Origin of the sequence: Paenibacillus xerothermodurans (assembly GCF_002220865.2) — a bacterium.
In the GTDB taxonomy this organism is placed as follows: Bacteria; Bacillota; Bacilli; order Paenibacillales; family NBRC-103111; genus Paenibacillus_S; species Paenibacillus_S xerothermodurans.
The window spans coordinates 1-57,490 of record NZ_NHRJ02000004.1 but is presented as its reverse complement, the minus strand read 5'-3'; the positions used below and the strand labels follow the sequence as shown (position 1 = coordinate 57,490).

Sequence of the window (57,490 nt, the reverse complement as noted above, 5' to 3'; positions counted from 1 at the left end):
TGGCGATAACCGCCGCTTTACCGACGGCGAAGCCACGGTACATCGAAGCGTTCGCGACGTACGAGAACAGCCCCATCAATGCCCCGATCCACGCACCGCTCGACCAGTGCTGCCCTGCAAACAGGTTAACTGATAGAGCGATCACCGTCCCTGACAAGAACACGCCAAAGAGCAGAAGATTCCGGTCAATCGGCCGTTGCGAGGTCCATTGATACAATATGCCCCTCAGCCCAAAACAGACGGCTGAGGCGGCTGCGAAAACAAACCACATGACAACAGACTCCTCACTGATTAGTTACTCATATATCATCTTGACGGTCATTCCGCCATCGATAACCAGGTTTTGCCCGGTGATGAACCCGGCCTCGTCCCCGCACAGATAAAGACACGCGGCCGCTGCATCTTCAGGCGTGCCCACCCGTCCTATCGGATGCTGAAGCTTGTCCCGGTCGCTGTGCACAGGTGTTTGGCGTTGCGACGACTTCTGCCAGTCGGCCGTCTCGATCCAGCCGGGGCTAATGGCATTGACTCGGATGCCGTACGGGCCGAGGCTGACGGCCATCGCGTGGGTGAGTGCGAGCAATCCCCCTTTGGATGCGGAATAGGCCTCGGTATCCGCTTCGGACATCAGGGCGCGGGTAGAAGACATGTTCACGATGGCACCGCTTCCTTGGCGCTTCATGACAGCAGCGGCCTGCTGTGCGCAGACAAACGCGCCGCGCAGGTTCACCCCGATCACTTCATCGAATTGGGCCAAAGGCAGCTCGAGCATGGACCCGTTTCGGCTGATGCCGGCGTTGTTCACCAAGACATCTACGCGTTTCCATTCATTCGCGATTCCCACTATCCAATTATGTACTTGCTCTTCTTTGCTTACATCAACACGCTGGAACGCGGCTGCACCGCCGGCCCTGACAATGCCGTCAACCGCTTCCAATCCTGCTTCACTATCGGTATCTGCTATCGCCACTGCATAGCCCCGCCGTGCAAAACCAAGAGCCACAGCTTTACCGATGCCCTGGGCGCCTCCCGTGACCGCGGCTACTTTTTGCATAACCTGTTTCCTCCTGTTCACAAATGAATTGCTTTTTTCAGAGCATATAAATAATATAGTATATAGTATAAAGAACGGAGGTGCAATGATGAAACCTGAGCCACAGCCGCAGCGTGAACTTACATACCGAGTAGGTTGGAAACGAGGGAAAATCATACAACACACTGACCGTTCTCCACACGACGAGAACGCGCAAAGCAACGGACAGCCCGAGCCGGACGACGAGCGGGCGCACGCGGCCGACAGGCTGAGCCGCATTTGGCTGCCCGCACCTATGCTGCCCGAGAGTTACCTGCGCAAAGCAGTGTGGGCATTGCCGCTGCTGACGTTTGCCATATCGTTGTGGCTGGTCTATGCGTTGATGATGCAGCCCTTGCCGTAAGACCAGGCGTGCCGCAGAATATCTTACTGTACATATTCAATCATAATCAAGGGAATTAGAATTTTTTGGCTAGGTGGGTGAATGAGATGAAACTTACATTGGCGATAGTGGGTGGAGGACTCGGTTTGATTGTAACCGCCGCCGCGGTGTTCATGGTGTGGCTGCTGCTGCAGCACAGGCAAAACCGGGAGCCATCACCGGGAGGCCTGCTGGAGGGAGCGCAGGCGGCTGACTCGGCACCATACGGACTGCTGCTCCGTTGGACCTATTTCGATTATGCACTCATCGGTGTGTTCGGCATCGGAAGTTTGTTCTTGTTTACTGACGTTGTTGCCGTGATTCGGGACGCGGACAGCTATCCGTTGTATCATTACGGGTATCTTCTGTGCGGGTTTGTGTTCACTTTTTTGGGGATGCTGTTTATGGTGCTTCGCTTCGCATTCCTCCTGTCCATAGTACGTTCCCATGGTGCGCTATCACATACCGACGGCACGGTGACGGTGCCAAATCATCATGACGAACCAAGCCATGCTAATGAGACCAAATAGCGGATACAGGGTGGATAGCAGCACCTTGAACCCAATCTGACTCACCAGATAGCTGGCAAACAAAATCAAAAGCAATATAGTTTTGCTTGAGAGACGGGTGCGCTGCTGCAGCTGTGTGGCAAGACCATACACATCGCCGATGTAGGTGGTGAAGATTTCACCATAAATAACCCAAACAAACAAGATCTGCAGCAGCCATCCCATCCTATGTATCAAGTGTCCCATGGGGATCTCGAATCGAGCCACCCCGGGCATTTGGGCCGATAGTGCAAAATGGCCGGCAAGCAGCATCAAGCCTATGACAACTCCACCCACAACTCCGCCCCATAACAAGACGGAACGGTCTTTGATCTGTGAGCCCAGCGGAACGAGAACTGCCTGCGCCATCGAAAGGTTAAACGCAGCATACAGAAACGGCGCGATCCAACCTCTTGCCATCGAGTCAACCTGCGTAAGGTTCAACCAGTTCCCCGCACCAGGCAGGTCGGACGAAAACCATACCAATATACAGCTGAACGTGAGCATTAGCGGGACAACAAACGAATTAACCGCGATGATAGCCATCATCCCCCGTGTTAGCACAAGGTAAGCCAGCAGCAGAGTCATAATGAGCCCCAGCTGATAAGGCAGATGGAACTGTTCCACAAAAAGCGAGCCGGCGCCGGCCAGCATCACGGTGGTCACCCCAAACAAAACCACGAGCGTGAATAGACTCACCCATTCGCCGAACCTGGCCCCGAACAGCAGTTTATTCAAATCTTCGTAGGACCGGGCTTGCAGCGTATTCGCCAGCAGCATCAATTTGACGCCAAGCCACATAAACAGCACGCTGGCTATCCCGATCGTTACAGTCGCAACCCAGCCGTACCGGGTGAAAAATTGCAATATTTCCTGGCCCGTCGCAAACCCGGCACCCACCACAGTTCCTACATAGGTAAAGCTCACTTGCAGAATGCTGCCGAGCTTTTTCATATATGTCAACCACCTCTCATACGGCTTGCATGACCGGGAACTGGTCCTGGCCGGCCGGTACAATACACCGGGAACACGGGCAAGGACGAGTCGGCATAATACACTGGAATGGGGTAAGGATGAACCGGCATAGTGCACCGGAATGGGTAAGGATGAACCGCATAGTGCACCGGAATGGGGTAAGGATGAACCGGTATAGTACAAGGTATGAAACAGTGGACAAACACATGACTTTAACTTGGGTAATTGGCAGGTTTCTGCTAAAATAGACCAATATACTATCTTTTTAAGTAGATTTATATCTTAAGTTGGAGCGTGTCTGCGTGCTAGATGAACTTTTACTGCTGATTCAGGATTATGGATACATCGCTTTGTACTGTTTACTGGCACTGGGTATCGTAGGTATCCCCGTACCTGATGAGATATTAATGACAGCCGTAGGATCGCTAACCTCTGGCGGTGGGCCGCTCAGTTTTGGCAAGTCGTTGGCGGTGAGCTACGCAGGTACGATGACGGGGATGTTGATCAGCTATTGCTTGGGAAGAACCGTAGGCAAACCTTTTTTATATAAGTATGGCAAATGGGTGAAGTTGACGCCGGAGCGGCTGGAAAAGACAGAGGAATGGTTTCATCGATACGGATTGTGGACTGTTATGTTCGGATATTACGTGCCGGGGGTAAGGCATTTTACCTGCTACTGGGCAGGCGTCAGCAATGTGAGTTTGTGGAGATATTTGGTGTATTCGGGCAGTGGCGCCTTGATCTGGTGCTTAAGCTTCCTGTCTTTGGGACATTTCATCGGGGTGAACGCTCCGCGCATCATGGAATTGGTGCATCATTATATAGGAGTAACCGTTTTCACCATTGTCATTCTAACAGTCATAGTGATATATTTTTACATTCGTCACCGCCGCAAGCAGGCGGATCTGCCGTGACAACATTTTATGCAATGCTAAAGAAAGGCAAAAGCTGCACCACACTAAGTTTTCCTGTGGGAGCAGCTTTTTTGTTAGCAGAGTTACGTATGGGTGGAACAAGACGGCTATTTTATCGTGACATCAGATGGCGCTGCGATAGCACCTCGTCGGCTGAAGGACTGTCTCTGGATGATCGGTTACTCGGCGGCAAACAGCTTAATGGAGTTCACTTTGTCCGCCTTCGGATCGATGTCAAGCTTTAACAGCGCACCGGTCGATTTGTAGGTAAAAACGAAGCTCGTATTCGAGTCCGGTTGGCCTAACGCTTTGTACACAGCGCTGGTTGACTGACCCAGCTTCAGTCCATTCAATCCGGGATTAATTTCACTGCTCCGCACGTCGATAAACTCGAGTTGGTTTTGTTTGTTGAAGCCAGCCAGAAAGTCCGCATAATCATACACTGTGATAGGATCGCTTTCAGCGTCCATCACGAACTGCTCTTTCGGGTTCCCGTATTTGCTTGTCACGTCTTCGATAGAGGATTTCAACGACAAGCCGAGCAAGGTAGGTTTATCGCGGTCGTACGGGGTTTGGATGTCGATCTTGGGCTTGGCCGCGGCAGCTTTGCCGGCATCCGCTTGCTGAGCTGGTCCGGGGACGCTGGCCAGCGATACCTTGTCGTTGCTGTTGGTCGACGCGTTAGCGGCGGAATCCGAGCCGGGATTTGACGTCGGCGCCGCTGGCGGATTGGCAGGCTGCGCGTTGACGCTAACCGGGGACGCAACTGCTTGCTGCGGCGCAGTAGGAGTGTGCGCGGCTTGTTCTCGCGCATCACTGCAGCCTGCGAGCAGTATAATGCAGGCGAAAGATACGGACCAACCGGCAATGGATCTGTTTGTTTTAATCATGTCCATCTACCCTTTCTGAGTGGGCTCTTCCATTTGTAACCTGTATCACGAACCTAACTGAAGCACCATCGAGCTGTATCTTCTAATCATACTCTTTTAGAGCAAATTGGACAAAGAGCCACTGTCTCAAAAAAAGCCATCATTCGAGCAAAAACACCATGCAGGGCTGACATTAAATGGTTTGCTCCGCTTTAGACCATATTGCGTGCAATCTTATCATTTATAACGCATTTTGCACTGGGGAAGTTGCAGCTAATCTAAAAAAGTTTATGGTTTAAACACTTGATACCCGGAATCCCCTTATGATAAGTTAACGGAAAGAGTTTTCGGATGGAGGCTTATGTATGGAGCTATTAAAACAACGCATCAGAGAAGTCGGCACTGTGCTTTCTAATGAAGTGATTAAGCTGGACGCCATTTTGAACCACGCTGTAGATCCGGCGTTGACAACGGCTATGGGCAGAGAATTCACCCGGCTGTTCCGTGAAGACAACGTGACTAAGATCTTGACTATCGAGTCCTCAGGTATTCCGATCGCGTTCGCAGCTGCGCAGGATTTGAACGTACCTATGGTATTCGCCCGCCGCAAAAAATCGCTAAATTCGGACACATCCGAAACCTACAGCGAAAGGGTTCCTTCGTTCACGAAAGGCTATGTGACGGATATCATGGTTTCCCGGGAATTTTTAACAGCTGAGGATAGAATTTTAGTGATCGACGATTTTATCGCGAACGGGGATGCCGCAAGAGGGCTCATTCGTATCATCCGGCGATCAGGCGCCCATTTGGTCGGAGTGGGAATCGCTGTGGAAAAATCGTTTCAAGCCGGCGGTCGGACTATAAGGGAGTCAGGAGTACGAGTGGAGTCGCTTGCCAAGATCACATCCCTGGCACCGGGCAGAATCGAGTTCGAGTGATCTTGTATGAATTATTTTCAAATGCCGTTACGCCTTTTCACGCCGCTCTTTTTCATTTATAATGGAGGTATGCTTTAGAGAGGAGGCCGTGCTATGGGGAATGAAAATCAGGCTGAGTTTTTCGCCGCCAAGCTGAGCGAAGCCAAGATTCATTTTGAGCGTGCCCTTGATTGTAAACATACAGAGTTCGATGATCTGTATCCCTATATGATTGAACATCCTCAATTTTTTTGGTACAAACGGTACGTTGCCTGGTCTGAACTGTTGACGATTGTCAAACTGTGCGAAGAGCTCGGTATCGAGTGGCAGCCGCACTTTTCACAGCAGCAAATCGACTATGTCCAAAAGCGAGTGATGTCCAGTAAAGTTCTGGACTATTGGTTTGAAACCAACGATTCCAAAGAACACGTAAGCTAATCGTACGGCTCGTACGCATTAGCATTGAATAAAACCTATTCGCCGTCGCAGGCGGGAATAGGTTTTTTTGTCTAGGAGGGTAATACATTCATCCGTTCGATGTGTGCGCGTGTCTCGGCTGTCCCGAGTTCATGGAGCTTACGATAAATTTGCCGCAAATAGTAATCAGCCGCGTCATTTTCCTTATCGTTGTGATACTCCCTGTACGGGATATGGGCTCGCACAGCGGTGTCGTCCTGTGCTTCTTGCGATTCTTCAAATAAGGCCGCCAGCTGGTCAATCTGTTCATCGGTTGCGCGGATTTCGAACTCGAAATTCCCGCCCATATTGTGCGGTTCCAAAATTTCACCTGTGCCGACCGCTACATAATAGGTTTTCTTCTGTTGGTCCGTTTCATTGGTCAATTGCATAAGTAAGAGCGTCCTTTCATTAGAAACTGGGGAAAACCATGAGTTTATTGTATGCCGCTATTGGTGTATTCTATTCTTACAGCACGATTGAGAAAGGAGATTTGTACATGATAACGGAAGAACAGCTGGACCTGTATCGTGTGGCAGGAACGGTACTGCGCGTGGTCCGCGACGCAGACCCTAAAAATGATGTGAAGGGAATCGTCGTCGCCTGGGATGATGAAACGGTGATGATACGGAAGCAAAATCGGCGTATACTCAAGTTGGATCGCCGGCATCACTACCAGCCGTTCGCGGAGGAACGCGACAGCGGATGGATTGAGGGCGGTAGCGGGCAATAAAGGGAGCGGTGAAATCGTATTGAGCCGAGAACGGTGAGGTGTCTGGAGAGATGATCCGGTTGGATGCAAACGGCGGTGATACAACCACTCATCTGTTCGATGTGCCGAGCCGGCCGGATAAGCAGCTGCTAAAAGAGTGGGCAGCCGGAGCGCTGCAAGCCTACGGGGAAGGGTAAATGTTGTCCAGCATTACTTTCTGAATGCCCCTATTAAAAATAAAATGCCTAAAGTCGCCAGCATCCCGATGAACACAAGCAGTATTCCGCTCAGAAACAAAAACGCGCCGGGTATAATTAGGCTGACCAGCACAGTGAGGCCGATGACCCACAACATTGTGCGATAGGTCAGTTCGATGAATCCCCATAAAATCAAAGCGGACACCACGCCGATAGCGATTTGAAATAGCACCATACGTTTGATCCCTCCTTCCACATTATATGGACGCAGAACACAAACATGATGGAATTTACGCTGTAACCGTGGTATAACCAAGTTTCTGCCGGGCATAGTATAATATTCCTATGTGGTATTTGTCATCGCGAAGACAGGAGGGCGGGCTATGTCCAAACAGGGATCACCTTTGAGAGGAACGGGGGCGATTGTCGCTTGGATCGCTTATACCTGCTGGAAATAAAAAGATCCCCTAAAGCGGAGATCTTTTGCACGCAAGCGGCTATGTCGAGTGGGGAAACCTGCCAAAAAAAGTATTTGACATATACCAGCGTCAGATGTTAATATACTTCTTGTGCATTTGAGAGCGCCGAGAAGCGGGTCTCAGAGGCGCACTGCAATATGCGGTCATGGCGGAATTGGCAGACGCGCACGGTTCAGGTCCGTGTGGGCTAACCCCCCGTGGAGGTTCGAGTCCTCTTGACCGCACCATACCATACATACAACCATTTGCCGCAGCTCGGCAGATGGTTTTTTATTTGTTAACGGCTTATTGAAAATCGATATCGATCCGTTGTCCCTGTTCCGGTCTGGACTTGGGCATACGGACTTCCAATATGCCGTTTTTGTATGCGGCTACTGTGCCTTCGGCTTCCACGGGGGACGGCAGGGCGATACTCCGCTGAAATTTGCCGGCGTACCTCTCCCGGCGATGCATTTGATCCTCCTGCACTTCGTTGAAACGATTGATCACACCGTGGATTTTCAATGTTTGATTGTCGACGTGAATGTGAACATCTTCTTTGTTTTCTAAACCGGGAATTTCGCAAATTGCGATGACATGTGCCGCTGTTTCATAAACGTCGGTACGGGGTGTGCTGAATTCCGGGTTGAAACCGAACGCGGCCGGAATACTTTCGTTAAACACGCGGTCCAGCTCTTTTTTCCAATTTTCTACGTGACGCAATGGCTCGAAGGGTACGAGCGGCATGGCAACAACCTCCTTGGTGTGATGTACGGCATTAGTAGCTTAACCAAAAGAAGCCGAACGGTATGCATGCCGCGCCAAATGAAGATGATAGTGACGGCGCTCTAACGCGGGCGTGAACGACTCATTTCGCCGCTTGACTGGATTTTTGCGGATAGATATAATGAAACATATGCCATTGAGCGACATTGGGCCTGAGTTAGCAAGCACCCCCGCGCGGGGGTGTTTTATTGTATACAAACGCTGTATCGGCGGAGTTGTGATTTAATCGGAAAAGGGGATCAACCATTTATGAACTACAAAGAATTATTGGCGACCAGGCTTGCTTCTCAACTGTCAGGTTTGGACGAGCAATCAATCGCGGAACTCATTGAATATCCGCCTAACCCCGAGATGGGTGACTTATCCGTCCCTTGCTTCAAATTAAGCAAACAGCTGCGCAGAGCGCCGCAAGCCATTGCAGAAGAGCTGAAACAGCAGTGGGCGCCTCATCCGGCGGTAGAGCGCGTCGAGGCGGTATCGGGTTATCTCAATGTGTATTTGAATGCGGAGCATTTTGCCGCATCTGTCCTAGGAGAGGTTTTTAACCTCAAGGAGCGCTACGGCTCGCAGGACCTCGGTCAAGGTCGCAATATCGTACTCGACTTTTCATCGCCTAATATCGCGAAAACGTTTCATATCGGCCATCTGCGTTCGACCATGATCGGCAGTGCACTGTACAACATCCACCAGTTTCTAGGTTACAACTGCATAGGAGTTAACCATCTGGGTGACTGGGGAACCCAATTCGGCAAGCTTATTGTCGCTTATCAGCGCTGGGGTAACCAGGCCGCGGTAGAAGCGGAAGGTATTGACGAGCTGCAACGCTTATACGTGAAATTCCACGATGAGGCTGACCGCAATCCCGAATTGGAGACCGAAGCCCGACTGTGTTTCGTACGGCTGGAACAGGGCGATGAGGCAGCATTGAAGCTCTGGAGATGGTTCGTGGAAATCAGCATGAAGGAATTTGAAAAAATGTACGACCTGTTAGGTGTAAAATTTGACTCCTACGCGGGCGAGAGCTTTTACAATGATAAAATGGATGCCGTCATCGACGAACTCAAGCAGAAGAATTTGCTTGTGGAAGACGAGGGCGCGCAGCTTGTCCGGCTGGACGAATATAATATGCCGCCTGCGCTGATGATCAAAAAAGACGGCGGCACACTGTATCACACACGCGACGTGACGGCCGCGATATACCGGCATAACACGTATGATTTTGACAAGTGTATTTATGTCACGGACGCAGGGCAGAGCCTGCACTTCCAGCAGTGGTTCAAGGTAATCAAATTGATGGGATACGACTGGGCGGACAAGCTGGCACATGTGCCCTTCGGTAAAGTCAGCCTGGAAGGCGCCAAGCTGTCGACGCGCAAAGGGAATGTTATCCGGCTTGAAGAGCTGCTGACTCAGGCGATCGACAAGACGAGGGAGATCATCAGCGAGAAGAACCCTGACCTGGAAAACAAGGAGGAGGTCGCACGCCAAGTGGGTGTGGGTGCGATTATTTTCAGCGATCTGAGCAACAACCGCATTAAAGACATCGTGTTTTCTTGGGAGGAAGCGTTGAATTTTGAGGGCGAGACCGGGCCGTACGTGCAATATACGCATGTCCGTACCTGCAGCTTGCTGCGCAAAGCCAACGGCACCGCATCCATCGAGTTGCCGGACGTGGCCGGCGAGCTGAACTATGGACTGCTGGACGGCGCCGAGGCTCGGGGCGTGATCAAGCAGCTGCATCTGTTTAAGGAGCGCGTGGAGCAGGCCATGCACAAGCTTGAGCCGTCTATCGTGAGCCGGTATTTGGTTGACTTGGCGCAGAGCTTCAACAGCTTCTATCACGCGTCGCCTATCCTTGTAGAGGACACCGCTCTGCGTCAGGCGAGACTGGCGCTGGTGAAGAGCGTGCAGATCACTCTGCGCAACGGCTTGAGGCTCATCGGGTTGGAAGCTCCGGAAAAAATGTAATGCCACAGAGACACTATCGGCCAGCGCGGTAGTGTTTTTTTGTGCGGAACCATAATATGTGCCGCGTCGCGCTATGTGTAAGAATGCAGTGTAATTTGGATACACTAGAGGCTGGAGGTGCACATATGGCCAAGGGCGACGAGCTGGTGAAATATGTTGCGGAGCAGTTCATTGATTACATAGAAACGCCTCGTGAAGTGAGAAAAGAGGCCAAGGCAAGCCGAAAGGAAAGACGGGAGCGATGGCAGTATCGCTGGTTCGGTATGCTGCCGGTCGCGCTTCGCATGTGGACGGATGAAGTGCGCAAAAGAAAATGAAAAGCTTCTCTCCTCAAAGCACGTTAATGCGTGTCGGGGATGGGAAGCTTTTCTATAAGAAGGAGGAGAACAACCGTTAGTGGTAGAACTTGCCGAGAATGGCTGCGGCTTCATAAGGAACTGCACGTTGGCCGTTTTGCTCAAGCAGTAAGAAGCACTCCTGGTTGGACCACTTATGGTAGCCGGTGACGGCGAGAGGCGCTGTGATCGTTCCATTGAAGATTGCTGCAGCATAGGTGAGGCGCTTACGTGCGTCCAATTCTCCTTGCAGCTCGCCGAAGGAGGGATAATTCACGTCCTCCCCGCTTGCCCAGGGCAGCCGTTCATACGGATCAAACACCGATAACTGCCGGCTTGATATGATTGTATGCTTTGGTGCAAGCCGTGTAGACGCATCTAAAGCATGAAGCGGCATGCTCTGAGAAGAAAAAGAATCCAGAGGCAGTATTTCGCCTGTCTTAGCGTCAGCGTAATGCTCAGAGCCGTGGCTCGTAACTCGCCATACCGTATGAAGCGGCGCATAGTATAGACGTTCGGTTTGGTATGAAGTATGAATAAGTTCAAGCTGCACCAACGCTTGGTGCAGAGTTTGCAAGCTGAATAAAGGCTTGTCTCCGTGGCCGTATTCGGTTAATCGGTAGCTGTCAGGCTTATCGGGCTCTGCAGCATGTATTACCATGTAACCGACAGTTTTGCCGTTCGATGTTACTATAATGATCCAGCCATGTGTACCGGGGCCGAGGGGCTGACTGGTCCATGTTGCCTGCCGCCACGATGAGTAGCCGTGTTCGCCGGCGATGTTATGTATCCACTGGTTGACGGCGTCCGCCATCGCGGTCGAAGTGATCGTGCGCTCGGTATCCGCTGCGGACTCCTCGGCTGACGCTGGCTGGTGCACGCTGGCAGGCACATGAGCCGCGACCGTGTGTGGGGTTCGGTTCGCCGGCGCCAGCTGTGCCTCCGCAGCTGCCGTACACAGAGGCTGCGGCAGCATCAGGCTTGTCCAAATCACCAGCGTCATGGCCCATACGGTAGTTCTTTTCATTTATTCACCTGCTTACATAAAAATGGTAGGCCGGATTATGTCGGCAGAGACTCACCGACACTATTTACCGCAGTAATCGTTTGCCGAACAGCTATGCCCTTATTGTATAAAATATGCCTTAAAAACGTTGTTAGAACCTGTAGATGTGCCGGATGCGATTTGCTTCTATTTTTGCTGGCATTTATCATAATTCGTCAGTTGTTAGGCTTGCTCTCCAGCCGGAGATGAAACAGCCCGCAGTTAATGACGGAAATTTGGATTCGTGGCCTGTATTGCCATTCCAGTTCGTGCTTTCGGTTGGCATATTGGGCTTCAACTTCAGGTCTCGCGTCCGGCTCGGCATTTTGGATGAGTGTCTCGTAATATCCCCTGACGCGTGCAAGTTCGTCCTCCAATCGCAACGCAGCCTCTGCTGCCCACGTTTGGTCATACGTTTTAAACTTGTTCTCCAAGTATTCTTCCAAATAGATGACGGCACGGGGCAGCGCTATACGATCGGGCACAATGAAGACTTGTGCGGGCAGACGCGGTGTGAGGCTCTTGCGCTGCAGCAGCTCCTGAAAATGCTCCCGGATCTCGCCTGTGACCAGATGGATGCCGAGCGAATGAAGCTCGCTGCGTTTCATATCGCACGCCAGCTCCACTTTGAAGTTAACTTGAAACCAATTGTCGTAGGGCACGGTGGCCGCCGATTTTTGCTCGGGTTGAAATTGCTCATACAGGTGAACATATCGCCCCTTGTTGCGGACGATACCGAATATTTGCTCCAGCCTTTGGCTGCCGAAGGTCACCTCATCTTTCGGTATACGCGGGACGACCTGTGTCGGTACGAAGCCAAAGTACTGGCTGAGTATACCGTCAGGCTGCGCTGGCTGGCCAGCCGGTGAGCCGGCGGATACGGCGCCGGAGCCTGCCGGTTCGTGGCCGGCAGCGTGTGCACCCGCGGTGCCATGGGCGTGCGAGCCGGGAGCGGCGGAAGGGGCGCCGGAGCTTGCCGGCCCAACGCCGGGAGTGGGTGGGCCGCCAGCATGCGGCTGCGTGGCAGCGGCATGAGGCGCGCCTGGACCTCCGGCGCCTGGTGTGCCGACCGGGTTCATCTGCAAGGGCATGCCCAGTCTGTCGACACCGGGTCTGCCGGCAGCTTGGGTAGCCGCATTGTGCCCTTCGGGATCGAAGATGAACGTGAATGTCATGGTTTCCGCGGGAGCACCGGTAGCCTCCACAAAGTTCCAATAATAGGGGCGGAAAGTGAGCTCTCTATCCGCGGAGGGCGATAGCTTCACGGTGACATACGCCGGATGTTTGTCGATGACATCGCATTGTTCCGCCTCAAGGTACCGCATGACGAACTGTCGTATTTGTGCGCTATTCACGGAGACCCCTCCATGTCGCCGCCATTCTGTTCCACTGAGTCCAGCAGCTGGGTGAGGTGAGCCTTGTCCTCGGCACCCTTTCCCACCTCGCTGAGAATGGTGGAAAACGATCGGCCAAGGTCATCCATCTGCTGGCGGATTTCTTCCTCACTTCGTGAAGAAAGCAGCATCTTCGCCAAATGTTTTTCCAATGAATTTGTTTTCTCGAACCGTTCCAAGATAGTGTCCAGCTCGCCGATGACAAGCTCAAACATGTTTATTTTTTCATGTAACAGGGACAGGATGTACTCTTCGATCGTGCCTTGCGTGGACAGATTGTATATTTTCACGTCGTCGGTCTGCCCCAGCCTGTGCACACGCCCGATCCTCTGCTCCACACGCATAGGATTCCAAGGCAGGTCGAAGTTAATCATATGATGGCAAAATTGCAGGTTGATCCCCTCGCCGCCGGCTTCCGTAGCTACGAGCACTTGCGCGCGATTGCGGAACAGATCCATCATCCAATCCTTTTTGCCCCGGTTCATACCGCCCCGATAAGGTACTGCAGTAATTTTGTTATCCTTTAAATATTGCATCAAATATTCTTGTGACGCCCGGTACTCGGTAAAAATAATAACTTTGTCATTAATCTGCCGGATGAGCTCAATCACTTTTTCGGCCTTCGTGTTCGACTTAATTGCGCGAATCAATTCGACCAATTCCCAGATGCGGGCGCGTACCGGTGAATCTTCCGGGGTTTTTTTGAATAAGTTGACCAGCGTAATGAACACCGCGTCCCGGCTGCTGCACACCTCACGCTGCAGGGTGACCAGAGCCAGCGCGCTGCTGATGTCTCCGCCCGATTCTTCGAACCGCCCCTTGACGAATTGTGTGACGCCGTCGTACAATGCCTGCTCTTCGGGAGAAAGCTTAAGCGAGATGTTGCGCACGATACGTTTGGTGAACGTGACGCCGCCTTCGCCGCGCCTGTTGCGGATCATGACCTTAGAGAGCTCCTGCTGCAGCTGTTCTTCGTTTTTCGGTATACGCTTGTCTACGACGAAATTTGACTGGAAGTTCTCCTGGCCTCCGAGATGGCCGGGTTTTAGCAGCGTGATCAGATTGTACAATTCTTTCAAATCGTTCTGCACCGGTGTGGCGGTGAGCAGTAGGCAATATTTTTTTCGCAGCTCGGTAACGAACTGGTAATTGCTTGTTTTTTTGTTCTTCAGCTTGTGGGCCTCGTCGATGATCACCATGTCATAGTCAAGACCTAACACGATATCGCGGTGTGGATTGCGCTTGGCCGTATCCATCGAGGCGACAACGACGTCGTTAGACGCCCACATGTATGCCTTTCGCTGCGCCACGGCGTAAATACCGAATTTCTGGTTCAGCTCCCTCACCCACTGCAGTACAAGCGAAGCCGGCACCAGTATAAGCACTCTTTTGACGAGTCCCCGGATAATATATTCTTTTAAAATAAGGCCTGCCTCAATTGTTTTGCCAAGGCCTACTTCATCGGCGAGGATCGCTCTGCCGCGCATCTCGGTAAGCACCTTTTTCGCAGTTTCAATCTGATGGGGCATTGGCGTCAACTGAGGTATATGCACCAGGCAGAGCAGCTCGTCAAAGCTGGCGATCAATTTGGCCTGTTCCGCTTCATAGGCCAGCTGGTACAGCGTCCAGTCGTCCCAGGGACCATTGCGCTGTGCTCTTTCATGCAATTGTTCGAACCATTCGCGGTCAAAATGGAGCTGCACGTGCTCGTTCAAAGGGCGGACACGTTGATTGCGCTCGGTTGTTTGCATGGTTTGACGCTCCTTTGGCACCTCCGCGAGTGAGGTCAGGCTGGCACACGTGGATCAAGCGAATCATGACATAGGGACCATCTTATAAAACGTCAATTTTTAGTATGTACGAAAGGGTACTCTTTCATAACTGCATGGAATGCTTTATGATATTAAGAGTCATGAGATGACACAGAAAGAAGGACGTGAGCAGTATGAAGCCAATATGGCGGTTTATCTCGTCGGGAGCGCAGGACCCGGCTTATAATATGGCGGTGGATGAGGCGATTTTGACAGCGCATAGCGAGGGGAAGGTTCCGCCGACCGTGCGATTTTACGGCTGGAGTCCGGCGACACTGTCGATCGGATACTTTCAGCGGGCTGCGGAGGAAATAGACTTTGATCAGCTGCGAGAGGAAGGGCTGGGCTTCGTGCGGCGGCCGACCGGTGGACGGGCTGTGCTGCACGACAAGGAACTGACGTACAGCATCATCGTTTCGGAAAGCTATCCCGGGATCCCGCGCGGTGTGACGGAGGCGTATCGTGTGCTCAGCGAAGGGTTGCTGTTCGGCTTTCGCCGGTTGGGACTCGACGCACAGATGGTGCAGTTGGCCAGCGAAGAGGATAAAACAAAATACGCGTCGTTGGGCTCGGCAGCCTGCTTCGATTCGCCATCCTGGTACGAATTGGTGGTGGAAGGACGTAAAATCGCAGGCAGCGCACAGACGCGGCAAAAACAGGTAGTGCTGCAGCACGGTTCTATTTTGCTGGACATGGACGTGGAGCAGCTGTTTCGTGTGCTGAAGTTGTCTAATGAGAGATTGCGGGACCGGCTGAAGCAGCAGTTCGTGCGCAAAGCGGTTGCCATCAATGATTTGTGCCGTGATTTGGGCAAACGTGCTGTATCGTTGCCGGAGGTTGAAGCTGCTTTCCGCGCAGGCATGGCTGAGGGGTTGGATGTGATTTTGGAGGCAGGCCGGCTGACGGAGTATGAGCAGTGCTTGGCAGACCAGCTGGTGGCAGAGAAATACGCGAACCACACATGGAACCTTCGGCGTTAACGTCCGAAGGTTTCACTTATTCATGGAGGCCGGGTCGTGTCGGCAGGGATCGGGCGTGGCTTGCCGGCCAGAAGGGATACTCGTCGCGTTCCTTTTGCTGTAGCAGCTGAGAAGAAATACATCCAACAAATATGCCGCAGCGATTCCGAACGAATACCGCGCTAAATCTTGGGTTACAAAGCCCTTGCCCAACACGAGCGCTCCGAGCAAGGTGGCACGAAGCTCATTGATCCAGCCGGCCTGATACAGCTGGCTGAATTCGATCATGACGCTGAACAGAAAACTGGCCAGCGCTGCCGTATGCAGTGGTGTGCGAATCGATATGGCCCGGAAGCCGAAGTAAATCATGCTCGCCCAGATGGCATCACCTGCGTACACTGCAATAAATTTAGGCAGGAACGCGGAAAAATATCTTGAAGCGAGGCCTGACACGATCGAGGCCGATGCTGCGGCTAAATACAGTACTCTTCGTCCACTGTAAAAGAACAATCGCAAGTGCAAATACCTCCTCTGTTCATTTGAAATATTTGGGAACATATGTTTGTATCGCCGCAAATGTGGTATGATACTATTAAGGGTAAATTAAGCTGAATACATAATGCGGAGAGGTGTCTTCTTTTCCCGTGCCACATTCAAGGTTATCAAGCTGCCTGGGGGATGTAAAGCGGAATGGAAAGTATGATGCAAAGCGGTACGCCTGGGTAAATAATAAATGTCGCGCCGCTCGAACGTTAAATTTCCGTAAGCCCAAAAAACTGAGATACCGGGAGCAAATCAAAGTAATAATCGGGGTGGCTGGTCCTGATTGGGGAATTCCGGTATCTACCCAATAGATACACTATATGTTGTGTTGTATAATAGTATATACATACCAGATGTTGTAATCTAGTCGAGCTAAGTACAGGAGGTCTGTTGCTTTGAAAACTACCGAAGACGTTAAATTAACCGGATTAAGCGAGAAAATATTTCTTGACCGTTACGCTATGAAAAACGCGGATTCCTCAGATGCGAAAGTGGGCGATACGGTTCTGCTGTTGACCAAAGACGATCCAAAGTTTCCAGCCAAGGAGGTTGGGGAAGTGATCAGCCGCAGCGGGCAGCAGGTGAAAGTGCGGCTTAGAAGCGGAGAAGTGGTCGAATCGTCCGTGGAAAAGCTCACATTGGCCGTTGAAAACACGCCGCAGCAGCTGTGGGACCGTCTGGCCGGTGCAATGGCTTCCGTGGAGGCTTCGCCTGAGAAGCGAGAAGAATGGACGAAAAAATTCCGCTATATACTGGATGATTGGAAGCTGGTTCCAGGAGGCCGCATAGCTGCCGGTGCCGACGCGAGTGATGAGTTGACGCTGTTCAACTGCTATGTCATCCCATCTCCTAAGGATAGCCGCGGCGGCATCATGAGTACCTTGTCAGAAATGACGGAAATCATGGCAAGGGGAGGCGGCGTGGGGATCAATTTGTCTTCTTTGCGTCCTCGCAGGGCTGTGGTCAAAGGAGTGAACGGTGCCTCCAGCGGTGCGGTGTCCTGGGGTGGATTGTTCAGCTATACGACAGGCTTGATCGAGCAGGGCGGCAGCCGCCGCGGCGCGTTGATGCTGATGATGAACGACTGGCATCCGGATGTAGTTGATTTTATCACGGTCAAACAAACCATGGGTCAGATCACGAACGCGAACTTGTCGGTATGTGTAAGCAACGGCTTCATGAAGGCTGTGAAAGAGGACCTGGACTGGGAACTCGTGTACCCTGACACAACGGATCCGGACTATGATGACATCTGGGACGGCGATCTGGATAAATGGAAACAGCTCGGCAAGCCGGTGAAAACATACCGCACGATAAAAGCACGCGACATGTGGCATACCATCATCGAATCCGCTTGGAAATCGGCGGAGCCGGGCGTGGTGTTCATGGAATACTACAACCAAATGTCGAACAGCTGGTATTTTAATCCGATTATTTGCACTAATCCTTGTGGCGAGCAGGGGCTGCCTGCATGGGGCGTATGCAATCTGTCCGCGGTAAATCTGTCTAGATTCTATGATGAGGACAAGCATGACGTGGATTGGGACGAGCTAGGCAAAGTGGTGCGGTATTCCACCCGTTTCCTTGATAACGTGATTGACAAAACACCTTATCATTTTGAAGAAAACCGGATTAATCAGCAAAATGAACGTCGAGTCGGTCTGGGTACGATGGGTCTCGCCGAGCTGATGATCAAGCTGAATATCCGCTACGGCAGCCCGGAATCCCTTTTGTTCCTGGATCAAATCTACGGTTTTATTGCTAAGGAAGCGTACCTGGCGTCTGCGGATATCGCCGAGGAGAAGGGCAGCTTTAACAAATTTGATGCAGAGAAGTATCTGCAAAGCGGTTTTATGAAAAACATGACCAGCGTATACCCGGAAGTCGGAGCAGCGATCCAGAAGAAGGGCATGCGCAATGTGACAGTGATCACGCAGGCTCCTACCGGCAGCACAGGCACCATGGTCGGAACGTCTACGGGCATCGAACCGTATTTCGCATTTGAGTACTACCGCCAGAGCCGATTGGGCTTCGACAAGCAGTACGTGCCAATTGCGCAGGAATGGAAGGATGCACACGCTGGCCAGGACTTGCCGGATTACTTCGTGACCGCAATGGAGTTATCGGCAGAGGACCATATTCGTGTGCAGGCCGCTATCCAAAAGTGGGTGGACAGTTCGATTTCCAAAACGGCCAACTGCCCTGAGGATTTCACTGTGGAAGAAACGAAGCGACTGTACGAGCTGGCATTCGATCTCGGATGTAAAGGCGTGACTATCTACCGGGACGGCAGCCGCGACGTACAAGTGCTTTCCACGGATAAGAAGGAAGATACAACTGCATCGGCTGCCGCTAAAGTAGAGCGCGGCGAGGATACTGTGGCGAAAACCGAGAATGGCACGGCCACTGCAGCAAAAGCAGGTGAAGAGCCGGCTGATCAGGAGCGCTTCATTCCAGCAACGGCTACCTCTTCTGAGTCGCAAGTGAATAACGCTGTGATTGACAGGCAATACAAACGCCGCCCACAGGTGCTGCGAGGAGCCACTTATAAATTCAACACGCCGTTCGGTATGGCTTATATCACGATCAATGATATGGACGGTTCGCCGAGCGAAGTGTTCCTGAACGTCGGCAAGGCGGGTTCAGATGTGTTCGCCATGTCCGAGGCACTCGGCCGCGTATGCTCGCTGTTCCTGCGTTACGGTGATCACGGCAACAAAGTGCAGCTGCTGGTCAAGCACCTCAAGGGCATAGGCGGCTCCGGCGCAATCGGGTTCGGCCCGAACCGCGTGGAGTCCATCGCGGACGCAGTAGCCAAAGCGCTGGAAATTCACAGCGATCTAGCCGTGCATGACGCGGATGCGTACGTTACCGCAACGCAAGAAGTGGTCGCAGAGCCGGCCGCACAATATGCGGTGGCGCGCAATTCCGCCAACTCGCTGGATCTATGTCCATCCTGCGGTTCAGCATCTCTTATCAACACCGAAGGCTGCAAAAGCTGCAGCAACTGCGGTTACAGCAAGTGTAGTTAACAGAGGCGAGGGGAAACCCTCGCTTTTTTTACATAATAGAAAGTATGAGTTTGGGGGAGCCGTAGGGTTTCCCTTTTTAATTTGGAACGAAGAGCTCGCGAAGGAACGCCAAGAACCTAAGGAAGTGCAAGAACAAAATACGAGACAGGCGGGCCACTGAATGCGAAACAGAGCAAATAATTCTACACCAAGTACGAAATCTCAAGAGCATGGCTGCCGCTAACAGTAGATAGACGTTGTTCTCCGATTACTTTAGTTTAGTCCTATTTTCTTCGTGTCCGCAATAAAATGTCATCGTCGTCAATATGTTGGGTTGTAAAAGTGTAATCACCAAAGGAGACGGCCATGGGTAACCCCAGGGCTTTTTGTAATTGGAGGATTGAGTTCGCTGGTCCGAAGCGTTAGATTGAAAGGAAGTGAAAAGTACGGCCGATGGGGTGAGCTGATTTTTCAGGATTTTATCGGCATTGATGTGAATTTCGCCACGACGGAGTCTCTGCATGACGGATTTTTCGGCGACCCTAGATTTCGCCCCCATTATTTTCAACAGCGGATGCTGCAGTCCGGGCGATTGGGAAGAAAGTCCGGAGGGGGTTATTACGATTATGAGCAATAAGCGTCGAATTGCTGTTGTCGGCACGAACAGGCAGGCGGAGACGATGGTGGAGTTATTCCGTCAAGCGCCGCAGTACCATTTGATCGAAGGGCTTTCTGCTGCATCGTCTGATGGGATAGATATCGTTATCGAAACCGAGAATGTTGACCTTGCCGACAAAAGGATGTCCTTGCAGCGCATTGAACAGCTGGCATGCAGCGAGACGGTCATCGTTTCCTCCATACTCGGCGTCAGTGCTACCGAGGCAGCCTCGTGGCTTCGGGACGGTTCGCGATTGACGGGATTTGAGGTGTTTGGGGATGTAAACAAGACCGGACTTATCGAATTAGCCGCGCCTCTGCAGATGGATTCGTCGCACATGGAGCTGGTGGATGGGTTGTTTGCTTCCCTCAGCAAAGAGACAGTGGGTAGCGGATGAAACGGGTGCCGTATTTCCGAGCATTCTTTCTATGATTATCAATGAAGCCGCGTTCACTTGGATGGAGAAGGCGGCCTCTGCGGAGGACATCGATACGGCGATGAGAAAAGGAACGAATTACCCGTTGGGTCCTCTGGAATGGGCGGATGACATTGGCTTGGATGAACTGCTCGCTGTACTATCAGGCCTTCAACGTGATCTGGGCGAAGATCGATATCGGCCGGCGCCCATTTTGCGCAAGCTGGTTCACGCCGGATGGCTAGGCAAGAGGGCCGGACGAGGTTTTTACAATTATGTGGACCAACCTTCTAAGGAGATGGTGCTATGAGACAGGCCGTCATTGTCGACGCCCTGCGTACGCCGATTGGACGGCAGAACGGCGCATTGAAGGATGTGCGTCCGGACGACCTGGCCGCCGTTGTTATTCGGGAACTTATGAAACGCAACCCGATAGATGCGGAGCTTGTGGAAGACGTATTTTTCGGCTTGTGCCAACCAGGCCGGAGAGGACAACCGAAACGTCGCCCGAATGGGACTGCTGCTCGCCGGACTGCCCATGTCCGTACCCGGAGTGACGGTGAATCGGCTGTGCGGTTCCGGTCTGGAGGCGGTAAATCAAGCGGCGGGCGCTGTTCTATCGAACATCGGCGACATCTTTATTGCCGGCGGTACCGAGAGCATGACCCGTGCGCCCTACGTAATGATGAAACCAAACTACAGCAGCGAGCGCGGGCATCAAACGATGTATGACACAACGCTCGGCTGGCGGTTAGTGAACCCCGCGATGGCGGAAAGATATCCGCCTATCAGCTTGGGCGAAACCGCCGAGAACGTAGCGGAGCGTTACGGGGTCTCTCGGCAGGACCAGGATGAGCTTGCATTTTCCAGCCAGCAGAAGGCACAATCGGCGATAAAGAACGGAAAATTCGATAATGAAATCGTCCCCGTCCAGGTACGGCAGGGTAAAGAAACAGTCGCTTTCGACAAGGATGAGCATCCCAGAGCAGACACCACACTGGATAAATTGTCCCAATTAAAACCTGTCTTCAAAGAAAACGGCAGTGTTACGGCCGGCAACTCTTCCGGTATTAACGACGGTGCTGCCGCGCTCCTGATCATGGAGCGGCAAACGGCTGAGCGGCTCGGCTTGAAACCGATGGCCCGAATTGTTACATGGGCCCTTGCCGGAGTGGATCCGGCGTATATGGGAGTCGGTCCCATCCCTGCGGTTCGTAAGGCGTGGAACAAGTCGGGGCTCACGGTCAACCGGCTGGATTTGATCGAGATCAATGAAGCGTTTGCCTCTCAATCGGTCGCTTGCTGCAAGGAATTGGGCTTCGACATGAACAAAGTAAACGTGAATGGCGGAGCTATAGCACTAGGCCATCCGCTCGGGTGCAGCGGCGCAAGGATTATGACGACTCTTGTGCACGAGATGCACCGGACGGACAGCAGGTACGGCTTAGGCACGATGTGCATCGGCGTTGGTCAAGGCATTGCCACCGTGATCGTAAAACTTTAAGGAGGTGTCCCATGCTTAGAACTAATTATCAATTATTCATTAACGGAAATGGGAAGACAGCTCGAACGGGGAAACGTTCGAAACTCATAATCCGGCTACGGGAGAGGTATTGGCTACAGTCGCGAGAGCCGCAAAAGAGGATGTAGACAAAGCCGTTGCTGCGGCTCGAAATGCGTTCGAAAACGGCAAATGGGCAAAGTTCACGGGAGCGAGACGCGCCCGCGTTCTTAATAAAGTAGCGGCACTGCTCCGTGGGCGCTTTGACGATTTGGTACGCCTGGAAGTATTGAACACCGGCAAAACATTGGATGCGGCCAAAGGCCAGATCACGCAGGCGATCGAGGATTTTGAATTTTATGCAGCTGCGGCCGTCACACAAACCGGCAGTGTGAACCAGGTTCCGAACGGATTCTTTAACTATACGGTCAAAGAACCGGTCGGTGTATGCGGCCAGATCATACCGTGGAATTATCCGTTCATGATGGCGGCTTGGAAAGTGGCGCCGGCTCTCGCCGTCGGGTGCAGCGTCGTGTTAAAACCGGCGAGTTACACGCCGATTACGGCCTACGTGTTGGCGGAGGTTTGTCACGAGGCGGGCGTCCCCGAAGGCGTGCTGAATGTCATTACCGGAAGCGGCTCGGAAATCGGCCCGTATATGACCGAACATCCGGGAATCGATAAAATCGCGTTCACCGGGGAAACGGAGACCGGCAAGGACATTATGGCGAAAGCGTCGGCTACCTTGAAGCGGGTGACGCTGGAGCTCGGAGGCAAATCACCGAGCCTGATTTTTGACGATTGTGACCTAGATGGCGCTGTGGATGGGTCGCTGCACGGTATTTTCTACAACACCGGCCAGTCGTGTGAAGCACGCTCCCGCCTTTTTGTCCAAGAAAGCATCTATGATCACTTCATGGAAAGATTTGTAGAGAAAGCGAAGAAATTGCGAGTAGGTGACCCGTTCGCCGATGGAATCCACGTGGGTGCGGTCATATCCGCAGGCCATGAAAAAGTGATCGACGACTATGTGAAGCTTGTGGTGGAAGAAGGGGCTGAAGTGCTGTACGGCGGACGCCGGCCGGAAGGGGCGGAGTATGGGAAAGGTCACTGGTATATGCCGACCATCCTTGCCAATGTGACGAACGACATGAGGATTGCCCAGGAGGAGGTATTCGGCCCCGTAGTCGTTGTAATCAAATTTAAGGACGAAAAGGAAGGCATTAAGCTTGCCAACGATACGATTTATGGTCTCGGATCAGCAGTGTGGACGAAAGATCACGGCCGCGCCCATCGAGTGGCCTCGGGCATCCGGGCCGGAATCGTGATGGTCAATTCTCCGATATCCGCGTTTCCGGGCACGCCGTTCGGCGGATACAAGCAGTCGGGATTTGGCCGTGAGCTTTGCTTGGAAACGTTAAATTTGTATACCGAAACGAAAAGCGTTATTTCCTACACAGGAAGCAAACCGCTTAACCTGTTTGGCGTTTAACCGACATTCTGCTTTGTATAAACAGTTGCTAATATAAACATTTCACTTCAAAAACCTGTGCGGTGCCGGCCGTTTCAGACCATCAGCCGGCATCGCCGATTACTTTTTTTGGACAGGTGAACAGGATGAGTAAACCGGTGCTTTGGCAGCAGCAAGGACATACCGGCTATATCCGGCTGAATCGTCCGCAGGAGTTGAATGCGCTCAATTATGAGACTCTCGCGGAGCTTGGTAAAATTATCGAAAGAGTAGAGCAGAGTCCCCGTGAGATTCGCGCTGTAATTATCGGGGCCGAAGGCCGGGCGTTCTGCGCGGGTGCGGATTTGAAGGAACGGAGAACGCTCAGCGAACAACAGGTTAGAAGGAATGTAAGGAAAATAAGGGAAGTATTCTCCGCACTGGAAAGGCTTCCGCAGCCGACGATCGCGGCTATTAACGGTTATGCATTGGGGGGCGGGTTCGAGCTCGCTCTCGCTTGCGATTTCCGATTTGCCGTTCGTGAGTCGCCAATGGGATTAACGGAGGTCAGCCTTGGCATTATCCCCGGTGCCGGAGGCACCCAGCGATTGCCTCGCCTGATCGGACCGTCAAAAGCGAAGGAGCTGATTCTGACGGCACGAAAAATTTCCGCTGAGGAGGCGCTGAGGCTGGGGATCGTCAATGATGTGGCGGATGGATGCTGAACAGCTGAAATCCATGATCAAGCGGTTGGCTGATGAAATACTGGCCAATGCTCCTCTGGCCGTCTATCAAGCAAAGTATGCGATTGACAAGGGCATGAACGCGGACCTTCAAACAGGCCAAGATCTGGAGTCCAAAGCCTATGAAGTCATTATACCGACCAAAGACCGGTTGGAGGCGCTCGAAGCATTCCGTGAAAAACGGGCTCCTCATTTTACCGGAGAATAATTCCTTAGCAGACGAGGTGGCGCGCAATGAGCAGAGCGGTAGTCAGCGGTACAGGTGGCTACGTGCCGGACAAAATTCTGACAAATGCCGATTTGGAAAGATTGTCGAGACGTTGGACGGATTACACGGACGCTCAACCTGTATTATTTTCTCCGACGGGGCTGGCGCCTTCGTACTGTCAGCTGATGATACCGCCAATACGCTTGGAGTCATAGGCTCAGCCATCCACTCCGACGGCCACTATTTCGACGCGGCTATCGTTCCGGGAGGCGGGAGCAAATATCCATCGCCCCACAACGAGGAAACTAAATATAAAATTGTTATGCAAGGAAATAAGATTTTTAAATTAGCGGTCAGTCGAATGAGCGAAAGTATCCAGCAGACACTGTTAAGATGCGGCTATACGCTGGACCAAGTAGATTGGGTTATTCCGCATCAGGCGAACCAGCGCGTTATCGACGCCGTCGGCAGAACGCTGGATGTGCCTAGTGAGAAGATGGTCAGTACGATCCGATATTTCGGTAACAATTCCGCGGCAACTATACCGCTGGCCATGGATCACTCGATTCGAAGCGGAAAGATTAAACGAGGAGATATTATCGCGATGGCCGCCTTCGGCGGAGGTCTGGGTTGGGGATCACTTCTCATGCAGTATTAAGGCCGTCCGAAGCGTGTCCTGCTGTTCAATTAGTTTGGCAGAAATAACAACGAGGTGCAGTTGTTCTCACTGGAAACCGCTTGTAGCCTGTTCAGGGCCAGAATAAATGGAGTCTCGCAGCTATTTGCCCTGCACGGTATACGTAAAACGATAAAACAGACAGCATCAAGCCCACGGCTTACTGCTGTCTGCTCATGCTCAATTGACAACTACGCTTGCAGCCCTTTGTTCACGGTAGTGGAGCACGCCAGAGATAGACCACCCACGTCACTGGTCCTAAGCGTTAGATGAAAAATTAAACCAAAAGCTCCAAGTAAACGCAATTACTGTGTATGTAATTCACCGTTTTATTTAAAGTTGGTTTCAAATTTGTTTCGAAGTCCCCGTAAATCATTTACCGGCTCCGCACCATTCTCACTGATGATTACTGTTGGTTCTACACGGACACCACCAAAAGGGAACCCATGAAGATCAAATTTAATTCCAAAAACCATATTCGGTTCAAAGACAAAATCACTATTCGGTCCTAAATCAGGTGCTTCTACTACTTCCAAGCCAACACCATGACCAATAGCTCTCATTCCTTTTGTGTATGGAAGGAAATAGTGGGCCAGACCGGCATTTTCACAAATATGAAGCGTTTCCTGGAACAATTGTTTACCCGTGACACCTGGTTTGATAAATTCTACCATGCGTTGATTTGTCTCATATGCAAAGTCCATAATACGGATCTGTTCTTCCGTGGCGCCTTCCATGGCAACTGCAATTCCGGTATCAGAACAGTAGCCTTCAACCATAGGGTTAAAGTCGAACCACACATAATCTCCTCGTTCAATTTTACGCTCCATGGGTCTCCATGTCGGCAGATTGGTATGATCTGGCCCGGAAACTACTAAGTAAGCGGATCCAATTTCGCCGCCACGGGAACGCGTTACATACTCACCAATGGCTGATAATTCAATTTCTGTCTTTCCGATTTGCAGTTGTTCCAGTGCAGCCAGTATACTGTCATCTGCTAATTTACCTGCTGCTCGGATTAAATCTAATTCAGCTTCGCTTTTATATAGTCTTTCCTGTACCACAATATGACCCGCATCTATAATATTAATGCCGTGTTTCATAAACGCTTTCTCCATAACACGATATAAAGAGATCGGGAATAATTCTTCGCCAACTACACCAACCGCTTTGACGTCATAAGAGAGCTGGCTAACATATTTTGGTAAAAGCGTTTCCATCTCGTAAATGCTGTTAACATTTTTTATCCAGGAGAAACGCTTTGCTGCAAAGCGGTTTAAATTTCCTAAGAATGCCTGGATTTCACCTTCTAATGGTATGAAAAGGGCATGTGCAGATTCTTCAATACAGTTAATTGTGCGGAAATTCGTATAATAATATGAATATCCCGGATGATACTCATCACTGTATACGAATAGAACATCAATACCTGCTTCCTTCATTTTCTCCCTCGTACGGGCTAATCTACGTTCAAACTCGGTTGCTGCTACTTCCACTGACATTCTCAATTCCTCCGTTCATTTTATTTTCCTTTGAAAGCGTATTGTTACCGTTCACAATTGTTTGTAAACATTCGGATTAGAGATTAGTCGAGAGTGACTCCTCCTTTTTTCGGTAGTAGTAATTTGAACGTATCCTGACAGCGATTACTGTTACCGTTCACAATTACACGATATTGGATAACACTGGGGTTAGTCAAGGGTTTCAAGAAAATTTTTAAAAAGGAAAATATTTAAAAAAATTGTATTGACATTGGAGCAAACTGGATGTTAATTTAATTGTGAGCCCTATGAGAACGTTCACAGTGGGCGAAAACATAATGAAATAAACTCTGATTAGACTGTGTGGTAACGTAATGTTAATTTAATGCTAAATGAGAACGTTCACAAGAAGGATATGAGATCTATGGAGAAAAAACTAACAATTAACGATATTGCAAGAATGGCTGGTGTATCTCGCCAAACGATTTCCAGGGTTCTCAATAATAAGCCGGAGGTGAACGAAGCCACCCGTAAACAAGTGTTACGTATCATTGAGAAACATGAATTTCAGCCTAGTCTTCAAGCGAGAAGTATGGTCACCAGAAAAACGAATATGATCGCCGTGTTATTACCTGATATTTCAAATTCGTTCTTTGCAGAAATTGTCCGTGGAATTGAAAGGACACTTAGAGCTAATAAGTTACATGTGTTTCTTATGACCAGTGAAGAAGAAATTGCACTTGAAAATTCTTTTATTCAGCTAGCTCAAAACTACAATGTAGATGGCATGATATTATGCAGCCCTAGGCTGGATGAGGCAAACCTGAGAAAATTAATACCTAGAGTTTCACCTGTTGTCTTGTTGAATCGTGACCTGGACGCAGACGGTGCTGCTTGTGTCGTTGTGGATTCCCTCTATGGAGGTTATACCGCGACCAAATACTTAATTGAAAAAGGACATTCCAAAATTGGAATCATTTTAGGTCCCTCGCGTGCTTACAGTAATATACAAAGGCTGGACGGCTATAAAAAAGCTTTGGTGGAATTTGGAATTCCAGTTGAAGATGACTTAATTATGCACGTGGAAGTTGACAACAAAGGAGTCCATAAATTAACTGAGCAGCTGGTAAAGAAAAAGGTTACTGCAATAACAGCGTATAACGATTTAGCAGCTGCATATGTCATTCAAGCGTGTACAGATTTAAATTTAAAAGTGCCCGACGATATCTCCGTAATTGGATTTGATGGATCTGTTATCTCGCAGTTTATGAATCCAGCATTAACGACAATGTCATTACCCCTCTTTGAAATGGGACAGACTATTGCTAATACGTTAGTGAGAATGATTAAAGGTGATCAACCCTTTGAAAGACTCACAACCATATATCCTATTTTAAAGGAGCGCAATTCAACTAAATCGCTATCTTGATAGGCATCCTTAAAGCAGTAGACGGGGGGAGTAAAATGAGTCATGATCATAAGCTTCTATTGGAAATGCGAGGGATTGGAAAAAACTTTCCGGGTGTGAAAGCGCTCAGTCATGTCGATTTTTCCATTCGCGCAGGAGAAATTCATGCCCTTTGCGGGGAAAATGGTGCGGGTAAATCTACAATGATGAAGATTTTATCTGGTATATATCATCCAGATGAGGGTGAAATTTTATTTGAAAGTAAGGCTGTTCACATTAAGAAACCAGATGTCGCTCAAAGACTAGGTATCGCAATTATCCACCAGGAATTGAGTTTAGTTCCTGAACTAACAGTAGCTGAAAATATTTTTATAGGTGATTATCCCCAGTTGTTGCCGGGCATAGTTGATTGGACAAGGATGAAGAATGAGGCAGTGCATGTTTTAAAAGAAATGGGCTTCGATATAGATGTCGATCAAGCGGTAGGTACGATGGGAATCGCCAAACAACAAATAGTGGAAATAGCCAAAGCACTTCATAGAAAGGCAAAAATTGTCATCCTTGACGAACCGACCGCTCCCTTAGCCCCGCAAGATGTAGAGCGATTAATAGAGTTGGTAATCAAAATTAAAAATGAAGGTCTCGGCATTGTTTACATATCACACCGGTTACCGGAAGTTTTTAGAATCTCAGACCGCGTTACAGTTCTAAAGGATGGACAAAATGTAGCAACAATAGATACAAAGGATCTAACTCGCGATCAACTAATTAAATTGATGGTTGGCCGTGAAGTTTCAAGCATGCGCTTAGGCGCTGTGGCTAAGAAGGAAGTGAAGGTATTATCGGTAGCCGGTTTACAAACACCGGACTTGCTGCAGAACGTTAATTTCGATTTGCATGAGGGTGAAGTTCTGGGAATAGCTGGGCTAGTGGGCAGCGGCAGGACAGAATTAGTAAGAGCAATTTTTGGAGCAGATCCATGTACCGCAGAGATAAAATTGTTTGGCAAATCATTGACTGTGAAGTCTCCCCGAGATGCAATTAAACAAGGTATCGCCTTATTACCAGAAGATCGTAAACACCAGGGATTGATTCTCGGAATGTCTGCGTTGGAAAACATGACGATCTCTGGCTTAGATGAATTTTCAAAATTCGGAATCGTCAACAAAAAGAAAGAGCAAGAAGACGGGGAGACTTTGGTGAAAAAGCTTCAAGTTCGTGTAAGCGGTTTATCGCAAGAAACGAGAACGCTTAGCGGAGGAAACCAGCAAAAACTCATCATAGCCCGTTGGTTATATAAGAATGTAAAAATACTCATTTTTGATGAGCCGACACGAGGAATTGATGTAGGAGCAAAAGCCGAAATTTATAACCTCATCAATCAATTTGTTAAGGAGGGTGGTTCTGCAATCGTTATATCCTCTGAACTTCCCGAAGTTTTGATGTGTGACCGAGTGTTAGTAATGGCAAGAGGGAGAATCGTGAAAGAGATTCCACATGAGGAATGCTCTGAGGAAAATGTAATCCAATATATGCTATAAGGGGTGAATGGGTTTGAAAGTAAATCATGAAACATTAGGTGCACCAACCATCAATTCAAAGTTTATGTTTTTGAAAGTGCTTACAAAGAACTATTTATTCATTTTTCTATGTTTACTTATTGTTTTCTGCTCATTCTTATCGGATAAATTCCTAACGTTTGATAATTTCAGTAACATTCTTCTCCAAAACTCAGTGATTTCAATTTTAGCATTGGGGCAATTGATGGTTGTAATCACAGGCGGGATAGATCTTTCAGTGGGTTCCATAGCAGCTCTAGCCAGTGTGTTATCCGCATCGCTTTTAGGAACGGGATTCGATCCTATCCTGACCATCATTTTAGTTATGGTGCTGATGGCAATGGCGGGGTTAGGAAACGGGCTTGCAGTGACTTATGGTAAAATAACCCCCTTTGTTGTGACACTCGCAACTTTAACGATCTATAGAGGATTAGCCTATATTTTCCAAGTAGGATCATTGGTTACGATCGAAAACCAAACGTTCCTGGCGATTCTTGCAGGTAAGACCATCGTTGGGGGAATTTATACTCCGATCATTATTCTTTTCTTAAGCCTTGGTATATTCATTTTCATATTGAGGATGACCACATTTGGCAGAAGACTTTATGCCATCGGGGGGAATGCAGAGGCTGCAAGGTTAGCTGGAGCACCGATCAACCGCGATATTGTCATCGCCTATGCAATCAGTGGTGCGTTAGCCGGGCTTGGCGGATTGATGACAACTGCAAGATTAAGTACTGGCAGTGCGTTATATGGGCAAGGTTATGAACTTGATGCTATCGCTGCGGTCGTAGTAGGCGGGGCTGCATTAATGGGTGGCAAGGGTTTTGCTTTAAATGCCGTTCTGGGAGCTTTTTTAATCGGTATCATCCGTAATATTTTGAATCTCACAGGGGTTGCATCTTACCCTCAAATGGTCATCCAAGGTTTGATTATCTTAGTAGCGGTTCTTTTAACAACAATGGCTGCACGGAAAAAAGCTTAGTCTACTCATTGTATAAGCACACAGTTGGACTAAATTATTATTATTGCTAAATTGCGGGGTGAGGACCTATCAAAGCTAAAAAATGTGCTGTAAGGAAAACCGCTGCTCTGCTTGTATCGTGTGTCACCGTATTACTGGCGGGCTGCGTCCCTATGCATGAATCTACTATTACTGCGCGCCAGCAACAAGGATCCTTCAAAGAATCTGCACAAGAAACCACCGAAAAAGTTGAGCCTGCAAGAAAGAAAAATGGCGAGAAAATCGTAATCGGTTTCTCACAAAGGAGAGTGGCCGGCAGCGACTGGTATACGAACCTGATTCGAGGAGCCGAAGCGGAAGCAAAAAAACATGATGTGGAACTGATTGTTTTGGATGCCCAGGGAGATGTGGCAAAACAAGTGTCTGGTGTGGAAGATTTAATCGCACAAGGTGTCGATGCGGTGATTATGAACCCTCAAGATCCATCAGGTATTATCCCTGCAACTAATAAATTAGCACAAAAAAATATCCCATTAGTTGCCGTGAACAGTAACCTCGACGCGAAGGCTAACCCTGTATCCTTTGTTTCTGACGATCCGAGAGACACCGGTTATAAAGCGGGTTGGGAATTGGCAAAGGCTGCTTCAGAAAAATTTGGAGATAGAGTGATAAAAGCGGCCATGATTAGTGGATATCCGAAAGAATTGGTTTCTCAATATCGCCGGAACGGAATGATTTCAGGTTGGACAGACTTTATGTTAGAAAAATATGGAAAATCTAATTTGGAGTTAGTTGCAGAACGTTTTGGCAACTGGGTACCTGATAAGGCTCTCCCTGAAATGCAGGACATCGCAACATCCCACCCGGATTTACAAGTCGTTTTCTGCATGAGTGATGTCATGCTGCCGGGTATTTTCACAGCGCTGAACAACACGGGCCTTAGCGATAAAACGATAATCGGATCCATCGACGGTACAAAGGAAGCTATTCGGAAAATCTCAGATCCCAAATCCGGTTTAGTTGTAACAGTTAGTAATGATCCGAGGGTACAGGGAGCCGATGCTGTAAAAATAGCCATAAATGTGGTTCAAGGGGAAAAAATTCCTTCCCTTCATTATATTACAAATCCGGTGATTAACCGGGAGAATGCAGAGAAAATGTATGATCCAGGCTCCTCTTATTAAAAAATCATAGGTAAAGGGTGATTTTTTTGAAAAGTTACCAGTTAGAGAAAAGTAATCAGTTAGTGAGAAGTTATCAATTATTTATTAACGGAGAATGGTCTGCTGCAGCGAATGGACAGACATTCGTTAGAAAGAATCCCGCAAATGGTGAGCAAGTAGCGGAATTAGCTAAAGCTGAAGTAGAAGATGCCAGATTAGCCATCTCGGCAGCACGGGATGCATTCGATCGTGGCGAGTGGTCAAGTCTGTCAGGTAAAGAGCGTTCCGACCTGTTATATCGTGCTTATTTACGCATCGAAGAAAAGACAAATGAATTAGGGGAGCTTCTAAGCCGGGAGATGGGAAAACCTTTGACGGAAGCCAAAGGCGAGGTAGGGGCTGCGGCAAATATCTTTAATTACTATGCAGGACTATGCCGAGCCATTTACGGGCAGACAACCACACAGGTGCAAAAAGACCTTCTTGGTTTAACGTTACGTGTACCGGTAGGTGTTGTCGGCATTATCACACCATGGAATTTTCCTTTAGGCACATTGATGCAGAAGCTTCCTGCTGCATTGGCTGCTGGCTGTACGGTGGTTATTAAACCTGCAAGTGCAACCCCTGTGACAACGCTGGAAATTGCAAAGATCCTTGATGATGTTGGTTTCCCGAAAGGCGTGATAAATGTGATCACGGGACCTGGAGGCGAGATAGGTGAGGAGCTTGTAACCAATCCAAAAGTGGATAAGATTGCTTTCACTGGTTCGACAGAAATTGGGCAAGAACTGGTAAGGTTATCATCAAAAACCCTAAAAAAATTGTCAATGGAGCTAGGGGGTAAATCTCCTAATATCGTATTTGCGGACGCTGATATTAAGGATGCATTGGACGGAGCACTGTTTGGTAGTTTCTTTAATCAAGGAGAGGTTTGTACCTCCGGCTCCCGTCTATTGGTACAGGACGACATTTACGATGAATTTGTCGAAAAATTGGTGGCAAGAGCAAAATTAATTAATGTAGGAAATCCGTTGGACGATGACACAGAGATGGGGGCGCTCATCACAGAATCACATTTAAAGACTGTATTGGGATGCGTGGAAAAAGGAATCTCGGAAGGCGCCAAGTTACTTACAGGAGGTAACCGATTGACTGGCGGAATCTATGATGATGGTTTATTCATGGAACCAACTATTTTCGGTGATGTAACCCCAGACATGACGATCGCAAGAGAAGAAATCTTTGGCCCGGTCCTGTCCGTCATTCGCTTTACGGATTTCGATGAAGCGATTGAAATTGCAAATGACACATGCTTTGGACTCGCGGGCGCAGTTTGGACAAAAGATATCGATAAAGCGTTACGAGCAGCTCAAAAAATTAAAACTGGTACTTTCTGGATAAACCATTACATGGAGGCTCATCCAGAATTGCCGTTTGGAGGATTCAAAGAAAGCGGTTATGGTAGAGAACTTGGTACGCCGGGTTTAGATGCATTTTCCGAAGTAAAAACCGTCCAAATTCATGTTGGAGCAAGGAATAGTTTTTACAAATGGTAATTGCATTAAAACATAAAACACTACTTTTTATAAAAGGAGAGTAATGACATGACTAATAATATTTTTACATTTGTTTGTGCTACAAAAATCGTTTTTGGTCAAGATGCATCTCAGAAGGTTGGAGAGGAGTTAGCTGTACGAAATTATAAGAAAACGATGATCGTCACAGATCAGGGAATTGTAAAAGCTGGCTTACTAAAAGGCATTATAGAATCAATATCCAACAATGGAATTGAATATATTGTGTTTGATGAAGTCCCGCCAAATCCGCCGTCTGCCACGGTTGTGAAAGGGGTAGAGGTGTTCCGATCGAATGGTTGTGACTCGTTCGTTGCTGTCGGTGGCGGCAGCGCAATGGATGCTTGTAAAACAATTAGTATGATGACCGTTAATGAAGGGGATATAAACGAGTACGATATTGGCGGAAAAACGTTCACAAAAAGAGGTCCAGATGTTATTACTGTTCCAACGACTTCAGGTACAGGAAGTGAAGTCACTCAATGGGCGGTTATTACTGACGAAAAGAAGAATTGGAAGTCCAGCATTGGAAGCCCGTTAATGGCACCGGCTGTCGCACTGGTTGATCCGATGCTGACGCTTGGACTGCCACCTGCAATCACCGCAGCTACTGGCGTCGATGCCCTTACCCATGCAATCGAGGCGTATACAGCCAAAGGGGCGTTAAATGGTGCCTCGCCGATTGCCGACACGCTTAATCTTGCAGCAGTACGCTTAATTGGCGAAAACCTGCGGGAAGCATACGCACGTGGTGAAAATTACGTGGCGAGAGAGAAAGTAATGCTTGGAAGTACCATTGCCGGGATTGGATTTCCACAGGTTGGTTTAGGTAACGCTCATGCTCTGGCACATCCACTAGGCGGGCATTATGATATTCCGCATGGAGTAGCAAACGCCATTTTACTGCCGTATGTAATGAAATTTAATTTAATTGCTTGCCCGAGTCGTTTCGCAGATATTGCGGTTGCCATGGGAGAAAACATTGAAGGCCTGTCTCCGATGGAAGCTGCAGAGAAAGCAGTTGCAGCAGTACAGAGATTGGTCAAGGACACCAATATTCCGTCTCTGAAATCGTTCAATATCGAGGATTCCGCCTGGAGTATTTTAGCAGAGGATGCACTAAAGGATATGAATAGCCAAACGAATCCCAGAAAAACAAGCTATCAGGACCTGCTTGATCTATTCCATCGAGCTAATGATGCCGACATCGGTGAAGAACAGAAAGTCCTCCAAAACGTGTAATATCTTCATCCGTTTCCGGTTGCCGATCTTAGGTGCAGCCGGAAACGGGCCCTGATGACCTGACTGGCGCACAGAACATTCTGTTTTGGTCTGTGAATTGGGTTTCATTATTGTTTTGCCTGGCTGTCCATCAAGCGGTTGAAGCACAAAGATATTGTCTCATCCTAATTGCGCCAGGAATTGAGTGCACCACCTAGATTTTCACCGGATAAACCCAGGAGTTTATGTTCGATGTACACTCATAGGGGTGAACTTAAGAGAGCTTCTCTGTGTGATGTAAATCATTGCAACGCCCGTCTGTTACTTCTTCGTTTCATACGTGACGTTAGCGTTGAGTACGTTCCCTGTCGTCGTCCAGTTCACTTTCGCACCAAGAATGTCGGAGAAACTTTCATAGTCACCATGGTCTTTCCCTCTTGCAGTATAGCGTCTGCAGCGTGGTATATAGACTTGCCGTTCACCTCATAAATATCTTTTTGGATTGGCACCTTGACCGAAGTGCTGCCTGCGAGCAGTATAGCGGCATAATTTTCAACGTCCCACTTGACCTCATAGCCCAATCTTTCGGCCGCGGCGCGAAGAGGCACATAAAACTCGTCATTCACAATCGCTGAGTCGAGCGTATGACCGTCTACATGGACAGACAACTTCAGGTTGTCGATAAAGTGCCTTTTGTCAATAAGGGCGTGAATCCCTTTTGTTTTATCCACCACTTGGGACACCTCATAGTCTGTTGCGGCACTCATGTATGCATACGCGGTTGCGCGGTCCATGCCCAGCTTTTCATTGAGGAAACCCAATGCTTCCCGAACTGCTTCTTTCATCGCATCGTCCAAGTCCGGGTCCAATCCTATTGGAATCCAATAGTCCTCGGTTTCAGCGAAAGGCTGTTTCAATTCACCGTTACGAGGGATAGAAGGGTCGTCTTTTTTCAGCAAGGTCAGACGGAATGTGCCGCGGAGAGAAGCCTCCATTGTCGTCAATGACACTTCTCCATCACCTTGTGCAAAGTGCGGATCGCCTGTGAAAAAGAGGGCGCCTTTCACTCGCACTGGAAGGTACAACGTGGAACCGACGCCCAGTTCGTTGATATCGATGTTACCTCCCGTCTCGATAGGCGGCACCGAGCTTAATTTATCACTAGTATTCGCAGCCACACCCATAAGTCCCATGAATGGTTTTAACGGAAATCTAAGCTCACCGCCTTGTTCCACAGGTAAAACCCCATACAGCCTGCCGTTGATCTCCTCTACGGGTGTGAATTTGGATACATTCTGATACAGCTCCGGTTTGTCCGCCCCCGCACCCGCCAGGCGCCCGTAATTCTCCGGAAACTCGCCGGAGAGTGCCCCTTTGTAATGTCGGCTGGAGATCACTCCGTACGGTACCCGTGGCGTGAGAGATAGAACTTCCACTTTCAGTACATCTCCAGGTTCAGCACCATCAATCGCGATCGGACCTGTCACGACATGCGGTCCATCTTCATCAAAATTATGTTCGAGACCGGAAGCGGCGATCGCTTTTGCGTCATCCAATACATGTTCCGGGCTGACTCCGAACGAACTAAAGTAACTTTCAGGATTGCGGCCTTGATCAGCGAGTATGCCTTCGTGAGAGACCGTGTCAAAGGTCACTGTGCTGCCGGAAGGTACTGTGGAGATCGGCTTGCTGTCCCGATTCGGCAAGTATCCCCAGCTTATGCTATCAAGCGTCGATGGCACATAGTACTTACCTTCTACTTTGTCTGCGCTGGTGGGCTGCAAAATCGGCACTGCTGATGCGGCAGCTGCCGCCGGCCAAGGCGCCGCTCCCAGAAGTGAAAGGCCGCACATCAACAACGCAGACCTTACTGCTTTTGAACCATGTCTTTTCTTTGTCATAATATCTCTCCTAATTATGTAATAATTCAATCAGTATGTAATTATATAACAGATTACTGTGATTGATCAATGGATATGTTATATAAATTCACACAATATGTTATAAATAAATGGATGAAATGAAGATCCGATTGAAGTATGTAAGGTAATGTATCGCATAGCTAACTGGTTGAGGCTTTTTGCGGACTGGCGGCAGTGCGTGGCGGTGTGAAACAAGCTTTATATCGACGGACTCTAGACCGCATCGTGCAAAAAAACAGGCCAACAAAGGATTACACCACCCTTTGTCCACCTGTTTTCCAAAATAACTATTGGCTCAGTTGCCAGGAATCCGTATTGCCCATGATCACACTTGTGCATACGGCACAGATTATATTCAGCAAATTCATACCGGATAGTCAGCACTATACCTCCCTAAAGAAAACTTGAATTAGTTGTTTAACTCTGTTGTCAGCAATCGTGTAGTTCACTTCGAGTCCGTTACGCTCGGTGGTCACAATGCCGCAGTTGCGCAGCTTTTGCAGATGCTGGGAGACTGTGGATTGCGGCAGATCCAGGCATTCCTGCATATGCCCCACGTTGCAACGGCCTTTCGTGAGCAACCCCTTGACGATGCATAGACGGACGGGATGGGCTAGAGCCTTTAACATGTCCGCAGCCTCGTTAAATTGCTTGAAATTGTTATCCATCGGGGCACCTCGCTTTACAAATTCCATATATCATAATATTATGATATAACAATGTGAAACGCAAGACACAAGTAACTAATCAGGTTGGGAATAATCCACCGGATGGGAGGACGCAAATGGACATAGCAATAGGTGCTGCCGTGCTGGCAGGAATCGGAATATGGCTGTATCGGAGACATGTTCCCGCGCGCGGGATGAAGCTGTTGAATGCGGCCGAACTGCCTCAGCTGCTCTGCGCAGACTCCAGTGTACAGCTCCTTGACGTTCGTGATTACCTGGAGTATGAGGCAGGCCATTATCCCAATGCAATCAATATTTCTCTTGGCAGATTAAGTTTAACTTGGCACAAACACCTCGACAAAAATAAACCGGTCATATTGTTGGCAAGTGCGCCTGGCGAAGCCTACTCAGCCGCGCGATACTTGAAACGAAAAGGTTTCAGAATAGATTATTGGGTGATATGCCATGCGAGCAGCCAAGATTGCACAGTGCCGCATCAGTGCTGCGCGTAAATACTCAGTGCATTTATCTCACTGGATGACTTTTGCGTGGCTTGGCGTGTTCCGCAGCGCACGAGATATGGTATTTTTCATGATTGATCAGCTGCACTTGTGATGGAGGAGGGCAACGGGTTTGGCAATTCTGCTGTTTGTGGTCGCTGGCTTGGCGGAAATCGGCGGGGGCTACATGGTCTGGCTGTGGCTCAGGGAATCCAAGCCGGCTTGGTATGGCATCGTGGGAAGCCTAATCCTTGTCGCATACGGTGTCATACCGACGTTACACAGCTTCCCGACGTTTGGACGTGTATACGCAGCGTATGGCGGAGTGTTTATTGTACTGGCCGTGATCTGGGGATGGTGGGTAGATAAAAAAACTCCCGACATATACGACTGGATTGGAGCCTTCATTTGTATCGCCGGTGTTTCGGTTATGCTGTGGGCTCCGCGAAATTAGCTTTACTTCTGCTGATGCGCAAAGTATAATGTTGGTATCTAAATATTGTGTGTCGCCGGAGGAGTCTGCCATAGGTAGGCTTCTTTTTGCCTTTTTTCGGTGAAAAAAGCCCCTTAGCGGGCTTTTTTTGTTGGCCGGAGGGCATAATATGGGGCAGTTATTCTGTGGTATTTTTGTCGATGTATGCCACACAAATCACAAACAATGGGGGGCATTTATGGAACAACAAGCTATCTGGGCAATCGCTATTTTTGTTATCATCTACGGATTGATTATCTCGGAAAAAATTCACCGTACCATCGTGGCTATGATTGGCGGGATACTCATGGTGGTGCTGGGAATCGTGGATCAGGAAACGGCGCTGCACCATATCGATTTCAACACGTTAGGATTGCTGATCGGTATGATGATCATTGTCGGCATAACCGCGGAGACAGGATTGTTCAAATACATTGCTCTCCTCTCTGCTAAAAAAGCAAAGGGTAATCCGGTACGTATTATGGTTTCATTGATATTGATTACTGCTGTTGGATCGGCTTTTTTGGATAACGTTACGACTGTACTGCTGATGGTGCCGGTCACGTTAAGCATAACAAGACAGCTGCGAATTAGTCCGGTGCCGTTTTTAATCACACAAATGATGGCCTCCAATATCGGCGGCACAGCGACATTAATCGGTGACCCGCCGAATATTATGATCGGCAGTGCGGTGGAGGAGCTGACATTTATGGCTTTTATCATCAATTTGGCTCCAGTCGCCGCCGTTATTTTAGCGGTTCATATTCCGATCTTCATTTGGTTGTTCCGCAAGCAGATTCAATCGACTGCCAAGCTGCAGCAGAGCATTATGGAGATGGATGAACGGGAAGTGCTCACGGATCGGAAGCTTCTGAATAAATGCTTGGCTATCTTGGGATTGACCATTCTCGGATTTTTTCTGCACCAGACGCTGCACCTAGAATCAGCGACGGTTGCGTTGGCCGGTGCGTTTCTTCTGCTGCTTCTGACAGGCGAGCATGCGATGGAAGAGGCTTTTAGCAAGGTGGAATGGATGACGATTTTTTTCTTCGTCGGCTTATTTGTACTCGTATCAGGTCTGGTAGAGACTGGTGTTATCTCACGGCTGGCCGCGCAGGCTATTGAACTGACCGGCGGTAACCTGGTAGCTACTTCTATGCTAATTTTATGGATAAGCGCGATCGCTTCCGCTTTCTTAGACAATATTCCGTTTGTGGCGACCATGATCCCGATGATTTTCGAGATGGGCAATATGGGTGTCAGTAATCTGGAGCCGCTCTGGTGGAGCCTTGCGCTTGGGGCTTGCCTGGGCGGAAACGGGACGCTGATCGGTGCGAGTGCCAACTTAATTGTCGCCGGTATGTCAGCGAAAGAGGGCTATCCGATACGATTCGTTACGTATATGAAATATGGTATGCCTTTGATGCTTCTGCAAATTTGTATTGCAAGTGTGTACGTGTTTCTTCGATATCTGATGTGACAAGGCGCTGAGTTGAGCCATGCAACCAGTCCACGGTCAGGTTCAATTCCTTTAAATCTCTGCCACTATTTCATCAAATCAGTTCAGTCGGCAAGTATAAGATAGGCTCGGCAGGTATACGCAAATCCTTTTTTGGATAAGGTGTGCTGCTGAGCCTTTTTTAAAGGGAGGCAATGAATTTATGAAAAGACAGCTCCTAACGGTATTGCTGATTGCGGTTGTACTTGTCACGATTTGCAGCGGATGCGGAAACCGTAACACATCAGATGCGAACCCATCCAACGCGGAATTCGCGGATCTCACGCCTAAAGCACTCGAAACGTTTTACCCCGGCGATATTACCAAAGTGGATGCCATCGAAATGTTTGACGGCAGCAGCGGAAACCGAAAGACCTTTACAGAACCGGCCAAGATCCAGGAATGGATTGAGAAAGTGCGGCATGTAAAACTGGTTCCCGATCCGGACCAAGAAGACTCTGCGGGCGTCTTGTATCATGTGACCTTATTTGAAACAGAGGGAAAAAAGATGATTTTCACGCCTACCCATGTCGATAATAAACCCGTTAAGCCTAGCTCGGAATTAGCGGATCTTATGACGGAACTGTACGAGAGCAGCACATGATAAAAAGGAAGACGTGGCTGCCGGGTGCCCTCACTTCTTCCTTTTTACGTATTGCGCCCCTTGCCGCGGACGTAAATCACAAATATAACTCTGTTTTACTCGCCTTACCGGGCATATCGTGGTTACCACATCATAAAAGCAAACCGCTCTTGTACCAAGCCTCGACAATGGGTTAACCATTCACGCCTTTAGGCGCTGTGCCCGCTCGCGCCGGTTGGTCGCCTGCAATCAGACCGACTTTTTGCTTTAGCAGCCTCAAGCTGTTCAGCGTCACAATTAATGTCGCGCCCATGTCCGCAAAAATGGCGAGCCACAGTGTGAGCCAACCGGGTACGATTAAAATGAGTGCAGCAGTCTTGATGGCAAGAGAGAAGGTAATGTTCTGCTTTATAATTGCCAGCGTTCTGCGGCTTAGGCTGATGGTGTACGGCAGCTTTCGCAGATCATCCGCCATCAATGCGATGTCCGCTGTTTCCAACGCCGTATCGGAACCGGCACCGCCCATTGCAATTCCCACCGTGGATGCTGCTAGTGCGGGTGCATCATTTACACCATCGCCCACCAGTGCAACATTCCCATACTGTCTACGCAGCTGTTTGATATACTCCAATTTATCTTGCGGAAGAAGGTCGGCTTTGATCTCTGAGACGCCAAGCTGTTTGCCGACCGTGTCGGCAGTTGCACGGTTATCGCCGGTCAACATCACCGTTTTTTTAATGCCTAATTGATTGAGCTTCCCTATCATCTCCTGAGTGGAGTGGCGCACCTCATCTGCCGCCGCAATCAGCGCAAGCACGGTCCTATCTGTGCCGAGAACCATCACCGTTTTGCCCTGATTCTGCAGGCCTTCGATCCGGTGTTTGACATCTGCTGGTAAGCTGACATCGAGCTCGTCAAACAGCTTAGGATTACCGATATAGTACCGGTCACCATCCACCGTGGCTTTGGCGCCTTTGCCTGTCACCGCCGTGAATTCGTCCACCTCCAAATCGAGAGGAATGCGCTCGGACTCAGCGCGACGAACAATCGCGGAAGCCAGCGGATGCTGAGATCCTCTTTCGATGACGGCAGCGATTTGCAGCAGATTTTGCTGGGTTCTTTCACTGAACGGAATGATGTCAGTCACAGCTGGAGCACCTTTGGTTAACGTGCCCGTTTTATCAAAAGCCACCACGGACAGTCGTCCTGCTTGTTCCAGGTGGATGCCGCCCTTAATGAGAACGCCGTGCTTTGCCGCATTTCCAATCGCAGTAACAATGGAGATTGGTGTGGAGATCACAAGAGCACACGGACATCCCACGACCAGCAGTGCCAAGCCGCGATATACCCAGTCCTCCCAGCCGCCGCCTAGCGCCACCGGAGGGAGGACTGCGACGGCCGCTGCTAATAGAATAATGACCGGAGTGTAGTACTTGGCGAAACGGTCTACGAAAGCTTGTGACGGTGCCCGCTCGGCTTGTGCCTCTTCCACGAGATGAATGATTTTGGAGATCGTCGTATCTTCCACCCGTTTGGTCACCTCAACCTCCAGTGCACCTTCTCCATTCAGCGTACCGGCAAACACTTCATCGTTCACCGTCTTGGCGACCGGAAGCGATTCCCCGGTGATGGCCGCTTGGTTCACCGTGGACATGCCTTTGATCACCATGCCGTCCATTGCCAGCTTCTCACCCGGCTTAACAATCATGATGTCGCCAATCTGTATATCGTCCACACTGACTACCATGTGCCGGCTGCCGCGCCGGATAAGAGCTTCATTCGGCGCGATGTCCATGAGTGACCGGATGGATTGCCGCGCCTTGTCCATGGAATAGCGCTCAAGCGCTTCGCTGATTGCAAACAGAATCACGACCGTGGCACCCTCGCCCCATTCGCCAATGGTAGCGGCGCCAATTATGGCAATCGTCATTAATACGTTCATGTCAAATTGCAGTCGAAGGAGCTGTTTTAGTCCCTTTATGAATAACTCATAGCCGCCAATGATAATGGCAAGAGCATACAACAGGCTGTAATCAAGACAATAGCCAACAACCAGGAGCAGGGCGGACACGATCACCTTTGCGTGCTGCTTCCAAAATGGTGATTTGATACTCGCGATTCGTTCGCGCTCGGGGGTGATCGTCAGGTTTTCGAACGCACCGGCTTCTTCGAGCGCCGCGACCGTCGTTTCCCCGAAAACGGTCACTTTCGCAGCTCCAAAATTCACTTGGGCGTCCAGTACGCCTGGCAGACCCTTGACGTTTTTTTCAAAGCGAGCGGCACAATTGGTGCATGAGAACCCTTGTACCCGGTAAACCTGTTTGTGCGCCGCTGCATTATTTTCCATTTACGCTCAGCTCCTTGCTGTGAGACGACACCATTTGCACCAGCTGCCTAACATGGTCGTCATCTAACGAATAGAATGCAAGCTTGCCCTCCTTGCGGTATCTAGCCAGGCCCAAGCCTTTCAAAGCTCTTAGGTGATGAGAGGCTGTTGCCTGGGAGGAGCCGATTATGTTAGCCACGTCGCAAACGCACAATTCGTCGTCCTGACAGAGCGCATAGGCGATTTTCATGCGTGTTTCATCAGCCAGAGCTTTTATCATCTGTGTCATTGCTTGGATGTTCTCGAGCTGCAGTGATTCTTGTATGCGTCTTACCTTCGGTTCGTCGTAACAATATATTTCGCAGGTATCCTTTTCAACCATGCACCGCACCTCCAATATTCAAATATTCATTTGATTGTTATCAGCATAACATTTCCTGCTATATTATTCAAATAGACGTTTGTATGTGTTTTTTACACGAGCTATGTATAATTGCTTGATTATATAAGTGTGTTGTTATATATTAGCTTTTGTTAATTTAAATTTTGAACGAATGGAGGAATCACATAGATGGCCGCTGTGGTGAACCAAGCGATGGAGCAGATCCAAGAGATGTCGGAAACGCTGAAGCTGCTCGGTGATAAAACACGTCTCACGATTGTCGCGCTGTTGAAGGAACAGGAACTGTGCGTATGCGATATTGTCGCTTTGTTAGCAACGTCCCAGCCCAATGTGAGCCAGCATTTGCGAAAGTTGAGGGATGGGGGATTGGTCGGTGAAACCCGAAAAGGGCAATGGATTTACTATTCTTTGAAGGTGGAGGATAAACCGTATGTACGGGACTTGATAGCTAGTCTTCCATCATTCGCAGAACGCCTCAAGTCTGAAAAACAATGCTGTGATTAATTTGGAGGATCATATGGCGATAATTGCATTTATCATTTTTGTAGTCACTCTGACGTTCGTCATCTGGCAGCCAAAGGGGTTAAATATCGGCTGGTCGGCGAGTGCCGGGGCGGCACTTGCTTTAATGTTCGGTGTGGTCAGCTTCGAGGATGTAGTCACCGTTACCAGCATCGTGTGGAATGCCACCTTGGCCTTTGTGGCCGTGATTTTAATTTCCTTGGTGCTCGACGAGATTGGATTTTTCGAATGGGCGGCATTGCATATGGCGCGGCTCGCACGCGGCAACGGCCTGCTCATGTTTTTGTTTATCATTCTGCTTGGCTCGGCGGTCGCCGCCCTGTTTGCCAACGATGGTGCGGCTCTGATCATTACGCCGATTGTGCTTGCGATGGTTCGGGCACTCAAGTTTGACGAAAAGATGATTCTGCCGTTCATTATGGCCAGCGGGTTTATTGCGGATACGGCGTCTCTGCCGCTTGTCGTCAGCAACTTAGTGAACATCGTGTCCGCGGACTACTTCAACATCGGCTTTGCCGAGTACGCCAGCCGCATGATCGTGCCGAATTTCTTTTCCATTATTGCGAGCCTCATTGTGCTCTATCTGTATTTTAGGAAAAGCATCCCGGACAGCTATCATCTTACGCAGCTAAAAAAGCCGAAGGACGCCATCAAAGATATAAGGCTGTTTCGGTTATCTTGGGTGATCTTAGCGGCTTTGCTTGTCGCTTATTTTGGCAGTGAATTTGCCGCGATGCCCGTATCCATCATTGCAGGCGTCGCCGCGATCGTCTTTCTTTTGGCCGCGAGAAGAAGCCCGGCGATTCATACATGGAAGCTCGTCAAGGACGCTCCGTGGGCGGTTGTAGTTTTCTCTATAGGGATGTATGTGGTCATATACGGGCTGCGAAATGCAGGACTCACGGATGTGCTGGGCAGCGTTATTCAAGCGGTAGCGGACAATGGTCTGTTTGCCGCGACAGTCGGTATGGGCTATATCTCTGCCATCCTGTCGTCGATTATGAATAACATGCCGACCGTGCTCATCGACGCGATCGCGATCAACGGAACACAGACGCAGGGCATGATCCGCGAGGCGCTGATCTATGCCAATGTGATCGGCGCAGACTTGGGGCCGAAAATCACGCCGATAGGCTCGCTTGCCACCTTGCTCTGGCTCCATGTGTTGGCAACGAAAAATATGAAAATCAGCTGGGGCTATTATTTTAAAGTCGGCATTATTTTAACGATTCCAACCTTGTTTATTACACTTGTCGGCCTTTACCTGTGGCTAGCGCTGATCCACACCGTGAATGCAAATGTTTGGTTCATGATTGCAGTTGTCGTGATGGTGCTCGTTGCGGTAGCGGTGATCATAAAAACGCGGCTGGGCAGTAAGCAGAATCAACCAGGGCAGCAACGGCATAGCTGATTCACACTGGGCAGGATGGGTGTTGAGGTGGTGTCGATGTCAACGCATTCTGTTTTGCTGCTGTCGAAGGCAAGAACACGTACTCACCTACACGAACTACAAAGGAGATTTTGATCATGCAGAAAAAACCGTTAGTTTACTTTCGCACCGGAAATTCTTGCAGAAGCCAAATTGCGGATGGGTTTTTAAAAGCTTTGGGCAGTGATAAATACGAAGTCAGAAGCGCTGGGCTTGAGGCGCATGGTTTGAATCCGCGTGCGGTGCAAGTGATGAATGAGACTGGCGTAGACATCAGTAAAAACACCTCCGATGTGATAGATCCGGACATTTTGAATCGTGCCGATTACGTCATTACCCTGTGCGGCCACGCGGACGAGCATTGCCCGGTGATCTCCAGCAAGAACGTGACCAAATGGCATTGGGGATTCGATGATCCGGCAAAAGCAACCGGTACGGAAGAGGAAATCATGGGCCAGTTCCGCACCGTCCGCGACTCCATTAAGGGCCGGATCGAGCAGTTCATCAGGGAAGGTAAATGAGACGGATTCGATGATCAAAAGAATGCGAGGAAGCTGTAGATGACTGTCTTTGCGCTTGCGGTCGGAGGATTTATCGGCACACTGCTGCGGTATGGATTAGGCGAGAGCATGCCTACGTTAACCAACGGATTCCCAGTTGGCGTCTTAGCGGTGAACCTTGTTGGCTGCTTGGTGGTAGGGTGGTTTTTCACCGCTGCGGAAGTGCGCTGGACGCTTCGCCCCGAGGTGCGACTTGGCTTTGGCGTCGGCACCATTGGTGCGTTCACCACATTTTCAGCATTTTCAGTTCAAACGGTTGAGCTAATTCAAGACGGGCGCCTTGCTATTGCCGCTTTGTACGTGCTGCTCAGTGCACTGGGAGGGCTGCTGCTGGCTTACGCCGGTGTCTGTTTGGCAAAAGTGAAAAAGAAAGAGGTCACGAGATGATCTGGCTGATCGGTTTTGGCGGCGCGGTGGGAACCCTCTGTCGGTTTTACCTTGGCCGATGGGTGAACTCCAAGATGAAATCTCAGTTTCCATGGGGAACGTGGGTGATTAATGCCACCGGCTCATTCGCCCTGGGACTTTTGCTCTCGATGCACGCCAATGAGCAAATTTCCGACTTGGTCTGGATGGTTATGGGAACAGGCTTTTGTGGCGCATACACCACTTTTTCCACTTTTGGTTACGAAACTATCCAGCTGGTACAACAGGGGGAAATGGCAAAAGCCGCGCTGTACGTGGTCAGTTCCGTGCTGTTGGGGCTATGGTCTGCTTTCGTGGGCATGACTGTTTTGTGAATTGCGCAGCCCAGACTTTCCGCCAGCTATGTTATAATCACGCCGGCGCGTGCACAGCAGGGGCTTCCTGAACGCACGTCTCCGACTGGTTTGATCACTGGCGTGGCGTCTGCGGCCCAGCTCTGCATGCAAGGATCCGGCTCTTCAAACCAGACTAGACCGGGTGCTCCCCGGCACCTTGGAACTTGCTTCTATTTCTCACTTGAAATACGATGGCGCTGACCCATAGACCAATAAGCACAATGTAGATACACAAAATCCATGCTTCCGGTATCACATTTCCCGTGGACAATAAGGTTCTTGCATTCGTGAGAATGATGAACCCTCCAACCAACACGCCGAGCAAATAAGCCGGAATGATTCTAACAAGCCATGCTGCGATTGGCGCGGCGGCGACCCCACCTATCATGAAAGCTCCTACCCAATACCAATTGAACTGCTCCCAACCTAGAAATAACAAGAAACCCAATGAAGCGGAAACCGCGATCGCGAATTCACTTGTGTCCACCGTCCCAATCACTGTACGTGGAGCCATCCCCTTCTTGGATAAAAGCACCGGCGTGGCGATGGGCCCCCAGCCCCCTCCGCCAACGGCATCGAAAAAGCCGCCGACGAGACCGAGAGGAGTGAGAAAAGCGGTTGACACCGCGGGCGCGCCGTGATATACACGCCCAACAGCAGCAAGAACAGGGACACGAAGGGCTTGATTGCATCCCCGGGCAAATTGCTCAAAAATGCAGCACCGCAAAACGCACTAATGGAGCCAGGGATAATTAATCTGAGCAGAATGCGGCGGTCCACGTTTTTAAACCACAGGTGAGAAACGCCGGACGCTGCGGTGCTTGGTTTGCTTACTAGATTCGCGATTTATGGAATGATTACCATGGCGTTGTTCTCTGGCACAATTAAAGGGTTGGAGAACAAGTTGTTTGTTACTGGTGTTTTGGCTGTGCCTATTGTTATCAACTGGATTTTTAAATTTCTAAGATGGAAATAATTAGCAAACAAATTTGAAGTATGACCGTGGCCTGATTGTTGGGCGGTTTAGAGGTATTTGAGTGAGTAAGTCCGGGCAGATTAATTACGAAAAAGCGTGTGCGGTCATTTGACAACATGAGTGAAAAACTAATTCATCTACTGGCAGACGTGCGTCTTGCTCATTGAGGTGGAGATTGTGGCAAGGAATGTCCGAAAAAAATGGTCGCAATTCGATTGTTTCGCTGTAAATCATTGAAAGATATTGCGCAGTCAAGGTATGTTATTTACTCAAGTAATGTGCACACAAGAAAAACCGATACATTTCGAAAAGGATAGAATAGATTTTATTCTCGGCGTGTTTTCAAGAGATCACAATAAGTTCAAGCATTTGGTAAAAAGATCATGGTCCCATCGTGATTGAGCCGCAACTTCGTTATGACCTGTACTGGTTATAACGCAATAATCCGAAGCCCACCAAGACTAAGCAGGCAAAGGTTAAAAATTCTCCTGCGATTGCGAACGCTAACAGTGATATTGCTGCCCACCCTACTCTGGATGTGCCAGCTCTTTTATGCAGCAAAAGCAGATTTGCTTTGAAAGAATGGATTTAAATCATCACCGGCTGGGTGGGTGCAAGATGGTGCCATCATAAAAGAATCTTTCGTCCAAAACGAACGTACTTCTCTGAACGTTATGATCGAGATTATTGCCATCAAGTTACAGCAAATCCGAATTAATTACTTCAAGAAGAAAGCGAGGAAAGAGAAACAAGCAAAAAGAAACAAGGTTCCTTTGCTCCTGGGAGTTTTGGAACAGGAAAAAGAAGACAGCAGGTGAGTGAACTAGTTGTAGGCAGCATTTGCGTGATGTCGTAAATACGCTCACGCCATTTTCGATGAGAAACACACACCTTCAAAGAACGTGATCGGCTATATGTATGTCAGAATTAGCACTAGTTTACATCTACTTTGCGGGTGGTGGCAGCTTCGCCGGTACTACCCCTAAATACATTGCAGTGGTTAGCATATAGCACCTGTAGATATACTCAGACTACTTTATTGACAAATGTTACCACATTAAGTTAATATAATTGTGTAGCGGAAGCACCGCACAAGTGAGGGCCGAGGGAAAGCATCCCCGGCCCTTTTTCGTCATCACAAAAGTTTCAATAAAATGATTCAGTAAAACTGAACATTTAAAGTGAATCGTAAATGTTATCAATTAAATTTAACAATGCAAATGAACCAATATGTTTTTAGTTAGAGCTGCAGTAGAAGGAGGCAGAGTTCGCCCGAGAAATAGCTACCGGACTCGTCACGCTTGGGCAGTTGTTTTACGCACTGCCTCATTCCAAGGTCTTTCATACAAATGAATGTGAGAACGGCAGAAGCGTGTCTTCCAAGCCAGAGTCCGAGGTATTTGTGACATTAGATGATGCTATTGCTTCAGGCCGCAGGAACAATGTAAGTGTTAGATGACATCAACGCTGTTTCAACAATATGAATGTTAAAAAACACCAGATTGTAACCGATAATGGTGTGGAAAGCGTCAAAGTCCAACTTCAAGGGCAAAAGACCATACATAATATCCGCTTAGAGAAAGTGCCTCATTTGCCGATGCATATTAAAAACAACATGTTAGAACATGCTTCTGCGCTTATTCAACCGGTTCGGAGTCAATCCCTTGAACGATAGTAAATATTTCTATAACGGTTAGATGTTGATGTGTTGTTTTTGGATTTATGGTTCCATTATGATTTGCCTGAATCGGTCATTATGGAGCAGCGCATTTAAATGCCCCACATGGAGATTTCAAGCAAGTGAAAGTAAAGATGGCCATTGGCTACTGTAGATATAGCCCACTTACAACGAGCAGGATCGTTTATAGATTGATGGTAATTTGTCACTCTTGGAACATGATCCTGGCGCAGAGTTGAAACGAAAAGAATTAGAGGAATGGGAAACTGCTTGGGCAATTTACATCGCCAAGTTGAAACGGTTGGATGAATTAAAGGCAGCTGGTCGATATGGATGCCAGCTGCGGCAGCCACAAAGGCCGTTGCGATAGCTGCCACAAACTTAAAAGCTTTGGATCCGGAGTTTTGTGATCGATTAGGCATTGTTTAGGAGTTTTCATGGTGGTTCCGGCTAATGCCAGGGGGGCACCCAAAATTACATGTATCTTAAAAACTGCATTTGGTGCATTCATTGTATGTCCACGGTAAATATGATAAAATTATTCTCATACAATCGGAGGTGTCATGAAAATGACTAATGAATCCACGAAGCACAACAATGATGATCTTACTCTAGCTGAAATCAGCAAAAAAGCAATTATCGCTGGAACCGAACTTGATTTTTGGTTCGAAGGGGATGACGATATATACGATGAGCTCTACGGCCACCTATCAGCCGGGAGACGTTTGGATAGCTAGCGTTTACCAAACAGCTACAAAGCAGTTCAAAGTTAGGCCAATAGTAATTGTAGGGAATGACAAAGCTATTGATGTGGATGTATTGACAGCCCCTATCACGACTCACGCGCCAAAGGTAGGGGCAGATATAATTCTTTTTCATTGGCAAGTGGCTGGGCTTGCTCGAGAGTCTGTAGCAAGAACCTCAAAGTTATTTCCAGTGAGTAAAGATAAATTAATCAAAAAGTTGGGATCACTTCATCCTGATGATCTGCTGAATGTCTTAAACAAATGCCGGGAATTATTCTGAATAATACATAAATTTAAACAGCGCCCTTGCAGCATAAAACTTTATAGTTCTCTTAAGAACAATGCCACTCCTAGCGAGTGGCTTTTGACGTTTTAGCGGCCATTGCACATTACGGCGCTGCGGAGGGCTGGGTGAATGCGAACAGGGAATATACCGACGAGGCTTACGCGCTCGCAAAATCAAATCGCATTAGTCTAATCAACCGTGCTGCACAGCTCATCGAGATGATTCTAAAACTGAACCCAGGTTCGGCACCTTCCGCAAACACTGTACAGCAAGCGATGCCGACCGGCGAGAAGACTTGCTTGAAATGTGGAAGTAAGATGGTTTTACGGAAAATTCCAAAGGCGAGTTTTATGGTTGCAGCTCATTTCCCAAATGTAGGATCATAACTGCGGTATAGCTGTTGTTGTGAAATTATCGATTTCCGCTTCGGGAATAGCGATTGGATGAAATAGCAACAATAAAATAGTGTACTTAGCATTAACGAGCGTAGGAGAGACAAAATGATACTACCCAACGATAAGAAAATTCAAGAGCTCGCTATTGTATACGCTGCGCAGCTGAGCTGGGAAGCTGATGCGGTGCTCGCATTGTTTCACGGTCAGGATGCCGAATCAAATGGTGAGCAATTCGCCTATCAGTATCGCAGTGTACTGCCGAAACAGATTATCTTCAAGGAGAGAGTTCGGGAGCACCCTGGCGTTGATTACCAAGTAAAAATTTATCGCTATTGAAGTCAGATGGAAATACGCTGCCCCGGTAATATCACAAACCTATGACCGAAATTTTCCAAGGAGCCTGGATGATCTAATCACAACACTGAAGAAAAATGCCGAAGCGTTAGCTAGCTCGTTTTGGAAGTATAGCGGTCGGCGAGTTGATAGCCTAAAGGTTTTCCGCACAGGTATAAAGATAGGACAAGGCGAAGATGAACAGACGTTCCACGGTCCTATTTTGCAAGAAGTGTAGCATAGTCGATGAATTGATAACGCCCAAAACCGGGCGTTGTTCTCGTTGCTTTTATAGCTTCTTTCTTCCGGCGGGCGTGCTCAGATTATGAATTGCTTGGCCGCATGGAGTTGGATCACGGGTCCTACTAAACAAACGAGAACGCAATACCAATCTCAATATGGTTAGATTTATCCAGAATTTAGGAATTGGGGGTGAACTTTACGATTATACGTCGTTGACTAAAGGCATGGATTCAACTGAACTTATTGTCATCAATTTGCTATTGATCGGTTATTCTAAGAATGCTACATCAGGTCAATAGAGAGGAATGTGACGAAATGAGCAATTGGAATTGTGTTTATGATACGGAGGCGGTGAAGTTCAATCCGCCACCCGAGGCGGATAGAATCGCTCATGCGTCGAAGTCAATCGGGGAGGGCAAAGTCGAAGCCTTTCTGGCAAGAGGCGGACAGGCCGGCGTGTTTTTGTGGGCGCATTTTCATGGCGCGCGCGGAACTGGCGAGAAAGACTACATCATAACCATTCAGGTGAAACACGGCGAGTGGTGTTATATGATAGCGCCCACGCTGAAAACTTCGGCGCAGATTGCGTCGGAACAGCCGGATCGTGAACATCATTGTTACCTGGAACTTGCACTCCCAGAGAGCGAACCGGCTGAGATGCTAAAAATAGCTGTTGATAATAAGGTAGAATTAAACATAGACATTAGCGGAGATCCTGATTGGTTCGGTGACAAAGAGGAAGCAAAGGATCTCATGGACAAATTTAATCGTGGTGAAACCAGTGTTTTGTCGGTACTTGAGGTGCTCAATCAGGGCAAGCAGCCACCTCTATTGAGTGTCGCTCGATCGACATAACAACGCATATCGAGCAAAAGTAAGCAGAGCCACCGTTTCTATATGCTGTGGCTCTTTGCTGCAACGACCTTCCGACTAGGGGCTGGGGAGTCCCCATTGCTAAAATATGGTTTGATAATGTAATACCTTTTCACATTCCTATACGGGGTAGTACCAGCCAAGCTGACACCACCCGCAAATTAGATGTAGACTAGTGTTAATTCTCCTATACATATAGCCGATCACGTTCTTTGAGGGTATGTGTTGCTCATCGAAAATGTCGTGAGCGTATTCACGTCATCACGCAAATGACTCATGAGTTCAGCCGCTAGTATCAAGTCGTTGAACCGAAGATAAATCTCCGCGCCGGGTTGCCTGACCACGAAGCCGAACAAGCGAACATTCACGCGATTCGGACGGGCGGCAAGGCGACCATTTCGACGAAAACGGCGGCTAGAGAGAGGCCCCATTTACCTGTGCATATCAAAGACAACATGTTAGAGCAGGCTACTGCGACTGTACCGCCAAAAGTGAACAATCGATCCTTTGAACTTTGATTTAATGTAGCATTTAACGTAGCGTGATTAAAAATATTCATGAAGTGCTTAATGTGTGGGAATGAGAGCTATGGCACGGGTTCCCTGATTATATATTTAAAACCAAGCATCGATACGACATCTGTGGCGACTTGGTTTACGATTGCATAGTTGTTGACGGCAACTGGATCCTGTCGGGTCCAGTTTTCTATTTCTTATGGCGCGCGATCCATTTCAGGCCGCGTGTAAATTGCCAAATCAAGTCATAGAGAATGTTTCTTTGGCATAAGATGAAATTACGCCAATCATTCATCTATTGGTCTATGGAATGTTGCGGAATAGTCCCCTCTCGGGGACTATTTCAGCCTGTAGACCCTTCCCTAGGGCGACTTTGTAAGCGACTTAGCAGACTGAGAGGGCTATTCTACTCTCTCTTTTTTTGGTATCATACGTTGTTGAAAATTGTCGCAAGTGGAGGAAAAATTAAATGTGGGACGCAATTGGTATCATCGCTTTGTTAGGCTGTTTATTTTGCCTTGTTGTGACCTTAGTGGCCTGGCTTAGAAAAACAGGTAAAGCAAAGAAATTCGCTATTGGCGCAGGCGCTTTGTTCGTCACCATGTGTGTGGCGGCGGTAAACGCGCCTCCGTCAGAGAAACCCATGGCCGCGGCAACAACAGAGTCCGTGCAGCCAGAGCAGGTAAAGCAGGCAGGAGTACCTGAACCTGTAAATAACACACAAATCACCGCGAAAGTGTTACGGGCTGTCGATGGAGATGCCCTAGAAGTTGAACTCGATGGCAAGAAAGAGACCGTACGCATGCTGCTCATCGACACAGCAGAAACGAAACATCCTGATAAACCTGTTCAGCCATTTGGCCCGGAAGCAGCGGCCTTTACGAAGGAAACATTGGAAGGTAAAGAAGCCACTCTAGAAAAAGACGTAACGGAACGAGATAAATACGGTCGCTTGCTAATGTATGTCTATTTAGATGGCAAGATGTTTAATGCAACATTGCTTGAAAAGGGGCTGGCGAGAGTCGCGGTGTACCCACCTGATGTAAAGTATGTGGATCGCTTCCGCGAATTACAAACACAGGCTCAGACTGCAAAATTGGGCATATGGAGCATAGAGAATTACGTAACGGAAACAGGTTACGACGAAACGGCCGTGAAAAAAGAGGAGCAACAGCCCCAGGTGGCACCAGCTCAGCCCGAGCCTGAGCCAAAACCAGAACCAGAACCTAAACCAGAACCTAAACCAGCGCCAGTTGCGCCGCCTGTGCAGGAGGCGCCAAAACCAAGTACGAATATAGTGTATAAGAATTGCACGGAGGTAAAGAGTTTAGGCAAAGCACCGCTATACGAAGGAGACCCAGGATACAGTAGGAAATTGGACCGAGATGGCGATGGCGTGGCATGTGAAAAATAAGAGCAGAAAAAGTAGACCTGAGCCAGGGTCTACTTTTTTTACCTAGGCGTACACTAAGTGGCGAGTTGCACTGCTCATTCGGCTTGCCTTTCTGATATTGCCAAACTGTCAATTATTATGCGAAGCAGCGAAAACATTCACCGCTTTTTCAAGCTGAGCAGAAAGTCTGGCATCTACGTTTCTGCCAGAAAAATAAACGGGAAATTTGAGCGTATGTTAGAATAAAATGAAGTATTAGACTGAATGTGTTGATCTTACCGCGGATCGCAGCGTGATAAAGCGTCAGGTCCCGTCCAATAACTATTAACACATTTAAGAATTTAGAAAAATAATATTGCAAAAGATACGCCTTTTCCGTGACGACACCAAAGCAGCCGCCATTCCGAGCGGCTGCTTTTTTGATTATAACCAACTCAGGTTGGCCAGCTGATAAGCACATGTACACGAGTTGTGGACTCCAGCGGAAACCGGTAATTTGCTTCAATTACGCTTCTGTTAGGTCAAAGGCATCGTTTTATCAAATCTGTAGTGACTTGGTGAAAATAAAGGATTTCCAATAATTAACTAGAATAATTCGGTGTAGCGACGGTGACAACATTGGCTTTATGAATTAAAGGGATACGATCGGTCGTTTCGTGTCGCGGCCGATAATAAAGTGTATGAAGTCCGAGAAAATCCCGGCGCGAAAACGTTAGGCGATTTGCTCGATATTGAAGGGAAAAATCGAGAAAGTGAGCATCGAAAGCTCCTATGATGGCAGTCATATTCGCGATTTTGACGCGGAAGCGTCCGAGGCTTTTGTGCAGGAACTGTTGCGACTGGCATATGTCGGTTTTGACGCGATTTACGCAAAAACCAAACATGCCAATGACGATGGCCGCGTGTTCTTGCGTGTGCATCTGCAGGATGGCACTTCGCTAAGGGGGGTATATTACCCGGATGCAAATGCCATCAATCCGGGTGCGTTTGGCACAGAGAAATTGAAGGAAGTTATCATGTCACAAGTGAAATAATGTAATACTAAGCCTCCGAATTCACACGTAATAAGAGCAAAAACAAGGTGGACTAAGGAAAATTGATTCCCTGGCCCACTTTGTCAACAGCCCCACGTAGCAGCCCTTTCGCTCCACTAACGGCAGCGGGTTCTCATAGATCGTAAATACCGCAAAAAAACAATTAGGAAACGATGGCCTGTGTCATTGAAGCACCCTCAGGTGTATATTTGGATACCACGCATTTTCCTCTTCTTTCGTTACGATGTATTGAGCACATATTCATTCTTGAGAACAAGAACACGTTGCTCTCCCTGCGGGGTATGAATAGCTATCGTATCCTTACACTGCGCAAAAAGGAGACCTTTGCCCAACGGTGATAAAAAAGAGATGCAGTTGTCATAGTTGGTCTCATCGGGCAATACAATGTGGTAGGTCTCAGTCTGGTCCTCATTCTCGAATTGAAGCAGTACTTTAGAGCCTATTAAGACTCTGGATTGAAGTAGGTCTTCGTGAAAACCGGCTAGAATATTCTCTACCCTTTTCTGATAATGTTTTACAAGCCGATCAATCTGATTTTTCTCAAAATCAGTACTCGAGGCAAACTTGTCTAAAAGGTTGTATTTGTTTTCATCAAAATATACGAGCTGTTTCAGTAAACCATCGCGAAACCCATTAGTGAGAATACTATGGCTCATAGAAGATTTCACCTACCATTCCCCCAGGATTGTTTTGGAAAATACGTCTCTGTTTTTCGTTCAAAGCAATCATCCTCCATATGTTAAATAGACCCCAGATGGGATCTTATGAGTTATAATAGCACAACTAGTTTTTTTGTCTATGGACGGTCCAAAATCCTGGAATGTGGAGGATGGTGTCTGGAGCTATTGAAGATACCTCTGCCCAACAGATTTTGTATTCTGCACATTCACTTAATCTGGGTTTAACCCACCAGCCGTAGCAAGCGGCTCTATGATACTGATTGCATTAATTGGTTTGCTCGCGAATTTGGCTAGCGCTTGGTCCCTCATGCGAAAAGGTGACGTAAAAAACAACGTGAATTTAAAAAGCGCTTATCTTCACGTTCTCGGAGACGCTTTAGGTTCTGTAGGTGCCATTGTCGCCGGCCTATGTATGGTATTGCTTTGGGTGTATATCACCGACCCGATTATTTCGGTTTAGGTTGCTTTGCTTATTTTAAAAAGCGCCTGGGGAATCATCCATCATACGGTTCATATTCTCATGGAAGGCACGCCAAGTTCCATTAATCAAACTGCTGTTAAGGAAGCCTTGGAGCGCATTGACGGTGTGAAGGATGTCCACGATTTGCATATTTGGACCATCACGTCCGGGCTGGATTCCATGAGTTGCCACATACTTGTCAAGGATGGATGGGACTGTCAGCAGATCCTTCAACAAGCGATAGAACTGATGGAAAAGGAGTTTACGATTCATCACAGAACCATTCAAGTTGAAAATTAAGCCACAAATCATACGGAAATAAAGTGTAGCTGCTACTTAGGAGAGATTTTGATGCAATCGTATGACGTTATCGTTATTGGTTCAGGTCAGGCTGGCCTTGCCGCGGGATACTTTTTAAAGAAAAAGGGGTTGTCTTTCGCTTTGCTCGACAAAGGCGAAGAAGTGGGGCAGATTTGGAAAAACCGGAGTGTCTAGGAGAATTCAGGTGGAGTAACGGAATAATAATTTGATGTATTTTGCTTCATGGTGACAACGAAACAATACACTAATGCGAATGCGATGGATAAAAATTTTTTTTTGCAACACTTTGAACCAATCATACGTTTGAGGTACTAAAAGCGAAAACTAAACTCAACGACGGGATAGAAACTGTAATGCCCCCCAATGTCAAGACACGATTTTTTGAGGAATAAGTTATGTCCTCCTTCTCGTAATCTAGTAAATTAGGATGCGATTTTCTCGACGCTGTGGGCATAGAATTGATCGGGCTTTGCTTCATTAAGAGACTGATGAGGGCGTTCCTGATTGTAAAATTGGACATAGCGAGCTATCCCATTGCGCAATGCGCGAGGGTCCTTGAATTCGTTCAGATAAATACATTCGTACTTGAGCGACCTGAAATACCGCTCTGTGCGGCTGTTGTCCGTGGCCCGGCCTTTACCATCCATTGATACCTTAACGCCTTCCTTTTCTAACAACTCAAGGTAATCGGCATTGGTAAAATGAGAGCCCTGATCGCTGTTCATAATTTCCGGCTTGCAGCGACTGAAGGCGCGTCTTAGGCACTTAAGCACAAAGCCTTTCTCGAGTGTGCTGGACAGTTCGTAATCGATCACTTTGCGGCTGTACCAATCGATGATGTTGAACAGGTACATGAATCCTTTGCCCATCCGCAAATACGTGATGTCGATCCCCCATACCTGATTTGGTCGGTCAATGGTTAAGCCGCGAAGCAGGTAGGGGCGGGTGTACTTGGCGTGGAGCCGTTTGCTCAAGTTCGGCTTCGGGTAGATCGCCTCAAGGCCCATGATCTGCATAAGACGGCGCACGCGCTTACGATTGATCTTGAAGCCTTGGTCACGGAGAAATCTTGTCATACGCCGGTAGCCGAAATAGGGATGCTTCATGTAGATCTCATCGATTCGATGCATGATCTGTACATTTTCTTCACTTTCACGATGTTCCTTGCCGGGGCGGTAGACGCTTGTTCTATTCACACTCAGCAGATCTGCCTGGCGCTTAACCGTGATTTAGCATTGTCACGTTCTACCGTTGCTTTACGTGCTTCGGGCGGTTCATTTAAGGCCAGATTTTTTTTTTGAGCCAGTCGACCTCTACGGTGAGTTGGCCTACCAGCTTCTCGAGATGCTCTTGCTTGCTCTCGTACTCCTTTCTCAGTTTGTCGGCTTCGCCTGTTTTCTTCTCGAATACCGTTGAGGCTCGCTCGAGGAACTCCGCTTTCCACCGGCTAATCATCACCGGGCTCAATTCATATTTGGCTGCGATCTCGTTGACGGTCTGCTCCTCGCGGAGGACCTCC

General features: G+C 48.7%; 56 protein-coding genes, 1 tRNA gene and 6 pseudogenes (1 of these 63 cut by a window edge). 44 read left to right on the top strand and 19 right to left on the bottom strand.

What is annotated here, in order from left to right; translation table 11 throughout:
• Positions 1–271, bottom strand: the 5' portion of a protein-coding gene (locus CBW46_RS09575) for an EamA family transporter (RefSeq protein ID WP_089199789.1). Its footprint begins 659 nt before the window's first position; the window shows 271 of its 930 coding nt (coding positions 1–271); it begins with the start codon at positions 269–271; the stop codon falls past the left edge of the window.
• A 24-nt stretch (positions 272–295) separates the two neighbouring features.
• Positions 296–1,054, bottom strand: a complete 759-nt coding sequence (locus CBW46_RS09570) for an SDR family NAD(P)-dependent oxidoreductase (RefSeq protein ID WP_089199788.1) — start codon at positions 1,052–1,054, stop codon at positions 296–298.
• An 85-nt stretch (positions 1,055–1,139) separates the two neighbouring features.
• On the opposite strand from CBW46_RS09570, the gene CBW46_RS09565 reads away from it, so the two are divergent.
• Both CBW46_RS09565 and CBW46_RS09560 read left to right on the top strand, forming a co-directional pair.
• Positions 1,140–1,436: a hypothetical protein gene (locus CBW46_RS09565; protein WP_133253956.1), complete on the top strand. Its 297-nt coding sequence runs from the start codon at positions 1,140–1,142 to the stop codon at positions 1,434–1,436.
• Between the two features lie 86 nt (positions 1,437–1,522).
• Positions 1,523–1,984, top strand: a complete 462-nt coding sequence (locus CBW46_RS09560) for a hypothetical protein (RefSeq protein WP_089199786.1) — start codon at positions 1,523–1,525, stop codon at positions 1,982–1,984.
• On the opposite strand, the gene CBW46_RS09555 is transcribed toward CBW46_RS09560, so the two are convergent.
• A complete protein-coding gene (locus tag CBW46_RS09555; protein WP_089199785.1) occupies positions 1,913–2,956 on the bottom strand; it encodes a YkvI family membrane protein in 1,044 nt (347 codons plus the stop codon). The genes CBW46_RS09560 and CBW46_RS09555 overlap by 72 nt on opposite strands.
• A 323-nt stretch (positions 2,957–3,279) precedes the next feature.
• On the opposite strand from CBW46_RS09555, the gene CBW46_RS09550 reads away from it, so the two are divergent.
• Positions 3,280–3,891, top strand: coding sequence for a DedA family protein (locus tag CBW46_RS09550; RefSeq protein WP_089199784.1), 612 nt, complete (start codon positions 3,280–3,282; stop codon positions 3,889–3,891).
• 179 nt (positions 3,892–4,070) lie between these two features.
• Here CBW46_RS09550 and CBW46_RS09545 read toward each other — a convergent pair whose 3' ends face one another.
• Entirely contained in the window at positions 4,071–4,781 is a 711-nt protein-coding gene (locus CBW46_RS09545; RefSeq protein WP_243633251.1) for a DUF4309 domain-containing protein, read from the bottom strand.
• A gap of 344 nt (positions 4,782–5,125) precedes the next feature.
• Between CBW46_RS09545 and CBW46_RS09540 the strand changes: the two genes are divergently transcribed.
• Together CBW46_RS09540 and CBW46_RS09535 are read left to right on the top strand one after the other, a co-directional pair.
• The gene (locus tag CBW46_RS09540) at positions 5,126–5,698 is read left to right on the top strand and encodes a xanthine phosphoribosyltransferase (protein ID WP_089199783.1); all 573 of its coding nucleotides are present in this window, start codon (positions 5,126–5,128) and stop codon (positions 5,696–5,698) included.
• 93 nt (positions 5,699–5,791) lie between these two features.
• Positions 5,792–6,115 (top strand): hypothetical protein, encoded by a 324-nt coding sequence (locus CBW46_RS09535; RefSeq protein WP_089199782.1) that lies wholly within the window; start codon positions 5,792–5,794, stop codon positions 6,113–6,115.
• A gap of 71 nt (positions 6,116–6,186) precedes the next feature.
• On the opposite strand, the gene CBW46_RS09530 is transcribed toward CBW46_RS09535, so the two are convergent.
• Positions 6,187–6,525 (bottom strand): hypothetical protein, encoded by a 339-nt coding sequence (locus CBW46_RS09530; RefSeq protein WP_089199781.1) that lies wholly within the window; start codon positions 6,523–6,525, stop codon positions 6,187–6,189.
• A 107-nt stretch (positions 6,526–6,632) separates the two neighbouring features.
• On the opposite strand from CBW46_RS09530, the gene CBW46_RS09525 reads away from it, so the two are divergent.
• On the top strand, positions 6,633–6,866 hold the full coding sequence (locus tag CBW46_RS09525; protein ID WP_089200016.1) for a hypothetical protein: 234 nt from the start codon (positions 6,633–6,635) through the stop codon (positions 6,864–6,866).
• Positions 6,867–6,916: 50 nt separating this feature from the next.
• Positions 6,917–7,042, top strand: coding sequence for a hypothetical protein (locus CBW46_RS22055; RefSeq protein ID WP_279386461.1), 126 nt, complete (start codon positions 6,917–6,919; stop codon positions 7,040–7,042).
• A gap of 13 nt (positions 7,043–7,055) precedes the next feature.
• Here CBW46_RS22055 and CBW46_RS09520 read toward each other — a convergent pair whose 3' ends face one another.
• A complete protein-coding gene (locus CBW46_RS09520; RefSeq protein ID WP_089199780.1) occupies positions 7,056–7,277 on the bottom strand; it encodes a hypothetical protein in 222 nt (73 codons plus the stop codon).
• A gap of 383 nt (positions 7,278–7,660) precedes the next feature.
• On the opposite strand from CBW46_RS09520, the gene CBW46_RS09515 reads away from it, so the two are divergent.
• A tRNA-Leu gene (locus tag CBW46_RS09515) sits at positions 7,661–7,748 on the top strand.
• A 58-nt stretch (positions 7,749–7,806) separates the two neighbouring features.
• Here the strand turns inward: CBW46_RS09515 and CBW46_RS09510 are convergent.
• A complete protein-coding gene (locus CBW46_RS09510; protein WP_089199779.1) occupies positions 7,807–8,247 on the bottom strand; it encodes an Hsp20/alpha crystallin family protein in 441 nt (146 codons plus the stop codon).
• Positions 8,248–8,535: 288 nt separating this feature from the next.
• On the opposite strand from CBW46_RS09510, the gene argS reads away from it, so the two are divergent.
• Together argS and CBW46_RS09500 are read left to right on the top strand one after the other, a co-directional pair.
• Positions 8,536–10,254, top strand: a complete 1,719-nt coding sequence (gene argS / locus CBW46_RS09505) for an arginine--tRNA ligase (RefSeq protein WP_089199778.1) — start codon at positions 8,536–8,538, stop codon at positions 10,252–10,254.
• 125 nt (positions 10,255–10,379) lie between these two features.
• On the top strand, positions 10,380–10,571 hold the full coding sequence (locus tag CBW46_RS09500; protein WP_089199777.1) for a YqzE family protein: 192 nt from the start codon (positions 10,380–10,382) through the stop codon (positions 10,569–10,571).
• Positions 10,572–10,647: 76 nt separating this feature from the next.
• On the opposite strand, the gene CBW46_RS09495 is transcribed toward CBW46_RS09500, so the two are convergent.
• The 3 genes from CBW46_RS09495 to CBW46_RS09485 all read right to left on the bottom strand — a co-directional run bounded on the left by CBW46_RS09495 (position 10,648) and on the right by CBW46_RS09485 (position 14,779).
• Positions 10,648–11,616, bottom strand: coding sequence for a hypothetical protein (locus tag CBW46_RS09495; protein WP_089199776.1), 969 nt, complete (start codon positions 11,614–11,616; stop codon positions 10,648–10,650).
• Positions 11,617–11,810: 194 nt separating this feature from the next.
• The gene (locus tag CBW46_RS09490; RefSeq protein WP_089199775.1) at positions 11,811–12,989 is read right to left on the bottom strand and encodes a YqhG family protein; all 1,179 of its coding nucleotides are present in this window, start codon (positions 12,987–12,989) and stop codon (positions 11,811–11,813) included.
• A complete protein-coding gene (locus CBW46_RS09485) occupies positions 12,986–14,779 on the bottom strand; it encodes a DEAD/DEAH box helicase (RefSeq protein ID WP_089199774.1) in 1,794 nt (597 codons plus the stop codon). The genes CBW46_RS09490 and CBW46_RS09485 overlap by 4 nt, the downstream gene beginning before the upstream one ends.
• A gap of 194 nt (positions 14,780–14,973) precedes the next feature.
• Between CBW46_RS09485 and CBW46_RS09480 the strand changes: the two genes are divergently transcribed.
• Complete coding sequence (locus CBW46_RS09480) at positions 14,974–15,819, top strand: lipoate--protein ligase family protein (protein ID WP_089199773.1); 846 nt, start codon at positions 14,974–14,976, stop codon at positions 15,817–15,819.
• Between the two features lie 12 nt (positions 15,820–15,831).
• Here CBW46_RS09480 and CBW46_RS09475 read toward each other — a convergent pair whose 3' ends face one another.
• Entirely contained in the window at positions 15,832–16,314 is a 483-nt protein-coding gene (locus tag CBW46_RS09475) for a ribosomal maturation YjgA family protein (protein ID WP_243633250.1), read from the bottom strand.
• Between the two features lie 488 nt (positions 16,315–16,802).
• Between CBW46_RS09475 and CBW46_RS09470 the strand changes: the two genes are divergently transcribed.
• The 9 genes and pseudogenes from CBW46_RS09470 (at position 16,803) to CBW46_RS22285 (ending at position 24,985) form a co-directional block, all read left to right on the top strand.
• Positions 16,803–19,373, top strand: a complete 2,571-nt coding sequence (locus CBW46_RS09470) for an adenosylcobalamin-dependent ribonucleoside-diphosphate reductase (protein ID WP_424446274.1) — start codon at positions 16,803–16,805, stop codon at positions 19,371–19,373.
• A 379-nt stretch (positions 19,374–19,752) separates the two neighbouring features.
• A complete protein-coding gene (locus tag CBW46_RS09465; RefSeq protein WP_243633249.1) occupies positions 19,753–19,989 on the top strand; it encodes a 3-hydroxyacyl-CoA dehydrogenase family protein in 237 nt (78 codons plus the stop codon).
• Positions 19,979–20,407, top strand: coding sequence for a 3-hydroxyacyl-CoA dehydrogenase NAD-binding domain-containing protein (locus tag CBW46_RS21755; protein ID WP_243633248.1), 429 nt, complete (start codon positions 19,979–19,981; stop codon positions 20,405–20,407). The genes CBW46_RS09465 and CBW46_RS21755 overlap by 11 nt, the downstream gene beginning before the upstream one ends.
• Positions 20,370–20,735 carry a 3-hydroxyacyl-CoA dehydrogenase family protein gene (locus CBW46_RS21750; protein ID WP_243633247.1) on the top strand — a complete coding sequence of 122 codons (366 nt, stop codon included), beginning with the start codon at positions 20,370–20,372 and terminating at the stop codon, positions 20,733–20,735. Before CBW46_RS21755 ends, CBW46_RS21750 begins: the two co-directional genes overlap by 38 nt.
• Positions 20,732–21,929: pseudogene (locus CBW46_RS09455) on the top strand (thiolase family protein). The gene CBW46_RS21750 and the pseudogene CBW46_RS09455 overlap by 4 nt, the downstream one beginning before the upstream one ends.
• Before the next feature lie 11 nt (positions 21,930–21,940).
• Positions 21,941–23,418: pseudogene (locus CBW46_RS09450) on the top strand (aldehyde dehydrogenase family protein).
• A 125-nt stretch (positions 23,419–23,543) separates the two neighbouring features.
• Positions 23,544–24,327: pseudogene (locus tag CBW46_RS09445) on the top strand (enoyl-CoA hydratase-related protein).
• Positions 24,328–24,353: 26 nt separating this feature from the next.
• The gene (locus tag CBW46_RS21745) at positions 24,354–24,542 is read left to right on the top strand and encodes a hypothetical protein (protein WP_243633246.1); all 189 of its coding nucleotides are present in this window, start codon (positions 24,354–24,356) and stop codon (positions 24,540–24,542) included.
• Positions 24,470–24,985: a 3-oxoacyl-ACP synthase III family protein gene (locus CBW46_RS22285; RefSeq protein ID WP_424446272.1), complete on the top strand. Its 516-nt coding sequence runs from the start codon at positions 24,470–24,472 to the stop codon at positions 24,983–24,985. The genes CBW46_RS21745 and CBW46_RS22285 overlap by 73 nt, the downstream gene beginning before the upstream one ends.
• A 347-nt stretch (positions 24,986–25,332) precedes the next feature.
• Here CBW46_RS22285 and CBW46_RS09435 read toward each other — a convergent pair whose 3' ends face one another.
• Positions 25,333–26,505 carry a M24 family metallopeptidase gene (locus CBW46_RS09435; RefSeq protein WP_089199768.1) on the bottom strand — a complete coding sequence of 391 codons (1,173 nt, stop codon included), beginning with the start codon at positions 26,503–26,505 and terminating at the stop codon, positions 25,333–25,335.
• Positions 26,506–26,908: 403 nt separating this feature from the next.
• Between CBW46_RS09435 and CBW46_RS09430 the strand changes: the two genes are divergently transcribed.
• From CBW46_RS09430 to CBW46_RS09405, 6 genes are all read left to right on the top strand, one after another.
• Positions 26,909–27,913, top strand: a complete 1,005-nt coding sequence (locus CBW46_RS09430) for a LacI family DNA-binding transcriptional regulator (RefSeq protein ID WP_165842254.1) — start codon at positions 26,909–26,911, stop codon at positions 27,911–27,913.
• A 35-nt stretch (positions 27,914–27,948) separates the two neighbouring features.
• Positions 27,949–29,433 (top strand): sugar ABC transporter ATP-binding protein, encoded by a 1,485-nt coding sequence (locus CBW46_RS09425; protein WP_089199766.1) that lies wholly within the window; start codon positions 27,949–27,951, stop codon positions 29,431–29,433.
• Between the two features lie 13 nt (positions 29,434–29,446).
• Positions 29,447–30,436 (top strand): ABC transporter permease, encoded by a 990-nt coding sequence (locus CBW46_RS09420; RefSeq protein WP_165842253.1) that lies wholly within the window; start codon positions 29,447–29,449, stop codon positions 30,434–30,436.
• A 152-nt stretch (positions 30,437–30,588) separates the two neighbouring features.
• Positions 30,589–31,599, top strand: coding sequence for a substrate-binding domain-containing protein (locus CBW46_RS09415; protein ID WP_089199764.1), 1,011 nt, complete (start codon positions 30,589–30,591; stop codon positions 31,597–31,599).
• 26 nt (positions 31,600–31,625) lie between these two features.
• Positions 31,626–33,134: an aldehyde dehydrogenase family protein gene (locus CBW46_RS09410; RefSeq protein WP_165842252.1), complete on the top strand. Its 1,509-nt coding sequence runs from the start codon at positions 31,626–31,628 to the stop codon at positions 33,132–33,134.
• Positions 33,135–33,182: 48 nt separating this feature from the next.
• Positions 33,183–34,394: an iron-containing alcohol dehydrogenase gene (locus tag CBW46_RS09405; protein ID WP_089199762.1), complete on the top strand. Its 1,212-nt coding sequence runs from the start codon at positions 33,183–33,185 to the stop codon at positions 34,392–34,394.
• A gap of 359 nt (positions 34,395–34,753) precedes the next feature.
• On the opposite strand, the gene CBW46_RS09400 is transcribed toward CBW46_RS09405, so the two are convergent.
• Positions 34,754–36,274: an acetamidase/formamidase family protein gene (locus CBW46_RS09400; RefSeq protein WP_089199761.1), complete on the bottom strand. Its 1,521-nt coding sequence runs from the start codon at positions 36,272–36,274 to the stop codon at positions 34,754–34,756.
• Between the two features lie 404 nt (positions 36,275–36,678).
• Positions 36,679–36,963 (bottom strand): ArsR/SmtB family transcription factor, encoded by a 285-nt coding sequence (locus CBW46_RS09395; RefSeq protein ID WP_089199760.1) that lies wholly within the window; start codon positions 36,961–36,963, stop codon positions 36,679–36,681.
• Positions 36,964–37,079: 116 nt separating this feature from the next.
• On the opposite strand from CBW46_RS09395, the gene CBW46_RS09390 reads away from it, so the two are divergent.
• The 4 genes from CBW46_RS09390 to CBW46_RS09375 all read left to right on the top strand — a co-directional run bounded on the left by CBW46_RS09390 (position 37,080) and on the right by CBW46_RS09375 (position 40,037).
• Positions 37,080–37,475 carry a rhodanese-like domain-containing protein gene (locus CBW46_RS09390; protein WP_089199759.1) on the top strand — a complete coding sequence of 132 codons (396 nt, stop codon included), beginning with the start codon at positions 37,080–37,082 and terminating at the stop codon, positions 37,473–37,475.
• Between the two features lie 121 nt (positions 37,476–37,596).
• On the top strand, positions 37,597–37,917 hold the full coding sequence (locus tag CBW46_RS09385) for a YnfA family protein (protein WP_089199758.1): 321 nt from the start codon (positions 37,597–37,599) through the stop codon (positions 37,915–37,917).
• A 148-nt stretch (positions 37,918–38,065) separates the two neighbouring features.
• Entirely contained in the window at positions 38,066–39,415 is a 1,350-nt protein-coding gene (locus CBW46_RS09380) for an ArsB/NhaD family transporter (protein ID WP_089199757.1), read from the top strand.
• 181 nt (positions 39,416–39,596) lie between these two features.
• Positions 39,597–40,037 (top strand): hypothetical protein, encoded by a 441-nt coding sequence (locus CBW46_RS09375; RefSeq protein WP_089199756.1) that lies wholly within the window; start codon positions 39,597–39,599, stop codon positions 40,035–40,037.
• Between the two features lie 172 nt (positions 40,038–40,209).
• On the opposite strand, the gene CBW46_RS09370 is transcribed toward CBW46_RS09375, so the two are convergent.
• Both CBW46_RS09370 and CBW46_RS09365 read right to left on the bottom strand, forming a co-directional pair.
• Entirely contained in the window at positions 40,210–42,363 is a 2,154-nt protein-coding gene (locus tag CBW46_RS09370; protein WP_089199755.1) for a heavy metal translocating P-type ATPase, read from the bottom strand.
• A complete protein-coding gene (locus tag CBW46_RS09365) occupies positions 42,353–42,724 on the bottom strand; it encodes an ArsR/SmtB family transcription factor (protein WP_089199754.1) in 372 nt (123 codons plus the stop codon). The genes CBW46_RS09370 and CBW46_RS09365 overlap by 11 nt, the downstream gene beginning before the upstream one ends.
• 213 nt (positions 42,725–42,937) lie before the next feature.
• Here CBW46_RS09365 and CBW46_RS09360 point away from each other — a divergent pair, with 213 nt between their 5' ends.
• The 5 genes from CBW46_RS09360 (at position 42,938) to crcB (CBW46_RS09340) (ending at position 45,996) form a co-directional block, all read left to right on the top strand.
• Positions 42,938–43,249 (top strand): ArsR/SmtB family transcription factor, encoded by a 312-nt coding sequence (locus tag CBW46_RS09360; RefSeq protein ID WP_089200015.1) that lies wholly within the window; start codon positions 42,938–42,940, stop codon positions 43,247–43,249.
• A 13-nt stretch (positions 43,250–43,262) separates the two neighbouring features.
• Complete coding sequence (locus CBW46_RS09355; protein WP_089199753.1) at positions 43,263–44,678, top strand: arsenic transporter; 1,416 nt, start codon at positions 43,263–43,265, stop codon at positions 44,676–44,678.
• Positions 44,679–44,794: 116 nt separating this feature from the next.
• Positions 44,795–45,217 carry an arsenate reductase (thioredoxin) gene (gene arsC / locus CBW46_RS09350; RefSeq protein WP_089199752.1) on the top strand — a complete coding sequence of 141 codons (423 nt, stop codon included), beginning with the start codon at positions 44,795–44,797 and terminating at the stop codon, positions 45,215–45,217.
• Positions 45,218–45,256: 39 nt separating this feature from the next.
• A complete protein-coding gene (gene crcB, locus CBW46_RS09345; protein WP_089199751.1) occupies positions 45,257–45,643 on the top strand; it encodes a fluoride efflux transporter CrcB in 387 nt (128 codons plus the stop codon).
• Positions 45,640–45,996, top strand: a complete 357-nt coding sequence (crcB, locus tag CBW46_RS09340) for a fluoride efflux transporter CrcB (protein WP_089199750.1) — start codon at positions 45,640–45,642, stop codon at positions 45,994–45,996. Before crcB (CBW46_RS09345) ends, crcB (CBW46_RS09340) begins: the two co-directional genes overlap by 4 nt.
• Positions 45,997–46,150: 154 nt before the next feature.
• Here crcB (CBW46_RS09340) and CBW46_RS09335 read toward each other — a convergent pair.
• Positions 46,151–46,857: pseudogene (locus CBW46_RS09335) on the bottom strand (sulfite exporter TauE/SafE family protein); the annotation flags it as partial.
• A 2,383-nt stretch (positions 46,858–49,240) separates the two neighbouring features.
• Between CBW46_RS09335 and CBW46_RS21275 the strand changes: the two are divergent.
• The 7 genes from CBW46_RS21275 to CBW46_RS09290 all read left to right on the top strand — a co-directional run bounded on the left by CBW46_RS21275 (position 49,241) and on the right by CBW46_RS09290 (position 54,489).
• A complete protein-coding gene (locus tag CBW46_RS21275; protein ID WP_165842251.1) occupies positions 49,241–49,408 on the top strand; it encodes a hypothetical protein in 168 nt (55 codons plus the stop codon).
• Positions 49,347–49,697, top strand: coding sequence for a type II toxin-antitoxin system PemK/MazF family toxin (locus CBW46_RS22280; RefSeq protein ID WP_424446270.1), 351 nt, complete (start codon positions 49,347–49,349; stop codon positions 49,695–49,697). The genes CBW46_RS21275 and CBW46_RS22280 overlap by 62 nt, the downstream gene beginning before the upstream one ends.
• 77 nt (positions 49,698–49,774) lie before the next feature.
• Positions 49,775–50,089 carry a restriction endonuclease gene (locus CBW46_RS22275; RefSeq protein WP_111361063.1) on the top strand — a complete coding sequence of 105 codons (315 nt, stop codon included), beginning with the start codon at positions 49,775–49,777 and terminating at the stop codon, positions 50,087–50,089.
• 114 nt (positions 50,090–50,203) lie between these two features.
• Positions 50,204–50,434, top strand: a complete 231-nt coding sequence (locus CBW46_RS09315) for a hypothetical protein (RefSeq protein ID WP_089199746.1) — start codon at positions 50,204–50,206, stop codon at positions 50,432–50,434.
• Between the two features lie 555 nt (positions 50,435–50,989).
• Positions 50,990–51,529, top strand: a complete 540-nt coding sequence (locus tag CBW46_RS09310; RefSeq protein WP_089199745.1) for a hypothetical protein — start codon at positions 50,990–50,992, stop codon at positions 51,527–51,529.
• A 1,002-nt stretch (positions 51,530–52,531) separates the two neighbouring features.
• Entirely contained in the window at positions 52,532–53,476 is a 945-nt protein-coding gene (locus CBW46_RS09300; RefSeq protein ID WP_243633243.1) for a thermonuclease family protein, read from the top strand.
• Positions 53,477–54,186: 710 nt separating this feature from the next.
• Positions 54,187–54,489: a hypothetical protein gene (locus CBW46_RS09290; protein WP_089199743.1), complete on the top strand. Its 303-nt coding sequence runs from the start codon at positions 54,187–54,189 to the stop codon at positions 54,487–54,489.
• 239 nt (positions 54,490–54,728) lie between these two features.
• On the opposite strand, the gene CBW46_RS09285 is transcribed toward CBW46_RS09290, so the two are convergent.
• Positions 54,729–55,178, bottom strand: a complete 450-nt coding sequence (locus tag CBW46_RS09285; RefSeq protein WP_133253955.1) for a GreA/GreB family elongation factor — start codon at positions 55,176–55,178, stop codon at positions 54,729–54,731.
• 232 nt (positions 55,179–55,410) lie between these two features.
• Here CBW46_RS09285 and CBW46_RS09280 point away from each other — a divergent pair.
• Positions 55,411–55,950: pseudogene (locus CBW46_RS09280) on the top strand (cation diffusion facilitator family transporter); the annotation flags it as partial.
• A gap of 51 nt (positions 55,951–56,001) precedes the next feature.
• A complete protein-coding gene (locus CBW46_RS09275; protein WP_089199741.1) occupies positions 56,002–56,145 on the top strand; it encodes an FAD-dependent oxidoreductase in 144 nt (47 codons plus the stop codon).
• Positions 56,146–56,393: 248 nt separating this feature from the next.
• Here the strand turns inward: CBW46_RS09275 and CBW46_RS09270 are convergent.
• Positions 56,394–57,490, bottom strand: a pseudogene (locus CBW46_RS09270) (IS3 family transposase); the annotation flags it as partial.

Bases quoted from the DNA above. Each gene is read 5' to 3' on its own strand.
- CBW46_RS09405 (WP_089199762.1), top strand. From the start codon at position 33,183: ATGACTAATAATATTTTTACATTTGTTTGTGCTACAAAAATCGTTTTT.
- CBW46_RS09315 (WP_089199746.1), top strand. From the start codon at position 50,204: ATGATACTACCCAACGATAAGAAAATTCAAGAGCTCGCTATTGTATAC.
- CBW46_RS09430 (WP_165842254.1), top strand. From the start codon at position 26,909: ATGGAGAAAAAACTAACAATTAACGATATTGCAAGAATGGCTGGTGTA.
- CBW46_RS09310 (WP_089199745.1), top strand. From the start codon at position 50,990: ATGAGCAATTGGAATTGTGTTTATGATACGGAGGCGGTGAAGTTCAAT.
- CBW46_RS09565 (WP_133253956.1), top strand. From the start codon at position 1,140: ATGATGAAACCTGAGCCACAGCCGCAGCGTGAACTTACATACCGAGTA.
- CBW46_RS21755 (WP_243633248.1), top strand. From the start codon at position 19,979: ATGAGCAATAAGCGTCGAATTGCTGTTGTCGGCACGAACAGGCAGGCG.
- arsC (WP_089199752.1), top strand. From the start codon at position 44,795: ATGCAGAAAAAACCGTTAGTTTACTTTCGCACCGGAAATTCTTGCAGA.
- crcB (WP_089199750.1), top strand. From the start codon at position 45,640: ATGATCTGGCTGATCGGTTTTGGCGGCGCGGTGGGAACCCTCTGTCGG.
- CBW46_RS09520 (WP_089199780.1), bottom strand. From the start codon at position 7,277: ATGGTGCTATTTCAAATCGCTATCGGCGTGGTGTCCGCTTTGATTTTA.
- CBW46_RS09560 (WP_089199786.1), top strand. From the start codon at position 1,523: ATGAAACTTACATTGGCGATAGTGGGTGGAGGACTCGGTTTGATTGTA.
- CBW46_RS21745 (WP_243633246.1), top strand. From the start codon at position 24,354: ATGAGCAGAGCGGTAGTCAGCGGTACAGGTGGCTACGTGCCGGACAAA.
- CBW46_RS09535 (WP_089199782.1), top strand. From the start codon at position 5,792: ATGGGGAATGAAAATCAGGCTGAGTTTTTCGCCGCCAAGCTGAGCGAA.
- CBW46_RS09415 (WP_089199764.1), top strand. From the start codon at position 30,589: ATGCATGAATCTACTATTACTGCGCGCCAGCAACAAGGATCCTTCAAA.
- CBW46_RS09300 (WP_243633243.1), top strand. From the start codon at position 52,532: ATGTGGGACGCAATTGGTATCATCGCTTTGTTAGGCTGTTTATTTTGC.
- CBW46_RS09375 (WP_089199756.1), top strand. From the start codon at position 39,597: ATGAAAAGACAGCTCCTAACGGTATTGCTGATTGCGGTTGTACTTGTC.
- CBW46_RS22055 (WP_279386461.1), top strand. From the start codon at position 6,917: ATGATCCGGTTGGATGCAAACGGCGGTGATACAACCACTCATCTGTTC.
- CBW46_RS09495 (WP_089199776.1), bottom strand. From the start codon at position 11,616: ATGAAAAGAACTACCGTATGGGCCATGACGCTGGTGATTTGGACAAGC.
- CBW46_RS09370 (WP_089199755.1), bottom strand. From the start codon at position 42,363: ATGGAAAATAATGCAGCGGCGCACAAACAGGTTTACCGGGTACAAGGG.
- CBW46_RS09570 (WP_089199788.1), bottom strand. From the start codon at position 1,054: ATGCAAAAAGTAGCCGCGGTCACGGGAGGCGCCCAGGGCATCGGTAAA.
- CBW46_RS09500 (WP_089199777.1), top strand. From the start codon at position 10,380: ATGGCCAAGGGCGACGAGCTGGTGAAATATGTTGCGGAGCAGTTCATT.
- CBW46_RS22280 (WP_424446270.1), top strand. From the start codon at position 49,347: ATGACGATATATACGATGAGCTCTACGGCCACCTATCAGCCGGGAGAC.
- CBW46_RS09360 (WP_089200015.1), top strand. From the start codon at position 42,938: ATGGAGCAGATCCAAGAGATGTCGGAAACGCTGAAGCTGCTCGGTGAT.
- argS (WP_089199778.1), top strand. From the start codon at position 8,536: ATGAACTACAAAGAATTATTGGCGACCAGGCTTGCTTCTCAACTGTCA.
- CBW46_RS09400 (WP_089199761.1), bottom strand. From the start codon at position 36,274: ATGACAAAGAAAAGACATGGTTCAAAAGCAGTAAGGTCTGCGTTGTTG.
- CBW46_RS09425 (WP_089199766.1), top strand. From the start codon at position 27,949: ATGAGTCATGATCATAAGCTTCTATTGGAAATGCGAGGGATTGGAAAA.
- CBW46_RS09435 (WP_089199768.1), bottom strand. From the start codon at position 26,505: ATGTCAGTGGAAGTAGCAGCAACCGAGTTTGAACGTAGATTAGCCCGT.
- CBW46_RS09275 (WP_089199741.1), top strand. From the start codon at position 56,002: ATGCAATCGTATGACGTTATCGTTATTGGTTCAGGTCAGGCTGGCCTT.
- CBW46_RS09355 (WP_089199753.1), top strand. From the start codon at position 43,263: ATGGCGATAATTGCATTTATCATTTTTGTAGTCACTCTGACGTTCGTC.
- CBW46_RS09470 (WP_424446274.1), top strand. From the start codon at position 16,803: ATGAAAAACGCGGATTCCTCAGATGCGAAAGTGGGCGATACGGTTCTG.
- crcB (WP_089199751.1), top strand. From the start codon at position 45,257: ATGACTGTCTTTGCGCTTGCGGTCGGAGGATTTATCGGCACACTGCTG.
- CBW46_RS09540 (WP_089199783.1), top strand. From the start codon at position 5,126: ATGGAGCTATTAAAACAACGCATCAGAGAAGTCGGCACTGTGCTTTCT.
- CBW46_RS09390 (WP_089199759.1), top strand. From the start codon at position 37,080: ATGGACATAGCAATAGGTGCTGCCGTGCTGGCAGGAATCGGAATATGG.
- CBW46_RS09380 (WP_089199757.1), top strand. From the start codon at position 38,066: ATGGGGCAGTTATTCTGTGGTATTTTTGTCGATGTATGCCACACAAAT.
- CBW46_RS09365 (WP_089199754.1), bottom strand. From the start codon at position 42,724: ATGGTTGAAAAGGATACCTGCGAAATATATTGTTACGACGAACCGAAG.
- CBW46_RS09555 (WP_089199785.1), bottom strand. From the start codon at position 2,956: ATGAAAAAGCTCGGCAGCATTCTGCAAGTGAGCTTTACCTATGTAGGA.
- CBW46_RS21275 (WP_165842251.1), top strand. From the start codon at position 49,241: ATGACTAATGAATCCACGAAGCACAACAATGATGATCTTACTCTAGCT.
- CBW46_RS09485 (WP_089199774.1), bottom strand. From the start codon at position 14,779: ATGCAAACAACCGAGCGCAATCAACGTGTCCGCCCTTTGAACGAGCAC.
- CBW46_RS09510 (WP_089199779.1), bottom strand. From the start codon at position 8,247: ATGCCGCTCGTACCCTTCGAGCCATTGCGTCACGTAGAAAATTGGAAA.
- CBW46_RS09545 (WP_243633251.1), bottom strand. From the start codon at position 4,781: ATGATTAAAACAAACAGATCCATTGCCGGTTGGTCCGTATCTTTCGCC.
- CBW46_RS09530 (WP_089199781.1), bottom strand. From the start codon at position 6,525: ATGCAATTGACCAATGAAACGGACCAACAGAAGAAAACCTATTATGTA.
- CBW46_RS09525 (WP_089200016.1), top strand. From the start codon at position 6,633: ATGATAACGGAAGAACAGCTGGACCTGTATCGTGTGGCAGGAACGGTA.
- CBW46_RS09395 (WP_089199760.1), bottom strand. From the start codon at position 36,963: ATGGATAACAATTTCAAGCAATTTAACGAGGCTGCGGACATGTTAAAG.
- CBW46_RS09480 (WP_089199773.1), top strand. From the start codon at position 14,974: ATGAAGCCAATATGGCGGTTTATCTCGTCGGGAGCGCAGGACCCGGCT.